53 protein-coding genes and 1 pseudogene (1 of these 54 only partly in view) are annotated in these 57,671 nt (G+C 41.9%); 23 read left to right on the top strand and 31 right to left on the bottom strand.

Annotated elements, in window-relative coordinates:
* A protein-coding gene (locus tag RMZ42_RS13620; RefSeq protein ID WP_322671899.1) for a phospholipase D-like domain-containing protein crosses the window boundary here: on the bottom strand, positions 1–252 show its start. Its footprint begins 1,278 nt before the window's first position; 252 of the gene's 1,530 nt are visible here — the first part of the coding sequence; the start codon lies at positions 250–252; its stop codon lies beyond the left edge, outside the window.
* A 217-nt stretch (positions 253–469) separates the two neighbouring features.
* On the opposite strand from RMZ42_RS13620, the gene RMZ42_RS13615 reads away from it, so the two are divergent.
* On the top strand, positions 470–1,657 hold the full coding sequence (locus tag RMZ42_RS13615; RefSeq protein WP_322671960.1) for a cysteine desulfurase family protein: 1,188 nt from the start codon (positions 470–472) through the stop codon (positions 1,655–1,657).
* Positions 1,658–1,815: 158 nt separating this feature from the next.
* On the opposite strand, the gene RMZ42_RS13610 is transcribed toward RMZ42_RS13615, so the two are convergent.
* Positions 1,816–3,084, bottom strand: a complete 1,269-nt coding sequence (locus RMZ42_RS13610) for a patatin-like phospholipase family protein (RefSeq protein ID WP_322671898.1) — start codon at positions 3,082–3,084, stop codon at positions 1,816–1,818.
* A gap of 348 nt (positions 3,085–3,432) precedes the next feature.
* Between RMZ42_RS13610 and rbsK the strand changes: the two genes are divergently transcribed.
* Positions 3,433–4,368 carry a ribokinase gene (gene rbsK, locus RMZ42_RS13605; protein ID WP_322671897.1) on the top strand — a complete coding sequence of 312 codons (936 nt, stop codon included), beginning with the start codon at positions 3,433–3,435 and terminating at the stop codon, positions 4,366–4,368.
* A gap of 141 nt (positions 4,369–4,509) precedes the next feature.
* Complete coding sequence (locus RMZ42_RS13600; RefSeq protein ID WP_322671896.1) at positions 4,510–5,151, top strand: transaldolase family protein; 642 nt, start codon at positions 4,510–4,512, stop codon at positions 5,149–5,151.
* Between the two features lie 32 nt (positions 5,152–5,183).
* On the opposite strand, the gene RMZ42_RS13595 is transcribed toward RMZ42_RS13600, so the two are convergent.
* Entirely contained in the window at positions 5,184–6,077 is an 894-nt protein-coding gene (locus RMZ42_RS13595; protein ID WP_322671895.1) for a LysR family transcriptional regulator, read from the bottom strand.
* A 413-nt stretch (positions 6,078–6,490) separates the two neighbouring features.
* Between RMZ42_RS13595 and RMZ42_RS13590 the strand changes: the two genes are divergently transcribed.
* The 5 genes from RMZ42_RS13590 to cls all read left to right on the top strand — a co-directional run bounded on the left by RMZ42_RS13590 (position 6,491) and on the right by cls (position 10,559).
* Complete coding sequence (locus RMZ42_RS13590; protein WP_322671894.1) at positions 6,491–6,775, top strand: hypothetical protein; 285 nt, start codon at positions 6,491–6,493, stop codon at positions 6,773–6,775.
* Between the two features lie 4 nt (positions 6,776–6,779).
* Positions 6,780–7,436 (top strand): glutathione S-transferase family protein, encoded by a 657-nt coding sequence (locus RMZ42_RS13585; RefSeq protein ID WP_322671893.1) that lies wholly within the window; start codon positions 6,780–6,782, stop codon positions 7,434–7,436.
* Positions 7,390–7,929 carry a GNAT family N-acetyltransferase gene (locus tag RMZ42_RS13580; RefSeq protein WP_322671892.1) on the top strand — a complete coding sequence of 180 codons (540 nt, stop codon included), beginning with the start codon at positions 7,390–7,392 and terminating at the stop codon, positions 7,927–7,929. The genes RMZ42_RS13585 and RMZ42_RS13580 overlap by 47 nt, the downstream gene beginning before the upstream one ends.
* A gap of 343 nt (positions 7,930–8,272) precedes the next feature.
* Positions 8,273–9,118 (top strand): endonuclease/exonuclease/phosphatase family protein, encoded by an 846-nt coding sequence (locus tag RMZ42_RS13575; protein WP_322671891.1) that lies wholly within the window; start codon positions 8,273–8,275, stop codon positions 9,116–9,118.
* Between the two features lies 1 nt (position 9,119).
* Complete coding sequence (gene cls / locus RMZ42_RS13570) at positions 9,120–10,559, top strand: cardiolipin synthase (protein ID WP_322671890.1); 1,440 nt, start codon at positions 9,120–9,122, stop codon at positions 10,557–10,559.
* 41 nt (positions 10,560–10,600) lie between these two features.
* On the opposite strand, the gene RMZ42_RS13565 is transcribed toward cls, so the two are convergent.
* The 4 genes from RMZ42_RS13565 to purS form a co-directional block, all read right to left on the bottom strand.
* Positions 10,601–11,155, bottom strand: a complete 555-nt coding sequence (locus RMZ42_RS13565; RefSeq protein WP_322671889.1) for a pyridoxamine 5'-phosphate oxidase family protein — start codon at positions 11,153–11,155, stop codon at positions 10,601–10,603.
* 125 nt (positions 11,156–11,280) lie between these two features.
* Positions 11,281–11,805, bottom strand: a complete 525-nt coding sequence (locus RMZ42_RS13560) for a DUF937 domain-containing protein (protein ID WP_322671888.1) — start codon at positions 11,803–11,805, stop codon at positions 11,281–11,283.
* Positions 11,806–11,994: 189 nt separating this feature from the next.
* The gene (purQ, locus tag RMZ42_RS13555; RefSeq protein ID WP_322671887.1) at positions 11,995–12,669 is read right to left on the bottom strand and encodes a phosphoribosylformylglycinamidine synthase subunit PurQ; all 675 of its coding nucleotides are present in this window, start codon (positions 12,667–12,669) and stop codon (positions 11,995–11,997) included.
* A gap of 105 nt (positions 12,670–12,774) precedes the next feature.
* Positions 12,775–13,053 (bottom strand): phosphoribosylformylglycinamidine synthase subunit PurS, encoded by a 279-nt coding sequence (purS, locus tag RMZ42_RS13550; RefSeq protein WP_099102896.1) that lies wholly within the window; start codon positions 13,051–13,053, stop codon positions 12,775–12,777.
* Between the two features lie 145 nt (positions 13,054–13,198).
* Here purS and RMZ42_RS13545 point away from each other — a divergent pair, with 145 nt between their 5' ends.
* Entirely contained in the window at positions 13,199–13,603 is a 405-nt protein-coding gene (locus RMZ42_RS13545; RefSeq protein WP_322671886.1) for a Fur family transcriptional regulator, read from the top strand.
* Positions 13,604–13,685: 82 nt separating this feature from the next.
* On the opposite strand, the pseudogene RMZ42_RS34705 reads toward RMZ42_RS13545, so the two are convergent.
* Positions 13,686–14,340 (bottom strand): annotated as a pseudogene (locus RMZ42_RS34705) (Uma2 family endonuclease).
* A gap of 283 nt (positions 14,341–14,623) precedes the next feature.
* Between RMZ42_RS34705 and RMZ42_RS13530 the strand changes: the two are divergent.
* Complete coding sequence (locus RMZ42_RS13530) at positions 14,624–14,860, top strand: hypothetical protein (RefSeq protein WP_322671885.1); 237 nt, start codon at positions 14,624–14,626, stop codon at positions 14,858–14,860.
* Positions 14,857–15,279, top strand: coding sequence for a type II toxin-antitoxin system VapC family toxin (locus RMZ42_RS13525; RefSeq protein ID WP_322671884.1), 423 nt, complete (start codon positions 14,857–14,859; stop codon positions 15,277–15,279). The genes RMZ42_RS13530 and RMZ42_RS13525 overlap by 4 nt, the downstream gene beginning before the upstream one ends.
* A 146-nt stretch (positions 15,280–15,425) precedes the next feature.
* On the opposite strand, the gene RMZ42_RS13520 is transcribed toward RMZ42_RS13525, so the two are convergent.
* From RMZ42_RS13520 to RMZ42_RS13510, 3 genes are all read right to left on the bottom strand, one after another.
* A complete protein-coding gene (locus tag RMZ42_RS13520) occupies positions 15,426–19,883 on the bottom strand; it encodes an NACHT domain-containing protein (protein WP_322671883.1) in 4,458 nt (1,485 codons plus the stop codon).
* A gap of 120 nt (positions 19,884–20,003) precedes the next feature.
* Complete coding sequence (locus RMZ42_RS13515; protein ID WP_322671882.1) at positions 20,004–21,011, bottom strand: SPFH domain-containing protein; 1,008 nt, start codon at positions 21,009–21,011, stop codon at positions 20,004–20,006.
* A gap of 150 nt (positions 21,012–21,161) precedes the next feature.
* Positions 21,162–21,596, bottom strand: coding sequence for an NfeD family protein (locus RMZ42_RS13510; protein ID WP_322671881.1), 435 nt, complete (start codon positions 21,594–21,596; stop codon positions 21,162–21,164).
* 261 nt (positions 21,597–21,857) lie between these two features.
* On the opposite strand from RMZ42_RS13510, the gene RMZ42_RS13505 reads away from it, so the two are divergent.
* From RMZ42_RS13505 to RMZ42_RS13485, 5 genes are all read left to right on the top strand, one after another.
* Positions 21,858–23,861, top strand: coding sequence for a protein phosphatase 2C domain-containing protein (locus RMZ42_RS13505; protein WP_322671880.1), 2,004 nt, complete (start codon positions 21,858–21,860; stop codon positions 23,859–23,861).
* A 708-nt stretch (positions 23,862–24,569) separates the two neighbouring features.
* Positions 24,570–25,379, top strand: a complete 810-nt coding sequence (locus RMZ42_RS13500; protein WP_322671879.1) for an ABC transporter permease — start codon at positions 24,570–24,572, stop codon at positions 25,377–25,379.
* Positions 25,380–25,963: 584 nt separating this feature from the next.
* Positions 25,964–27,802, top strand: a complete 1,839-nt coding sequence (locus RMZ42_RS13495) for a bifunctional serine/threonine-protein kinase/formylglycine-generating enzyme family protein (RefSeq protein ID WP_322671878.1) — start codon at positions 25,964–25,966, stop codon at positions 27,800–27,802.
* Between the two features lie 26 nt (positions 27,803–27,828).
* Positions 27,829–28,290, top strand: coding sequence for a hypothetical protein (locus RMZ42_RS13490; RefSeq protein WP_322671877.1), 462 nt, complete (start codon positions 27,829–27,831; stop codon positions 28,288–28,290).
* Between the two features lie 615 nt (positions 28,291–28,905).
* The gene (locus RMZ42_RS13485) at positions 28,906–29,580 is read left to right on the top strand and encodes a hypothetical protein (protein WP_322671876.1); all 675 of its coding nucleotides are present in this window, start codon (positions 28,906–28,908) and stop codon (positions 29,578–29,580) included.
* A gap of 265 nt (positions 29,581–29,845) precedes the next feature.
* Here the strand turns inward: RMZ42_RS13485 and RMZ42_RS13480 are convergent, their stop codons facing one another.
* The 18 genes from RMZ42_RS13480 to RMZ42_RS13395 all read right to left on the bottom strand — a co-directional run bounded on the left by RMZ42_RS13480 (position 29,846) and on the right by RMZ42_RS13395 (position 48,423).
* The gene (locus RMZ42_RS13480; RefSeq protein WP_322671875.1) at positions 29,846–30,406 is read right to left on the bottom strand and encodes a GNAT family N-acetyltransferase; all 561 of its coding nucleotides are present in this window, start codon (positions 30,404–30,406) and stop codon (positions 29,846–29,848) included.
* Between the two features lie 73 nt (positions 30,407–30,479).
* Positions 30,480–31,043, bottom strand: coding sequence for an NUDIX hydrolase (locus tag RMZ42_RS13475; RefSeq protein WP_322671874.1), 564 nt, complete (start codon positions 31,041–31,043; stop codon positions 30,480–30,482).
* A 90-nt stretch (positions 31,044–31,133) separates the two neighbouring features.
* On the bottom strand, positions 31,134–31,892 hold the full coding sequence (locus tag RMZ42_RS13470) for a hypothetical protein (protein WP_322671873.1): 759 nt from the start codon (positions 31,890–31,892) through the stop codon (positions 31,134–31,136).
* An 11-nt stretch (positions 31,893–31,903) separates the two neighbouring features.
* Positions 31,904–32,290 carry an oxalurate catabolism protein HpxZ gene (gene hpxZ, locus RMZ42_RS13465; protein ID WP_322671872.1) on the bottom strand — a complete coding sequence of 129 codons (387 nt, stop codon included), beginning with the start codon at positions 32,288–32,290 and terminating at the stop codon, positions 31,904–31,906.
* Between the two features lie 68 nt (positions 32,291–32,358).
* Positions 32,359–33,612: an MFS transporter gene (locus RMZ42_RS13460; protein ID WP_322671871.1), complete on the bottom strand. Its 1,254-nt coding sequence runs from the start codon at positions 33,610–33,612 to the stop codon at positions 32,359–32,361.
* Positions 33,613–33,639: 27 nt separating this feature from the next.
* Positions 33,640–34,416, bottom strand: coding sequence for a sulfite exporter TauE/SafE family protein (locus RMZ42_RS13455; RefSeq protein ID WP_322671870.1), 777 nt, complete (start codon positions 34,414–34,416; stop codon positions 33,640–33,642).
* A gap of 30 nt (positions 34,417–34,446) precedes the next feature.
* Positions 34,447–35,103, bottom strand: coding sequence for an HAD family hydrolase (locus RMZ42_RS13450; protein ID WP_322671869.1), 657 nt, complete (start codon positions 35,101–35,103; stop codon positions 34,447–34,449).
* A gap of 85 nt (positions 35,104–35,188) precedes the next feature.
* Positions 35,189–36,151, bottom strand: a complete 963-nt coding sequence (locus RMZ42_RS13445; protein WP_322671868.1) for a DMT family transporter — start codon at positions 36,149–36,151, stop codon at positions 35,189–35,191.
* Between the two features lie 250 nt (positions 36,152–36,401).
* The gene (locus RMZ42_RS13440; RefSeq protein ID WP_322671867.1) at positions 36,402–37,781 is read right to left on the bottom strand and encodes an LLM class flavin-dependent oxidoreductase; all 1,380 of its coding nucleotides are present in this window, start codon (positions 37,779–37,781) and stop codon (positions 36,402–36,404) included.
* Between the two features lie 68 nt (positions 37,782–37,849).
* On the bottom strand, positions 37,850–38,443 hold the full coding sequence (locus tag RMZ42_RS13435; RefSeq protein WP_322671866.1) for a glutathione S-transferase family protein: 594 nt from the start codon (positions 38,441–38,443) through the stop codon (positions 37,850–37,852).
* A 400-nt stretch (positions 38,444–38,843) separates the two neighbouring features.
* The gene (locus RMZ42_RS13430; RefSeq protein WP_322671865.1) at positions 38,844–39,758 is read right to left on the bottom strand and encodes a TauD/TfdA family dioxygenase; all 915 of its coding nucleotides are present in this window, start codon (positions 39,756–39,758) and stop codon (positions 38,844–38,846) included.
* Between the two features lie 77 nt (positions 39,759–39,835).
* On the bottom strand, positions 39,836–40,636 hold the full coding sequence (locus RMZ42_RS13425; RefSeq protein ID WP_322671864.1) for an SDR family oxidoreductase: 801 nt from the start codon (positions 40,634–40,636) through the stop codon (positions 39,836–39,838).
* Positions 40,637–40,665: 29 nt separating this feature from the next.
* Positions 40,666–41,040 carry a hypothetical protein gene (locus RMZ42_RS13420; protein ID WP_322671863.1) on the bottom strand — a complete coding sequence of 125 codons (375 nt, stop codon included), beginning with the start codon at positions 41,038–41,040 and terminating at the stop codon, positions 40,666–40,668.
* 105 nt (positions 41,041–41,145) lie between these two features.
* Positions 41,146–42,093, bottom strand: coding sequence for a zinc-binding dehydrogenase (locus tag RMZ42_RS13415; RefSeq protein ID WP_322671862.1), 948 nt, complete (start codon positions 42,091–42,093; stop codon positions 41,146–41,148).
* 367 nt (positions 42,094–42,460) lie between these two features.
* Positions 42,461–43,843: an eCIS core domain-containing protein gene (locus RMZ42_RS13410; protein ID WP_322671861.1), complete on the bottom strand. Its 1,383-nt coding sequence runs from the start codon at positions 43,841–43,843 to the stop codon at positions 42,461–42,463.
* A gap of 505 nt (positions 43,844–44,348) precedes the next feature.
* Positions 44,349–45,404 (bottom strand): magnesium-protoporphyrin IX monomethyl ester (oxidative) cyclase, encoded by a 1,056-nt coding sequence (acsF, locus tag RMZ42_RS13405; RefSeq protein ID WP_322671860.1) that lies wholly within the window; start codon positions 45,402–45,404, stop codon positions 44,349–44,351.
* A gap of 373 nt (positions 45,405–45,777) precedes the next feature.
* A complete protein-coding gene (locus RMZ42_RS13400) occupies positions 45,778–47,529 on the bottom strand; it encodes an ABC transporter ATP-binding protein (protein ID WP_322671859.1) in 1,752 nt (583 codons plus the stop codon).
* A gap of 246 nt (positions 47,530–47,775) precedes the next feature.
* On the bottom strand, positions 47,776–48,423 hold the full coding sequence (locus RMZ42_RS13395) for a hypothetical protein (RefSeq protein ID WP_322671858.1): 648 nt from the start codon (positions 48,421–48,423) through the stop codon (positions 47,776–47,778).
* A gap of 403 nt (positions 48,424–48,826) precedes the next feature.
* Between RMZ42_RS13395 and galE the strand changes: the two genes are divergently transcribed.
* The 3 genes from galE to RMZ42_RS13385 all read left to right on the top strand — a co-directional run bounded on the left by galE (position 48,827) and on the right by RMZ42_RS13385 (position 50,283).
* A complete protein-coding gene (galE, locus tag RMZ42_RS13390) occupies positions 48,827–49,831 on the top strand; it encodes a UDP-glucose 4-epimerase GalE (RefSeq protein WP_322671857.1) in 1,005 nt (334 codons plus the stop codon).
* Positions 49,832–49,925: 94 nt separating this feature from the next.
* Entirely contained in the window at positions 49,926–50,105 is a 180-nt protein-coding gene (locus tag RMZ42_RS34700; RefSeq protein ID WP_416211730.1) for a DUF6888 family protein, read from the top strand.
* The gene (locus RMZ42_RS13385) at positions 50,098–50,283 is read left to right on the top strand and encodes a DUF6887 family protein (RefSeq protein ID WP_289796166.1); all 186 of its coding nucleotides are present in this window, start codon (positions 50,098–50,100) and stop codon (positions 50,281–50,283) included. The genes RMZ42_RS34700 and RMZ42_RS13385 overlap by 8 nt, the downstream gene beginning before the upstream one ends.
* A 208-nt stretch (positions 50,284–50,491) precedes the next feature.
* Here the strand turns inward: RMZ42_RS13385 and RMZ42_RS13380 are convergent, their stop codons facing one another.
* A complete protein-coding gene (locus tag RMZ42_RS13380; RefSeq protein WP_322671856.1) occupies positions 50,492–51,193 on the bottom strand; it encodes a hypothetical protein in 702 nt (233 codons plus the stop codon).
* Positions 51,168–52,439, bottom strand: a complete 1,272-nt coding sequence (locus RMZ42_RS13375) for a sulfite exporter TauE/SafE family protein (protein ID WP_322671855.1) — start codon at positions 52,437–52,439, stop codon at positions 51,168–51,170. Before RMZ42_RS13375 ends, RMZ42_RS13380 begins: the two co-directional genes overlap by 26 nt.
* Before the next feature lie 318 nt (positions 52,440–52,757).
* Between RMZ42_RS13375 and RMZ42_RS13370 the strand changes: the two genes are divergently transcribed.
* The 4 genes from RMZ42_RS13370 (at position 52,758) to RMZ42_RS13355 (ending at position 57,272) form a co-directional block, all read left to right on the top strand.
* On the top strand, positions 52,758–54,143 hold the full coding sequence (locus tag RMZ42_RS13370) for an ABC transporter substrate-binding protein (RefSeq protein WP_322671854.1): 1,386 nt from the start codon (positions 52,758–52,760) through the stop codon (positions 54,141–54,143).
* Between the two features lie 41 nt (positions 54,144–54,184).
* Positions 54,185–55,096 (top strand): sugar ABC transporter permease, encoded by a 912-nt coding sequence (locus RMZ42_RS13365; protein WP_322671853.1) that lies wholly within the window; start codon positions 54,185–54,187, stop codon positions 55,094–55,096.
* A gap of 3 nt (positions 55,097–55,099) precedes the next feature.
* A complete protein-coding gene (locus RMZ42_RS13360) occupies positions 55,100–55,984 on the top strand; it encodes a carbohydrate ABC transporter permease (protein WP_322671852.1) in 885 nt (294 codons plus the stop codon).
* Positions 55,985–56,180: 196 nt separating this feature from the next.
* Positions 56,181–57,272: an ABC transporter ATP-binding protein gene (locus RMZ42_RS13355; protein WP_322671851.1), complete on the top strand. Its 1,092-nt coding sequence runs from the start codon at positions 56,181–56,183 to the stop codon at positions 57,270–57,272.
* Positions 57,273–57,671: the final 399 nt, after the last annotated feature.

The raw sequence follows: 57,671 nt of genomic DNA, 5'->3' as shown, positions 1-57,671 counted from the left end.
ATCTACTGTAGATTTAGCTTGCACAATAGCATCGACAATCTGTTTTTCTAAATCATCCCCAAGGCGAGTTTGCTGACGGTAAGCTTCTTGGTATTCTGAAGACTCAGAATGGTTAAAGTAAACTCGAACTAAGGGGTCTTGTGGTAAGGGTGCTGGACGCTGATTAAATGACTGGACTCGTTGACAACCAGCGAGGGAAAATATCAGTAAAAAGATATATAAAAAATATCTTGGTCTAGAAATAAGTTGCACTGTAATCTGTTAAAAGTGGATTGGGAGTGGACATATTTATCATTCCCAAAATTTTGCGTTCGGAATTAAGTAGAGAAATAGCTTTCCAAGTACAGGAAAAAAGCCGCTACTAGATGTAGAATTACAGATATTTTTTCAGGATTTGTCCACTAAAACTGTATCTGCTGGCAAGATCGGCAGTCTATCACCAACGTGTGTTCTCACCATTATCGGTTATATGCAAATTTATCTAGATTACAGCGCCACTACTCCGACTCGAAAAGAAGCGATCGCAGTTATGCAAACAGTCCTCACTCAACAGTGGGGCAATCCTTCCAGCTTACATGAGTGGGGACAACGGGCGGCAATGGTTGTAGAACAAGCCAGAGTCCAAGTTGCTGGTTTAATTAACGCCGCCACTCCTGAATCGATCGTTTTTACTTCTGGTGGCACTGAGGCAAATAATCTAGCAATTATGGGTGTAGCTCGGTTGTATGCTGTACCTCAACATATAATTATCTCCAGTGTTGAGCATTCCGCAATTTCTGAAACAGTGCGGTTGCTAGAAATGTCGGGTTGGGAAGTTACGCGCTTGTCTGTAAATGTTAAAGGCAGAGTCAACCCCTTGGATTTAAAGGCGGCGTTGCGACATAACACAGCCTTAGTTTCTATAATTTACGGTCAAAGTGAAGTTGGGACTGTGCAAGCGATCGCAGAACTGGGTAAAATTGTGCGATCGCATGGTGCTTTGTTCCATACAGATGCGGTGCAAGCTGCGGGACGCTTACCCATAGATGTGCAACAACTACCTGTAGACTTACTTAGCCTTTCCAGTCATAAAATATATGGGCCGCAAGGTGTAGGGGCGTTGTATGTGCGTCCTAGTGTGGAGTTAATGCCCTTGCTGGGTGGTGGTGGACAAGAAATGGGACTGCGTTCTGGTACACAAGCAGTACCGATAATTGCCGGATTTGGTGTAGCAGCAGAATTAGCAGCCGAAGAATTAGCTACAGAAACACCACGATTAATTGAATTACGCGATCGCGCTTTTGCCCAATTAGCTGAGATTCCTGGTTTAATTCCTACAGGGGATACTTGCGATCGTTTACCCCACCATGTCAGTATGTGCTTAGAAAACGCCGACGGAAAAAAACTCAGCGGTAAAGCCTTGGTGCGACAGCTAAACCTTGCTGGCATCGGTATCAGTGCTGGTGCTGCTTGTCACAGTGGTAAACTTAGCCCTAGTCCAATATTGTTAGCGATGGGTTATTCCGAAAAAGCTGCCTTGGGTGGAATTCGCATCACATTGGGGCGTGATACGACTGAAGCTGATATAGATTGGACGGTAATGGTGTTGAAGCAAGTTTTGCAAAGGCTAACACCAGTTATTAGTGGGCAACCTAAGTATATTTCAAAAATCAAATAGGAGTCATATAACAGCGAGCCAACTGTTGCTGCGATCGCCTAATAACAAGTTTTGTTTGTATAACAATCCGATTTAATTTGCGAGAATTGTAAGCCACAGATATCTGACTTGTTTTAGAAGTCAGATATCTAGTTTCTTACAAATAATTCAGCATTGTATCAGACTGATAAAGCCTCTGTCTGATTCGTAGTTGCCTGGGTAATAGGATTGACTTTTATAAATTGTTCGATTGCATCTTTTACTTTCGGCCCTTTACCATACACTCTAGAATCATAAATCAAACCAATATCAATGAAAGCTTGAGCCGCAGCGATCAAAGTTTTAATATTTTTATTGCTGGAATCATCCATCTCTTCATTTACACGGATATTCTGAACTATGCAATCATCATTGTATTCTTTTAAGTTTGTATTTACAGCTTGAACTAAGTACTGATTTTTCCTTTGATATTTTTTTTCTATGAGAGTACGAGTCATTTTATAATCTTCATTTGCTAAGGGTTTGTATCTTTCATTCAAATCAAAATCCAATCGGAGGTAGTGCCCTGACTCGAAACCTCCAAGGATGTTTTGACAAATCGTACTATTTATTTCACCTGTTGGTTCCATGAACACATCCACTAGCCGCTCTACCCAGTTTAACGTGTGCCATTTTTTTATTTGTTCATATTCAAATGGGTTGGCGCTTCTACCCGTACCGATAGAAAGTACAGAAATGTCCTCTAGTTTAAGATTTTCTAAATTATATTTTTTCTTGTCTTTTAGTGATAATTTAGGAGAACGACTCACTTTTAAAGCTTGACTAATTGCTGCCAAGGATGGATTATTAGCACAAACTCCACCATCAATATGAGGGAATGACCATTTACCAAATACCTGTTCGTTAGATGCTTTTAACTCGCGTGGAGGGAAGAAAGTTGGCGCTGATGCCGAACTAATACATATATCTTTTAGTGGAATTCCATCGTACCAGCGAGCACCTAAATCAGGATGTAAATTGGTGAAAAAAGTTGTGTTGCGATAACGCATATCATAGGCGAGAATCAACAATATAGTATTCGTAATTTCGCCAATTTTAGTCTCACCTAAAGCAGATTCATCTTCCAGAGCTTTCTCTAATCCATCATGAGAATATTTAGGTGAAAATATATTTCTGACAAATCGCCAGGGTTTTTCAAAATTCCTTGGCTGCGGGAAGATTTGCTCGGCTTTTGTTTCATATAGTTTCAGCAGTTGAGTTGTGTTTAAGCCTTTCGCCAGTCCCGCAGCAATAATTGAACCAGTAGAAGTACCAGTAATCATGTCAAAGTATTGGTGTAATTCTAAGCCGTAAGTTGCTTGGATTCGACTTTCAACCTCTTTGAGCATTTGTACTGAAACTACACCACGAATTCCACCACCATCTAAACTGAGAATTTTGAATGTCATAACCTACTCCTAATAAGACAACCATTAAAACAATGGTTATATGGTTCCCAGTTATTGGTGAAAAATTTCACGGTGTGTCAGAAAAGAGAAGCAAGTGTCCGTAGCGTTTACACTTTTACCACAATGATTTTACCTTTCTACAAAAAAATTCATACATCTAATCAGCAACACCACCGAAAGGGTTAAAGGAGTTTACCACTTAAGCACTGTACAAACTAAGCATGATGTAAATTATGATAATTGGTCGTTTCGGGCGTTTCACGTAACCCTAATTTACTTACATATTTGCGTAGGCGTAGCCCGCCATAGACATCGCATCCTGTAATATTATTAATAAAAATCAGCATCATGAGTATTATCGTTTTCGGCAGCATCAACATAGACTTGGTAGCAACAACACCCCGGTTGCCAGTTGCAGGAGAAACGTTACTAGGAGAAGACTTTTTTAAAGTTTCGGGAGGGAAAGGAGCCAATCAAGCCGTAGCATTAGCAAAATTGGGCATTCCTACCCAGATTGTGGGGCGTGTAGGTGCAGATGATTTCGGTAAGGAACTTGTTAACAATTTGCAAACATCTGGTGTGCAGACTGATAACATTTTTGTGGATGAAACTGTTAGTTCTGGAGTCGCTATTATCACCGTGAGTCAGACTGGTGAAAATCAAATTGTCGTCATTCCAGGTGCAAATGGGCGTGTCAATCAAGAAGATGTAGAGCGATTATTCCACTTATTACCAGCAGCTACAGCACTACTTTTACAACTAGAAATTCCGATTACTGCCGTGATTGCTGCTGCTAAAGCCGCAAAAGGTGCAAACATAAAAGTGATTTTTGACCCCGCACCCGCACAATCTAATTTACCAGATGAATTGTATCCATTGGTAGACATTATTACACCGAATGAAGTTGAAGCAGCGCAATTGGTAGGTTTTCCTGTGAATGGTGAGGAACAAGCCGCTAAAGCAGCTGCGGTTTTATTGCAACGGGGTGTGAAATGTGCGATCGTCAAACTGGGTGCTAAAGGTGTTTTTTGTGCCACTGCTGAAGAAAAGTTTTTTGTACCTGCGTTTTCAGTTCATGCAGTTGACACAGTAGCCGCAGGCGATGCTTTTAATGGTGGTTTAGCGGCGGCACTTTTTGAAGGACTTTCCTTACATCAAGCAGTTGTTTGGGGTGCAGCAGCAGGTGCTTTGACAGCGACAAAACCAGGCGCACAAACTTCGCTACCGGGTAGGTTGACATTTGATGCATTTCTTAAGGAAAAGGGAATGGGTAGTAGTTTTTAAGGGTAGGTATTTAAAAAAGTATAGAATAAACAGGTAAAATGCTTATCTAATAGGGATTGGCAGAAATATCAGTGCAAAGCTTCTGAACGATGTAGGGTGTATAGCAGGAGAAATGCAGGTAGGAAAAGGGAGGAATTAAGTATGGCACTATATCTAGACTCCGCGATCGCATCGGAAGCTGAAGTTGTTAAGCTTTGGGGATGGGTAAAAGGTATTACAACAAATCCCACTTTGTTATCTCAAAGCGATACTCCACCAGAAACCACACTCAAAAAACTGGTTGCCTTGACAAATGGGCCGTTATACTATCAACTTATGGCATCTGATAAAGCTGGGATGCTAGCTGAAGGTAGAAAGGCTTTCGAGATTATTGGTTCGCAAACAATTTTAAAGATTCCCGCAACACCGTTAGGGTTTGAAGTAGTGGCGAGTCTATCACCAGAAATTATCTGTTCGGTGACAGCGATTTATAGTGCAGCACAGGCAGCAGTAGCACGGGAAGCAGGAGCTAAAATTGCCATAGCTTATGTAAATCGAGCTACCCGATTGTTAGGTGATGGTATTGCCTTAGTGCGGGATATGGCTAGCGTACTCAAAGGTAGTGATACGGAAATCTTGGCAGCTAGTATCAAATCTCCTGAAGAAGCAGCCGCATCGTTGCAAGCTGGTGCGGATCATTTAACTTTACCATTGGCAATGTTGCAGGCGATCGCAACTCATGAATTCTCCCAAAAAACCGTTGAAGAATTCGCTAAAGGAGGCATCGGTTTAAGTAATTCGTAATTCGTAATTCGTAATTCGTAATTTGTATGCGTTCAATAAGTGAATTTAGCTAAACTATAAAAATCAAATTTACTCAACATTTCTAAAAAGGTGAATACCGCAGGTATTTGCAGAGCATTAGATAAAGTTGCAGTTGCAATAACTCTTTCGAGGGGTGCAGGTAAACTGTATACTTGCACCTTTGGGGGAATGGGTACAGCTGCTAAACGAGGCATAATAGCTGCTCTCAGTCCTTGATTCACCATACTAACAACTGTGGAATCTTCTTGAATGTCGGTAGCAGTATTGATTGGAATTGCGAAAGTCTTTAGGTGGTTGTGAAGAATACGTCCGCAAGGTGTACAAGGAAGCAAAACCGGCGGATAGGCTGCTATGTCTTCCCAAGTAATTTGCGGACTGCTAATTTTGCTATCTGGTGGTAGTAAAGCTACATACTCATCCCGAAAAATTTCCCAGGTTTCAAATTCTTCACCAGTTGGCAGACAGGTAATACCAATATCGGCACGTCCATCATGCAAACACTGCTCTACATCCGTAAAAGCAGCACACTCTATGATTGTGACAGCAATTTCTGGGAATTGATTGTGAAATTGAGCGATCGCTTTTGGTAATAAATGAGTAGCAACGCTCCGAAAAGCCGCAATTCGCACATGACCACCGTGTAAACCTTTATGCAGGTTTGCTTCGTGTTGCATCATCTCTAGATGCTGCATTGCTTGACGCGCATGATACAAAATGCGCTCTCCAGCAGGTGTTAGCACAGCACCGTGACGACCTCTAGCAAATAATGGCACACCTAATTCTTCTTCTAGGGTGGCGATCGCATGACTAATTGCAGGTTGGGAAAGCTGCAATTCTAAGGCTGCTTCACTAAAGTTACCACAATCTGCTACTGCAACTATGGCTCGGAGTTGGGAGAGTTTCATAGGCAATTGATCGGAACAAGGGTATACACATCCTGACTTTATTGTGGCAAAAAGGTTGTATAGCAATCTGATTTGATTTCTGAATTAATCGTAAGGACTAGGGACTGGGGACTGGGAAGAAGGAATAAAGCTGTACTGAGTTTTTTTCAAAAATCAAATATGAGTCCTATATTAGGGACTTCCAAATAAAAAAATATATAACTTTTATTGTGGGGTGGGCGTCTCGCCCGCCCAGTTCATAGGGCGGACAAGATGTCCACCCCACAAGAGCGGATAATTTATTTCTTGGTAATCCCTTAATGATTTCTCATATCTATAAATAGAATTTATAGAACCTATGCAAGCCATGATTTGATTCCTAACTGAGATGTTGTTACTGTTTTATTTACTAAGCAACTTTCAGGAATAATTTTATGAACAATAACATTAGGTGTTTACAAACAGAAGATATAAAAATAAATTGTAATCCGTCATTCCAGAAAAAAATCAACTCAAAGTTATGGAAATCTCTGCATCTGATTTGGGAGAATTTTGTCAAAAAACTCCTAGCCGATCGTAATGAATTACAAGTTTGGCAAAAGGTTGACCGCCACGGTAATATCTATTGGCAAGCTTACGACCCTGTAACCGGAAAATCTTTCTCTTCAGGTTCGGAAACTGATGTATCTATGTGGATTGAACAACTTTATCGGTATTAAAAACATGACACAACTTACTTTAGTAATTGGCAATAAAAATTATTCATCTTGGTCGCTTCGTCCTTGGTTAGCGATGAAGCAATTCGGTTTGGAATTCAATGAAATTCGGATTCCTCTCTATAACGACCCAGATTGTTCATTGAAAATTCGGCAATACTCGTCATCAGGAAAAGTACCTGTGTTATTGCACGATAAACAAACAGTGTGGGATTCTCTCGCTATTTGTGAATATTTAGCTGAAACTTTTCCAACCCTGCAATGGTGGCCAGAGGATAAGGCTGCAAGAGCATTAGCTCGTTCTATCAGTGCAGAAATGCACTCAGGATTTCAAAACTTGCGTCAGAATATGCCGATGAACTGCCGTACTAAATATCCTGGTAAAGGTTTAGAACCCGGCGTACAACAAGACATTGACCGCATTACTAGTATCTGGCAAGAATCACGTCAAAAGTTTGGGGCTGGTGGCAATTTTTTGTTTGGCAATTTTACGATTGCCGATGCGTTTTTTGCTCCAGTTGTCCTGCGGTTTGTCGCCTATGATGTGCAATTAGATACTGTTTCTAGAGATTATGTAGAGTCAGTTTTGGCACTTCCAACAATGCAAGAGTGGATAAATGCAGCAAAAAATGAGACAGAAGTTATTCCCCAATATGAGTTTTAGGAAAATATTAGATAGCGAGAATAAGAAGGGTAGGAATATTTTAATTCGATATGCAAATAAAAAAGATATTCCTGCGATTATGGAATTGATTCATTTGAAAGCTGAATTTGATGGTTGTCCTGAATCTGTAGAAGCAACTCCTCAAAAGCTAGAAATTGATTTATTTGGAGAAACACCTCTTGCTTTTGTTATTTTGGCTGAGGTTGATGGCGATACTATTGGGTTGGCAACCTATCACTTTATCTATTCAACTTTTTTAGCAAAACCTGGAATTTGGCTTGATGATTTATATGTCAAAGCTGAATATCGAAGCCACCGAGTTGGTCAGGCACTCATGCTACGCTTGTGCCAGATTGCCAAAGAAAAAGGTTGTGGCAGAATCGATTGGACTGTAGCTGTGTCTAACGAGCGTGGAATCAATTTTTATGAAAAAATAGGTGCAAAGATCATTAATAAAGTAAAATTATGCCGCTTAGACGGTCAGATGTTATAGTTGCGATCGCTCTCTTAAGCCACTCTGGTAAGCTTTAAGGTCTATCCAGGGAAATCGCCCGATCCATCCTGACATTGTTCAAGCTCTAGTGCTTATGGAGCATAGATTGTAGCTTTACAAACGTGCTATTCTTCTCTAACGACTGTTTAATAGCGTTAAGCTCTGACTTTTCACGTTATGTGGAAAAGTCCACCAAAAACCTAACCCCCTAACTCCCAACTCGTCGCGGGAAGGGGGAAAATTCAAAGTCTCTCTCCTTTTAGGAGAGAGATTTAGAGAGAGGTTTTCCAGATGCCGTGAAAAGTCAGCGTTAAGCTAGAATAAATCCATTTTAATATTAGTAATGCCTAATATTCAAGAACACGTAAACACTCTAGTTACGAAATTGGTTCCGGGTTATAGATTTTTTCGTTTACAAGAACTCACAATTGACAAAAATCATTCAATTCAAACAGAAATTAATAGTCAATCAATTAAAGTTCTCAGTTGGAATATTGCTAAACAAAACTATAATAAGACTTGGTTAGAAGATTTTTCAACAATAATTGCAACTTATCAGCCAAACTTCATATTTTTACAAGAGTTTTCTCTAAAGTTAGAGGCAAATGAATGGGGAAAATGGTTGAAAATGAATTGGAGTTTTGCTCCTAACTTCGTAGATATTCATCACCAAACTTATTCAGGAATATTTACAGCCTCGACAATCAGCCCAATTACCAAAAAAGTTATAGCTACTAAACATTATGAACCGATTGTTAAAACTCCTAAAATTTCTTTAATAACTGAGTATCTGCTACCTGAGCAAAGCATAACTCTGCTGACAATTAATACTCATCTGATCAATTTTGTAGATATAAATAAATTTAAAATCCAACTAAATGAATTAGAGCAAGCCTTATCTACACATCGGGGGCCACTAATATTTTCAGGAGATTTCAATACTTGGAGTCGAAAAAGAGCAGTTATTCTCAATCAAGTAACCACTCAATTAGGATTAACGCCTGTAATTTTCGCACCTGATGAGAAGGAGAAAATTAAACGCTTTTTGTTATCACCTCCTTTAGACCATATCTTTTATCGAGATATCAGTGTGAAGAAAGCCAGTCCTAAAGTGCTAGACCAAATTTGTTCATCCGATCATAAGCCATTGCTGGCAGAATTTACTTATACCAATACTCAAAAAAATTAAGATGCTTGTAGATGCTGGTGTTCTAGCGATTTTTAGCACAGCTACAGTTGTTGTTCATTGCGTGGGAGTTGCACATGCAGCCCATGCAGTGATGAATGTGCGTTCTTCTCAAGGGGCAATCGCCTGGAGCATTTCTCTAATTACCTTTCCCTGGCTAGCGATTCCATTGTATTGGATTTTAGGAAGAACTAAATTTCATGGATATGCTGAAACACTGCGCTCAGTCTATGCACAACACTACCAGCTTGTTCGTTCGACTTATAGCGAACTAATTAAATTTCAGGTTGCGCCACCAGATAATCTAGCCGAGTTGCAACCATTAGCGGAGGCTTTTACAGAAATTTCTTTCACATCAGGCAATGCTGCCGAATTACTAATTGATGGTCAGCAAACCTATGAAGCAATGCTGAAAAAGATTGCATCGGCGAAAAATTATATTTTATTCCAATTCTATACTGTTAACGATGACCAATCAGGTAATGAGTTTAAAGAAGCGTTAATTGCTAAAGCCAAGCAAGGAATAAGCATCTATTTTCTCTACGATGAAATTGGTTCTAAGAAATTATCTCGCCCTTATATCCAATCTCTACAACAGCATGGAATTGCAGTGAGTGCATTTAACACTACTAAAGGTCAGGGTAATCGGTTCCAATTTAATTTTCGCAATCATCGGAAAATTCTGGTGGTGGATGGAGAAATAGCATTTGTAGGTGGACTGAATATTGGTGACGAATATTTAGGAAAAAATCCTCGCTTGAGTCCCTGGCGCGACACCCACATGATGCTCGAAGGCCCAACTGTACAATGCCTACAAAGCTCTTTTGTGCGAGATTGGTATTGGGCAACTCGAAAACTTATCGAAGTTAACTGGCAGGTAAAAATTAATCAGGATAATCAAACTGTATTCATACTTCCTACAGGCCCCGCAGATCATTTCCCAGCTTGTAAGCTTTTTTTCGTCGAATTAATTAATCAAGCTCAAACTCATCTCTGGATTGCTAGTCCATACTTTGTGCCGGATGAGGCAACATTGTCAGCTTTAAAACTGGCAGCAATGCGAGGTGTGGATGTGCGAATTCTCTTACCAAATCGACCCGATCATTTATTTGTTTATTTATGTTCCTTCTCTTACTACACCGAAATGGAAAAAATCGGTATCAAGTTGTATCGTTACAAAAATGGGTTTATGCACCAGAAAATTATAGTCATTGATGAGAATTTAGCAGGGGTAGGAACCGTTAACTTAGATAATCGCTCTTTTTCCCTCAACTTTGAAGTTATGGGTTTTGTTACCGAGCCTCGGTTTGTCCAAAGTGTGAAAAAGATGTTAGAGGATGATTTAGCTGTCTGTGTTGCTGTCGATCTTAATGAGTACGATAAAAAACCTTTTTGGTTCAAGTTAGCTGTGAGAGTCTCTCGATTGCTGACTCCTTTACTTTAATCGCTAATATATGGATTAATAGAATAATCCATCAGGCAAAGTTAGAGTAATTTACTCAGTGGTGTTGCTAAACCGTCAAGGCTGACAAGATTTTTCTTCTGTTGATATTCTCTAACTCCTTCTTCGCCTTTTTTAGTAGCCCAGTTTACTAGAGTCTGTCGCTGACCTTGATATTCATAGAGTGGTACGCCAAAACCACAGGAAGTCTGGATTTTTTCAATGTCAGCGACGATAATTTGACGAGTTCCTGGTATCGGCAAAAATAGAGAATACAACGAGTCCCACTCTGGAGAACTCGGTAAAATGGTGGTTCCTTGACCGTAAAGACGCAAGATACACGCAGGTTCTTGAAAGGCACAAAACATGAAGGTTATCCGCCCATTTTCTTGCAAATGGGCTGATGTTTCGTTACCACTACCTGTGAGGTCTACATAACATACTCGGTTGGGAGACAAGATACGAAAACAGTCCTGACCTTTAGGAGACAGGTTAACATGACCCGTAGGACTCAAAGGTGCAGAGCCGACAAAGAAAAGGTGTTGGGCAGCAATAAAGTTTTGCAGTTCTTCAGTAATACAGTCAAATAATTTAGACATAGACTGTCTGATTTATATTTACAAATTGATCGTTTTCTCAGCCTATGTCTTAGCTAAAAATCTAGCAAGGTATAATTACCGATGTCTGGTTTATCCCAAAGGAATGGGGAGTTGGGAGAAAACTCTTACTGTCTCATATATCGACTAGCCATTTGGATGGCATCAGCGATATCGACATCACCATCACCATCAGCATCCAAAAAGGAATTTAGGACAGGATTGCCGCCAGCTTGGGGATTTTGAGCATTAGCACCTGATTGCAAAAACTTTAGCACCAGAGGTACTGCCAAAGGTAGCAATTGTTGAACGATACCAGCATCCAACCCAGTGCGCTGGGCAGCAACTTCAGCTACTTGCTGTTGGATCTGAGGAGAAAACAAGGAATTGACGGCTTGGGGGTTGGCAGAAGTACCAGCATATTGACTGACTAAATTTTGTGTGGCTTCATTACCATCTGTAGCTTGTTTGTCTTGTAAAGCAGAACGTACTTGACCACCTACAATTGACAAAACTGATTGGATGGTAGAAGGATTTGCGCCTGTGCGATCGCTCAACTGCTGTACAGTATTAACAATGCTTCCTATTTCACCTAAGCTGCCCTGTTGATTGGGATTAGCGACGGCACCAAGAATTTGATCGAAAAGTCCCATAAGTTTGCTTCTCTCTTTGTTCTCAAAAACTTGCCAAAACTGGCTTAAAGTTTTTTGTGTACACAGACTTTTGTAAGTCTAATAAAAGATTAGAACACGCTTGCCTCTAAATTTTAACAACTACTAGCTTAAGGATGAAAAGTCGATCGAGCGATCGCAAAACGCTCAACCGATCGCCCGATATTTGCTTTACGCTAATGCCGCTACTTTCTCTAGTAAGCCTTGAAACAACCTCAAGCCGTCACTACCCCCTAGCATTGCGTCTGATGCCCTTTCTGGGTGCGGCATCATTCCCAACACATTACCCCGACGATCGCAAATCCCGGCGATGTTGTTCAGTGAACCGTTGGGATTTTCGCCTTCATAGCGAAATATGACTTGCCCGTTATTTTCAATTTCTGCAAGAGTGGCTGCATCAGCGTAGAATCGCCCCTCTCCGTGGGCAATGGGCAAAGTGATAACTTCACCAGTTGTATAAGCTTGCGTCCATAGATTAGTACGCTCAACTTTCAAGGGGACGCGATCGCAAATAAAATGTAAATCCCGATTTCTGGTTAACACCCCTGGCAAAAGGCCAGCTTCAGTTAATACCTGAAAGCCGTTGCAAATACCGAGGACAAACTTACCCTTTTGGGCGTGTTCTACAACCTGCTGCATCACAGGTGAAAAACGCGCGATCGCACCACAGCGGAGATAATCCCCGTAACTAAAGCCACCAGGAATAATCACAACATCCAAATCAGCAATATCTGTTTCTTGATGCCAAACCATGCGCGTTGGTTGCCCCAGTAAATCTCTGATTACATAAGCAACATCGCGATCGCAATTAGAACCGGGAAAAACAACAACACCGAATTTAGTCATTTGTCATTTGTCATTTGTCATTTGTCATTGGGCATGGGGCATGGGGCATTGGGTATTGGAAAACTTTTTCCTAGTCCCCAGTTCCCAGTCCCCAGTCCCTAGTCCCTAAAATACCCCAGTTTGAGTTTCGACCTCAATTAATTCAAAGCGGTAATTTTCAATTACGGGATTTGATAGCATTTGGTCACAAATGGTATCAAGGTCTTTACGCGCTTTCTTCTCTTCAGTTGAGGTGATGGTGAGTTCAATGTACTTGCCAATCCGCACCTGGTCAACGTTATCGTATCCCAGTTGCTTAAGACCGGATTGTACTGCCACACCAGCGGGGTCTAAAACTGAAGGACGAAGGGTCACGAAAATTTTGGCTAGATACTTGGTTTGCACGGGCTTTTGCTGAATGCTGCGATCGCTATACTATAACTTTCTGTTCCAACTGAGTGAAAATAAGATTACGAAGCGGTTAAAGTTAATCGATCGATTAGCTTATCTAACAGCTTCAAACTACAGTGGCATACTTAAATAATTGTCTATGAGAGCTATACGCACCCGCAGTCAAGAGCGTATTTTCAACCTCCTGAAAAATATCAAAAAAGGCATTTCCGCCCAAGATATTTACGTAGAACTACGTAATACAAATCAGAGTATGGGTTTAGCAACAGTTTACCGTTCTCTAGAAGCCTTAAAACTAGAAGGTATAGTACAAGTGCGGAATTTGGCTAATGGTGAAGCCCTCTATAGCCTAGCACAACAAGATAAACACCACCTTACCTGCTTGCAATGTGGTGTCTCAATTGCGATTAATCAATGTCCAGTTCATGACTTAGAAAACCAGTTAGAATCAAGCCATAAATTTAAAGTTTTTTACCACACCCTAGAGTTTTTTGGGTTGTGCAGTCAATGCCAGGTGAATCAAAGTACTGGGATTAGTCAATAGTTATACCAATTTTATGAAACGGATAAAGCGTGTTTTATTTTTGATTTCTGATTTTTGATTTCTGCTGTAATAAATGTTTTATTCAAATAAAACTCAACCAACTAAATACATCTGCAACTGTTAATTGCCAGGTTTCAAAAACACTCAAAACTGGTAAGATATCTTGCTGTTCTTTTAATTCTGGTAATTTATTAGGTTCAAAAATCATGATTGACTCATCAGCAGAATCGAGTAACCAACCTAGCTTCGCTCCATTTTGAATAGAAAAAGTAATTTTGTTGATAACTCGGTTAGGCGATTGTTCCGGTGAGAGAATTTCGATTATCCAATCTGGGGTAATCTCAAATTTATTTGTAATTTTTCCATTAGGAAGCAATGGAATTCTTTGCCATTCAAACACAGCAATATCTGGTACTATTGAACGACCTTCAAATGTAGGACTTACGCATCGTACATAAGTACTAAACACAATTTGGGTATTTTAGCCATGTTTTGCATCCAGCGATCGCAAATGTCGGAATAAATCAGGGTTATCTGAAGCCTCTGAAAAGACTAAATACCGTAATACACGTTTTGGTTGATTTGTATAGTGCGTAAGTCCTAGTACTGTGTTCTCCTTCTGGCATAGGCTTTTGGTATATTTGCCCGTTAAAATACTCGCTTGCTGGTTTTGTCTCCGGTAGTTTTAAGAACTCTTCTACACTTATTGCTGTGGTTGGCTGAATAGATAATGTCATAATTTACAAAGCATCAAAGCTTGATTATTTCATCCTGAAAAGTATGGGACAAGCGTTGCGTAGGCGTAGCCTGTAGTAGACATTAGATTCTTCTTACTAGTCATTGTAATTTTATCAAATAGTTTAGATGAAATATGAGGTGAACCTAAAATGCGTTCACTATCTTTCATTGTATCTATTTTTTAGATATTACTAAATAAGATATAAAGTGGCTAAATCCAATTACAATAATATAAACAGGAAATTTTATTTAATATTTAAGCTTAACAACAGGAGTAATGAAGTGTTGAGAATTAGCATTGAAGAAGCAGCTATCAATTTAAAATTTCTCTTGGAACGGGTAGCTAGGGGAGAAGAAGTAATTTTGCTGGAGCAAGATAAAGCTGTAGCTCGTTTAGTTCCTCTGCTACAAAAGGAACAACGGTTAGCAAATATGAAACAATTTCGAGATTCCCTGGCGATTGAGGGTGAGTCTTTGAGTGCAACCGTCATAAATGCGCGTACAGAGGAACGTCGTTGATTTATTTAGATACAAGCATTATTGCTCCTTTATATTGGACAGAAGCTTTAAGCGATGTAGTTGAACAGTTACTTATCAATGAAACTGAAGTTGGTTTGAGTCAATTGGTTGAGGTTGAACTGGTTTCTGCGCTATCGCGTCGAGTCAGAATGCGAGAAATATCTCAGCAGGATGCAACAGCTATTGTAGCGAGGTTCCAAGCAGATTTGGAAAGTGAATTTTATACTCAAATCGCGATGGAAACAGTTCACTATAATTTAGCCCGTGAGTGGATTAGTCGATTTGATACACCGTTGCGTACACTGGATGCTCTACATTTAGCGATCGCTTTTCAAAAAAATATCCGATTGGTAACGGCTGATGAAGCCTTAGCAACAACTGCTGAAGTTTTAGGAGTTGAGGTTTTGTTACTGCGGTAAATCAACTTTCCTTTAGAAGTCTTCATCTTCCATATTTACCAAAAGTGCGACGCCGAATAGCTTGTCGTAGACATTGGACAACCAAAACCTTGCACTATAAAAGTGCGTAGGCATAGCTCGTCGTAGACATTGCGCGGATTTAAGCGTCAGGTATCGCTTAAAATTTGTTCCCCATCCTCCACTGCACCTAGTGCTTTGAGGGTAGAAATTTCTGCTGTGGTTAAACCTTTAACACCTGTGATGTTCATACTTGCATAAAGTCTATTGTCCAGTGTTTTTAGACACTTACCAGACTGAAAATCCCAAATCTTAATTGTTTCATCTCTACCGCCACTGATAATAGTTTGATCATCAGGGCTAAAAATAACAGTATTTACCCAACCACTGTGTCCCGATAAAGTTCTAATACATTCGCCAGTATCAACATCCCAAATGATTATTTGTGCATCATTGCTAGCACTGCTTAAAAATTGACCATCTGGACTAAATGCTACCGTGTTTACCCAATCTAGATGCCCATGCAAAGTTTTTAAGCATTTGCCATTATTGACATTCCAAAGCTTTATTGTTTTATCGCCACTTGCACTAGCAATCATGCAACTATCGGGACTGATTGCCAATGCACTTACTATCAAAGTATGACCTTGGATTATGTTTAAGCATTCTCCAGTATGGACATCCCATAATCTCACCGTTTTATCATAACTGCTACTGACTAGGATTTTATTATCAGGACTGATTACTACAAACCATACCCAGTCCGTATGCCCTTGCAAGGTTTTAATGCAATCTCCTGTACTAACATCCCATACATTAATTTTGTCATCACCACTACCACTTATGAGGGTTATAGCATCGGGAGCAAAAGCTACTGAATTGACTCCTCCAGTATGAACAGATAGAGTTTTCAAACATTTTCCAGTACTGATATTCCATAACTTAATTGTTCCATCATAACTACCACTGGCTAAAATACTACCATTAGGGCTAATCGCCACTGAATTGACTCTACTTCTATGTCCTCGCAAAGTTTTTAAGCATTTTCCTGTAGCGAAATCCCACAGTTTTACGGTTGTGTCCTCACTGCAACTGGCCAAACTTTTACCATTAGGACTAATAGCAACTGAAAGTACACAACTGGTAGAACCCTGCAAAATATTCAAACACTTTCCGGTATTGATGTCCCATTTTCTGACAGTTTGATCATCACTACCGCTAATTAAATTTGTGCCATCAGGACTAATGGCTATTGAGGGTACCCAACTAGTATGTCCTTGTAAATTATTTAAGCATTCTCCTGTTTTCAAATTCCATAGCCTCACAGCTTTATCATTACTGCTACTTGCCAATATTTGATATTCAGGATGAATAGCAACTGAACGTACTATATCCGTGTGTCCTTCAAAGGTTTTTAAGCATTTTCCAGTGGCAATATCCCACAATTTTATCGTTTTATCTGTACTACCACTTATTAGATTTGTACCATCTAAATAAAAGAAAACCGACCTTACTGAAACGATGTGCCCTTCAAAAATTTTTAAACATTTGCCAGTAACAATATCCCATATTTTTACAGTTTTATCTTTTCCTCCAGTTGCAATAGTTTTACCGTCAGGGCTGAAAACTACTGAATGTATACTGCTTATATTTTCTAAAGTTTTTAGACATTCTCCAGTGCTAATATCCCATAATTTTATCGTTCTATCTCTACTTCCACTTGCTAAGATTTTACCGTCTGGACTAAATGCTACTGAATTTACCCTATTGCTATGTTCTTCTAAAATTTTTATACATACTCCAGTGGCAGTATCCCACAGCCTTACAGTATGGTCATAGCTAGCACTTGCCAAAATTTGAGCATCAGGACTAAAAACTACTGAGCGTATCCAATTATTGTGTCCTTTACATTTCAAAATTTGCTGATCATTTCCAGCGAGCCATATACTAATTTCACAATTGCCATCAGCTACTGCAAATAGTTGACCATCAGGACTATATGCAACTGAAAAAACTGCACCAAAAACCTTTGGGAAAACTGATTCAGTTAAATTGGCTCCTATAAACTGAGTGTGGCGTAAGCTTGCATCAGAAAAATCTGCTCCTTTAATGACTGTATTGCTTAAATCTTGCCCCTCCAAAGTCGCCTTATCAACCTTCACCAACAATGTCGCCGCATTCCCGCTAACATAACCCACTTCATCTTCAGTTTTCCCTCGTGTTGCCTCAATCAGATCAACAATGCAAGCTTGAGCATCAACATTAATCATCGGTAAAAACAAATCCATGACTGCTTTTGTGAGTGGTGCTTTGCCAAAAGTCTCCCTCAACTTCTTAAAAGACTCACTTGTAAATGCTTTTAGTGGTGCGATCACATCATCCAATTGACGTGAAAAATAACCAGACCAAGTATAATCAACAGGTGTTACACTACTATTTAAATCTGACTGTGCTTGGACTAATTCCGTAAAATCGCTAGCCAACGCTCCCAATTCTGCCGCAAATTTATACGCTACAAAAAACTCTAACAGCGATCGATGTGCTGGAGTATAATCACCATCAGCATTGCGGATGAGCATTGTTTGCCCCATCATGTCGTAATGCCAGTGGTCTAAATCTTTTTCTTCCTGCACCACCGAACCAAATAACCGCCGAATTCTGTCAGGGAACAGCCGATAATTGAGGCTCATTTCGTCTGTAGACAGCATTTCCCAAGAAAGTTCGCACAAAAAGTATAGCTTTTCTGCCAAAGAAGTAAAAGTGCGATCGCTCTTAATATCCCGTTCCATTTTCCGCCGCACTGCGTACAAGTAAACCCGCGACATATCCACAGGTTTACCCGCCTCAATATCTGGCAAAGCTTCCAAAATTAACTCTGTCATCACTGGACGACGGGCTAAATCCAATAATTGCGGATTTCCCATTACTTGCTCAACCGTTGCAGCTAGCGTTTGGTGCGACAACACCAGTCGAATTTGCTCGTCGTTAAATTTCTCTAGTTCCAGCACTTCAAATTGCGGTGTTTCCCCCGTTAACTGCTTGGTAGAAGCTTGCAACTCAGCATTGAGTAAAGCGCGTCCTTCCTTAGCATCGGGAAAATGTTCGGTGCGACAAGTCAAGACAACCTTAGCACCGGGAACCACTACTTTCGCCAGTTCCCAAAAGTTATTAATCATCTGCTGACGGTCAACTTTTGCTGCCATTTCGTCAAAACCATCGAAAATTAGCAGCAATTTACCCATACCGTTCAACTGTTCAAATACTTCGCTAGTTAAACGAATATTGTGTTGTGTAAAAAAGAACCCCGCTAAAACGTTCTCAACATTTATCGCTTTGGCAAAATCTCGTAGCGTAATTACCAAAGGTAAACGGGGACGCTCAACACCGCGTTTTTGGGCATCTCGGTAACGTTGCAATGCCACCCAAGCATAATGAAACGCAAACCAAGTTTTCCCCGTACCAAATTCTCCTAGTATAGAAATATGCTCTTTGGCGGGATCGTCCAACCACATATCAATGTAACCATCAATCCAACCATCGCGATCGCTATAGTGACTGATGCCGATACGCTGTTTAGTATCGAGGTCAATTTCTTCTTTTGTACAAGCTAAAGGAACGTATTTTGTATCTATTTGCCGCCGGATGATTTCTGCTTCCAACCAATCGAGATAATCGCTAAAATCAGCATCTTGGTCAATGAGTTCGTCAAAAGTGTAACAACCTAAGTGGCGATTTTCCTCCTTTTCCACCTCATTTCGCGCCGCGCGTGCAATCCGTCTGGCTGTAACTAACCAACCTTCATCAGTTCTCTGCTGCTCCACAGAGGAACGCAAAACAGCGACATCCTTAAGTCCAACTTCCCCCTCAATTCCCCGAATCAGGATGCGGTCATATCGGTTACGCCGGGTTGGCACATTGATAATCCACTCAAAATATGAATCACCCCAAACTTCATACTTTTCAAAGCGGTAGCCCAAAGTTTCAAACCAGCCGCGCATTTGTTGAGCTAAAGCTATAGCTCGACATTTATTTTCAGTAGATGTTTCGGCCTCTAGCAGTGCAAAGGAATTTTGTGCAGCCAACCGCGCTATTTCTGTCCGAATACCTTCCAGCGTCGGCAACCTGTCAAGTACTTCTTGGATATTTGCAATGCGTTTTTGCAAAGAGCCAATTTGTTGACTCATTAATGTATCTGCTGGGTTGCGAGTGCGTTTAGCAACTTCTGCAAAAACAATATAAAATGCGGCAATTTCCCTTCTAACGTCAGTTCCCAAACTTCTAATGTCATCACCCAACGCATAAGCATTAAGCCAAGCATCAACCTCAGAAAGCAAAATTGAGGGGTTGTTATGGTCAAATGCTTTACGGAAAGCCTGTTTTATTGCTTCTTGGCGAAAAAGTTCTAAAAAAGGCTTAGGTTTTCCAACACCGTACTCTACCAGTGTGTATGCATAAACCCCACTAAAATCTGCTGGTGGATGCTCTGGATCGAGGTTAAACTGCTGAAGTAATTTAATTACAGTCTCATTGCGCTGAATTTTTTCCTTTATTAAAGGATTTGCGATCGCAATAATAGCGTTGATAACCTGTTCTGGGTTAATTATCATTAGTCATTAGTCATTTGTCATTTGTCATTGGGAATGGGGCATGGGGCATTGGGCATTAATTATTCTTTCTCTCCGTACCTCCACTGTCTCCTCTGCTCCCCTGCTTCCCATTTCCCATTCTTAACTAGAGCGGTTATTTTCTAATCCTGGGATTTGTTTAGAAAACAATTCGTTAGAGTTAACCTGACCATCTGAAACGACGGAGCGTATACCCTCTAAGGCAGCGGGAATGGAACGCGGATCTATAAAAATCACTTTACTGCTATCGCTTTTACCAATTGTCGCGCCCATATCGAGATAGCCCAAGGCAAACAGAACTTCCACTGCTTTATTGGCATTGGGATTATTGTGGAGCTTTTGGGCAATAATTTCTGATGACTCTGCGATCGCTTGGGCTTTCAAAACTTGTTGCTGACGTTCTGCTTGAGCCTTCAAAACGATCGCCTTTTGTTCGGCTTCCGCTTGCAAAATTACCGATTTTTGACGAGCTTCCGCATCCAAGATTTGCGCGTCAGCTTTACCTCTGGCGCTATTGACAGCAGCTTCGCGATCGCCCTCAGAAGTTAAAATTGCAGCCCGTTTGCGGCGTTCTGCTGACATTTGCAATTCCATCGATTCTCGTACTGCTTGAGACGGAATAATATCTCGCAGTTCTACCCGTGTCACTTTCACACCCCAAGGATCGGTCGCAACATCCAAATCTTGTAATAAAAGCTCACTGATGTGGGAACGAGCAGTAAAAGTTTGATCCAACTCCAGTTGTCCCATTTCGGCGCGAATTTGAGTCAGCACCATATTTATCATTGCCGCTTGGAGATTTTCTACCTTGTACCAGGCTTTTTCCATATCCACAATGCGCCAATAAAACACTGCATCTACCTCAATACCAACGTTGTCACGGGTAATGCACTGTTGAGGAGGAATATCTAAGACTTTTTCTTTGATAGTTTCTCGATAGACAATTCTATCTACAAAAGGAACAACAAAGTTTAGTCCTGGTTCTAGTTTTTTGTTATAGCTACCCAATCTTTCCACCAAAGCTTCATTGCCCTGATTGACGACTTTTACCGAACTTGCTACAGCAGAACCACCAAGAGCTAAAAATACTAGTAAAAAAAACTGTTCCATTGTAAATCTCCTAATTTTTAATAAAGGGAGTGCAAAGTGGAGGAGATGAGTGAGCAGAGAAATTAGAGTAAAAAGAACTATTGAATTGTGACAAATGACAAATGACAAATACTTCGACTTCGCTCAGTACAAGTGACAAATGACAAATACTCAAGAATTCAACAGATTTTCCGGTACAACAATCAAAGTAGTACCTTCCCTCCTAACCACATAAACTCTTTGATGGGGTGGTATGGTAAATTTGTCATCGTCACATCTTGCTTGCCAAGAATTTCCCTCATACCGTACCCGCCCTGTTTTTCCAGGCAGAATTTCTGTTAAGGTTTCAGCTATGACTGCATCCCGAATTTTTGATTTGCGTTGTCTTGGTTGCAAAAACCGACGAGAAAGCACGATTAGGGCTATGGAAAGCAACAGCCAAACTACAATTTGCAACCATACACTTCCCATACCCACTCCAGACAGCAGCGCCACCACAAAAGCGCTAATTCCCATCATCAAGGCGACAAACGCCGACGGTAAGAACAGTTCCATTAAACACAGAACTGCTCCTGCCAGAAGCCAGATTAAGGTAAAACTTGGCATAGCGCCATCCTAAACTCTACATTGACGTAAATGCATTTCTAAGATTAGATACAGCCAGATATAAGTTATTTACAGAAAACAAAACTGGGTATTTCTACCAATAATTTTGTAATTTTGATTAATTTCAGTAACAAGGTGTAGCTAACGGTACACAAGTCCAGTTTATTCTAGCCTTCAATCCATTGCCAGCTAAAGTTAATCGAAGTTTATGTATAAATAAGAATTCTGACTCCTGACTCCTGACTCCTGACTCCTATATTTATGATTTCTACTCAACTGATAATTTTTTGTATAAATCCACGCTGTAATAGCCCCATTAATCCTATGGGAGATAATGTTTGTGCCAGTTGCCAAACTCCTTTAGTTCACCGCTATCTTTGGGCGACTGGCTCATTGGCTGCTTGCATCCCACCAGGCACAAAGGTAGCAGATAGGTATGAGGTAATTAAACAACAGATTTGGCTGGATACTCAACCGGGACTGCCGCCAGATGTACCTGAAGAATTGCCAACGGCAGTAATTCCTTATTTACGGTTATATCAAGAGCGGTTGCATCTGCCCCAGGCTTATGGGTTTGCTAGTAATCTTGAAGAAGATACAACTGATATCCTCTTATTGGAAAATGCGCCGATAGATAAGACAGGAAATATCTATCCAACTATTGTTGAGGCTTGGGAGGAAGCCACGGCAATACGACAAGTTTATTGGCTGTGGCAAATTCTCCAACTTTGGACACCTCTAGCAGAATTGGGACTTAGCCGCAGTTTACTAGTAATAGACAACTTGAGAGTCGAAGGTTGGTGTGTGCGACTGTTGGAACTCTACCAAACACCAGCTGATGAGAAGTTGAGTTTACAAAATCTGGGGGAATGTTGGCAGTTTTGGGTAGTTTCTGCGAAGGCATCAGTAGCTAAAGCGTTACAGGACATTGTCCAAGAGATGTGTGAAACTGAGATTGAGTTAGAGGAAATTAGGATTCAACTCAATAATTTACTACTAGCAGCTGCGGCAGAATTGCCATTAGCCTTAAAGGTGGCAGGTTCTACAGATATTGGCCCAATGATGGCGCAAAATGAAGATGCTTGCTATCCCAATAGTTTGAGTGATTTAGATGAACCTTTATTGCGCCACTTGTCGATTGTGTGCGATGGCATTGGTGGACACGAAGGCGGTGAGGTTGCAAGTCAGTTGGCAGTGCAGTCTGTAAAGTTGCAAATTCGCGCTTTACTAACTGAGGTGACAGAACAAACTGCACTTTTTTCACCTGAGTTGTTGCAGGAACAATTAGAAGCAAGCTTACGGGTGGTAAATAATGTAATTTGTGCCCGCAATAACGAACAAAAACGCCAGGGCAAAGAACGCATGGCTACAACTATTGTGATGGCGTTGCAAGTTCCACAACGAATCCAGACAAGTACTGGGTGGCAATCAAATAATACCCATGAGCTTTACTTGGCTAATGTTGGCGATAGCCGGGCCTATTGGATTACTCGCAATTATTGCCAGCTACTAACTATAGATGATGATGTGGCAACGCGAGAAGTACGCCTTGCTAAAAGTTTGTATCGAAAGGCACTCTTCAGACCAGATGCGAGTGTTTTAACTCAAGCATTGGGGACAAGAAATTCAGAATCTTTGCGTCTCAATGTTCAGCGATTTATTCTGGAAGAAGATGGCATTTTGTTACTGTGTTCTGATGGTTTAAGCGATCGCAACTGGGTAGAACAATCTTGGCAGGATTATGCAATACCCGTGTTAACAGGGCAAATGACAGTTGAAGATGCTGTCCGCAACTGGATTAACTTAGCAAACGAAAAAAATGGGCATGATAATACATCGGTTGTGATGACCTATTGCCGTGTCTCTCCAGAATACTTAGTACCCGTGACTCCGGCGTTGCCAGAAGAGATTATAGAAACAGAAATACAGGAAGAAGAACTAGAGAAATTAGAAGAACTAGAGGAATTAGAAGAACCAACTTCTTTTACAGAAAGTTCCCAAGCTTTGCTAGATTTGGATCTAAATTCGGATCTAGATTTGGATCTTTCAGAAGAACCACCTCTCAACCCAGAAATTCCACCAACTTTAATTACAAAACCGAAGTGGCGTAAACCTTTAGTAATGCTGGGGGGAGTGTTGGCGTTGCTTGTAGGGGGTACAAGTCTGGGATTATTTGCTTGGTGGCAAATTAATCCTCAAGGATTACAGCAGATGTGTCGGCAACTTCCCCAAGAAGTGCAATCAGTGTGTCCGACTGGGAAATAGATTATACCGAAATATTTTAATGTTGATGAGCAATATTGCAGTATTGATAAGGAATATTCTAATGTTGATGAGCAATATTGCAATGTTTGGGAGAAATATTGCAATGTTTGTGAGAAATATTGCAAGGTTTGTGAGGGATATTGCAAGGTTTGTGAGAAATATTGCAATACTTGTGAGGAATATTGCAATGTTGCTAAGAACTATTTGTACATTAGACTTCTTGCATAAATTGAAAAAAGAACCCCACCCCGCATTTGACTTACATCAAATTTTCCCCTCCCGAAGAGCCTACGGTGTACACACAAGTCTGAAATAGCTGAAAAACCCAAGGTTTTACCCCACCCTAACCCCCCCCTTGCAAAGGGGAGGGAACTAAATTTCGTGTTTCCCCCCTTTACAAGGGGGGATTAAGGGGGGTAAATCCAGAGTTTGGGCTTCATTACCAAGATGTGTGTACAACGTAGCCCCGCTTGCAGGGAGGGGTTGGGGGTGGGGTGTTAGGGGACTTTTGCAAGAGGTCTATTCACAGTGATGAAAAGAAAGTGGCGATCGCTAGTCAGTAGACCCTATTCCATTCTTTGCTAGTCAAAAAAGGAGAGGGCAAGTCGCTCAACAACTGGGCAGTTTTACTCCTGCCTTCCTTAATAATTGACTTTTTACACAAAATATGATATAACCGATTGCTATCAAGAAAAATCATATATAAACGTGAATATCTCTCCATTTATCAAAAAACCGCGTGTCTCATGGCAAGCGGTTTTCTCACTGCTGATATTTGTGTTCATGTACCTGCCCATACTGGTACTTGGCTTTTATAGCTTCAATAAGTCGCCTTACAGTGCAACTTGGCAAGGATTCACTCTCGATTGGTATCGCAAGTTGTTCAGTGACGATCGCATTTTATCGGCTTTGCAAAACAGTATGATAGTTGCGGGTTGTGCCGTGGCAATTTCCGCAGTGCTGGGAACCTTGATGGCGGTTGGGTTGGCGCGTTACGAATTTCCTGGTAAAAAATTGTATCTGGGTATTGCTTACCTACCATTGATTATTCCCGATATTGCGATCGCAGTGGCTACTTTAGTATGTCTAGCAGCCTTTGCAGTACCTTTGAGTTTGTGGACAATAGTTGCAGCCCATGTAGTGTTTTGTCTAGCCTACGTTGGACTTGTGGTTGCTTCCCGACTGACTAATTTAGACCCCCACTTAGAAGAAGCAGCACTAGATTTAGGTGCGACACCAACCCAAGCTTTCATCAAAGTATTGTTACCTCAATTAATGCCTGGGATTGTCGCTGGTTGTCTGTTGGCTTTTGTTCTTAGCTTAGATGACTTTCTGATTGCTAGTTTTACTGCTGGTAGCGGTTCTAACACCCTGCCAATGGAAATTTTTAGCCGCATTAGAACCGGAGTTAAACCTGATATTAATGCTCTCAGTGTAATGTTAATTTTAGTATCTGCGATCGTTGCCTTTGTAGCTGAATTAATTCGTGCTTCTGGAGAGAATAAAACTTTCAAATAAGACTCGTTATTGCCAATAAAAATTATGAGTAATTTGGTTCTTTATGAACTTTTTTGGATAGCGAACAACAGCTATATTAAAATATCCGGTGAGTTATGCTTACCATAACGCACAAATCTCAGTGTCATTCGGAATTTTAAATCTCCTAAGAGGTTGTTTAAAAAGTAGTTGACTGTGATTTTAATCACATTTTACTCCCCTTAATCCCCCCTTATAAAGGCAGGAAAAAATAAATCTATTTCCCTCCCCTTTCCAAATACCGTGTATACACAAGTCAAATTACCCCCCTTATAAAGGGAGGAAAAAAGAAAAATCCGGTTCCCTCCCCTTTGCAAGGGGAGGGTTAGGGTGGGGTAAACAAATACTTTATACACCACTACAAACTTTTCAAACATCCTCTAATGTAACTCTCTTAAATTTTGAATTTTGAATTTTGAATTTTGAATTATATTCATCCTTATGCCCTCGTGTAAAACATAGTTTTAAACACATGAATAAACTTCCGTGTTCGCTTCTCTACATAACTGTTTTCAATTAGATAATATTGGGGCTAACTTTGGAGAAGATGCTATTTCCCCCTCATTATGCAAATTTGCCAAAATCCCAATTGCTCAAATCCATTCAACTCTGATAGCAATAGATTTTGCGTGAGTTGCGGACAAAGCAACTTTGGCAAACTTCTCAGAAACCGTTACCGCGTATTAAGACTCTTAGGTGAAGGTGGATTTAGTAGAACGTATTCTACAGAAGATGTAGACAGACTAAACGCCCCTTGCGTCATCAAGCAATTTTTCCCCCAGTTCCAGGGAACAGGACAACGCACTAAAGCCGCAGAATTTTTCAAAGAAGAGGCTTTTCGGTTGTATGAATTGGGAGAAAATCATACCCAAATTCCCAGATTACTAGCTTATTTTGAACAAGGTACTAGCTTGTATCTCGTACAAGAATTTATTCAAGGAAAAACTCTTTTACAAGAAGTTCAGCAGCAAATTTATGGCGAACAACAAATTTGGGAACTTTTAGCTGATTTATTGCCAGTTCTGGAATTCATTCATACCCATAACGTCATTCATCGAGATATCAAACCAGAAAATATTATCCGCCGTGCAAGTGATGAAAAACCCGTCTTAATTGACTTTGGCGGTGCTAAACAAGTAACACAAACCAGTATCGGAAGACAAGCTACGGTAATTTATACCCTTGGCTATGCCCCAACAGAACAAATGGCTGGATTTGCTTGTCACGGCAGTGATTTGTATGCTTTGGGTGTAACTTGTGTGCGTCTTTTAACTCAATGTTTGCCCTTGCAAGATGCTTCTGGACAGATTAATGACCCTATTTATGATGCCATGAATGCTAAATGGTTGTGGCGCGAACATTTACAGAAAAAAGGTATTACTATCAGCGACGAATTAGGAAAAATTTTAGATAAATTACTCAAACATCTACCGAGTGAAAGGTATCAAACAGCAGTTGAAGTCATCAACGATGTCAAGTTTGCCACATCGAACATTGAACCTGTTGCCTTAAAAATTGTTTTGATGCCTCAACCTATATTATCGCCGCTACCACAAAAAGTAATCGTCCCATTACCGCCATTAGAAACCTTTGAATTTGATGTAGTGACAGTAGACACAGGTGGTAGAGAAGTAAACCGCATGAACTGTAATGCCAACTTCTTTGCTGAAGAATTAGGTAAGTCTGTCACATTAGAAATGGTATCGATTCCTGGTGGTACTTACATGATGGGTTCACCAGAATTTGAAGGAGATGCTGACGAACGTCCACGACATCAAGTTACCGTTGAACCACTTTTTATGGGGAAATTTCCTGTAACTCAAGCACAGTGGAGAGTAGTAGCAGCTTTACCCAAAGTCAAACAAGCTTTAAATCCCCATCCATCGAAATTCAAAGGTCTAGATAGACCAGTGGAAAATGTATCTTGGTATGAAGCTGTAGAATTCTGTCTCAGGCTATCAGAAAAAACTGGACGCGACTATCGTTTACCGAGTGAAGCTGAATGGGAATATGCATGTCGGGCTGGAACTACAACGTCTTTCCACTTTGGCGAAACCATTACCCCTGAGTTAGTCAGCTGCACAATGGAACCAAAAAGCAAATTCCGTAAAGAAACAACAAACGTCGGTAGTTTTGAAGTCGCCAACGCCTTTGGATTGTACGATATGCACGGGCTAGTTTGGGAATGGTGTGCTGATTCGTGGCATAACAATTATAACGACGCACCCTTAGATGGAACAGCTTGGGAAGTTGGCGGCGATATAAATCGCCGGGTACTACGCGGTGGTTCTTGGAGTTTCAGTCCAGAACTGTGTCGCAGTGCTAGCCGTAGCTGGAATGAGTCAGACGGTGGACTGAGGGTTTGTGGCTTTAGAGTAGTATTTTCTGTAGAGGAGATTATTTAGTAATTTAATACCAAGCTATATAAATTATGAACAATAGAATTGAGAAAGGTGACATAGTAGTTATAAATAAAAGTGGAAAACATTATCAGCAAGTGGGTGAAGTTAGTCAGGTAGATTACAATATTTTCTTTGTCAAAATAGTCTTAGTAAAATTAGGTAATCAAGAAGAAGCCTTTGAAGAAAAAGATTTACAATTACAAACTAAAAAACCGAGTCTACAAGAAGTTATTACATCAATAGACAAAATTTTAGAACAAGTCGATCGAATTCAGCACTTGCCGAAACAAGAGAAAGTAGAGTTACCCAACCGTTTGAAATATCTGAAATTAGATATTCCTAAACTAGATAAGCAATTGATTCAAAAAAACTTCGACAGTATAGATAAAATACTCGCAGTAGCAAGAGAGGTAGACTCTTCAGCCAGCTTTTGGCAGGAAATAGATCCTAATTTGGAGAAAATAAGCTGGTGGATTAGAACAAGTCTGTGAACTAAAAAGTAAATCGGCGAGAAAAAATCAGCTTTCTCTAGTTCTCAGCTAGAGTCTGGGAATACCTATTGTAAAAATACGCCTCCTAAATTTCCAGCAGAACCGCTTTTAAGGCATTACCTCTGGCTGGAAACGAAAACTTTCTCTTGTGTTTTGGTTGAAGTTGATATGTATGAGCATTGCTGTGCTTTTATCAACGTATTTATATCATTTTTTTATCATTATTACACTGAAATTATATAAGACAGTACTGCAACTCTTAATTTAAACTTATCAATAATTAAAGGTAAGCTTATGTTTGACCACTTCATAATTATTAGATTGAAGGGTAAATAATTGGTATTGGACATAATTAAACGTAACTATATTTTTTTCATTTTCTATCCTTAAAGCTTTATACTTCATACTTTATACTTCATTCTGATGATTGATTTTTATTTGTACCTACTTACTTAACTTGGGTTTTGAAATGCCTGGTTTAAATATTGTTATTAACTGTATATTTACACAAGCTTAACTTTTGCAAATATTTTTTTAGAGTAAATTTTGACTTTATAGATTAATAAAAAAGATTTTATTTTCTAAAATAAAATAAGAAGATCATCAGAAATATATATGCATTTTTTTCAGTTTGCAGGAATTCTTGGTTGTACTACAGCAGCTTTCATCTCAATAGCACCCATACAGGTAGAAGCTGCAACTTTTAAAGTGATATCTGGAGTCACCAGTATCGATCGCGATCACGAAGAGATCCTTAGTAGTATTGGGCTAAACTTGACAGGTACTAATCAGACAGTTGCACCAATTCCTAGCAATTATTTAGTTGGCTTCAACATCGACTCAGCCACCAACTTCACGTTCAGTGACGAGGGCGGTTTTACTCCGCTCTCAGGTACAATCGAGCATACTGGTACTGTTACATTTAACAATCAAATTACTGTTGGTGACTTTTCAATCGGTTTTGCTCCAGGACGTACTGTCACAGGTGCCAGCGGACTTGTTTTAAGAGATACGTTTTCTTTAAATACAATTTTGTTTGATTTGAGCGCTCCAGGACTTGTAGCATTTGATGGCTACAATTTAACCATCCCTGATGTTAAATTGTTGATTTCTCCAGAGTTTGCTAATATATTAGGCGACTCTAAATTGACCGGTTTGTTTGCTGGAACTGCACGAATTGATGCTCAAGTTGCTGCCGTCCCCGAACCTAATAGTGTACTAGCAACTTTAGTAGCAGGTGTGGCTCTTTTAGCAACTAGATTTTATACTCAAAAAATTAAATGCACCTGAGATTTTGAAGCATAGCCAACCAAAAGTTCGCTCTACAACCTAACGCTTCATCTTTTTAAAATCTCGTTCCTAGTCTTTGCTGGAATGAGACAACCCAATTATCAGGAGTGCTGAGTGAGGAATCTTACTTCTTTACTCAGCACAGGCTAAACGTCCCGCTAACGCTCAGTAAAAGTGCCCTACGATCCAAATACTTTCCGGTCTCATATTGATGCAATGGCTAACTATGTTTCCGTGAGCAGCCTCAACGTTGGTACAGAGATTATTAAACTTCTCTGCTTCTGAGATTACTTATTGTAAGAAGTTTACTTTCTGAGCGCTGCACAGCATATATATAGTGCGGTATGTCGCGCCAGAGTGTTTTCTGAACAACCTTAAGTCCGTTCTTCTCAGCTACGCGCCGAGAGGGAATGTTCTCTGGGCGAATCAAAGAGATGACGCGATGCCTACGGCGGGCTACGCCTACGCAACCCAGTACGTTAAAGGCGTAGTCTTGGCAAGCATACGCGGCTTCGGTGGCGTAACCCTGCCTTTGTTGGTCGCGGCGGACATGATAGCCAATTTCGAGTTCTCGATGTCCCTCGACCTCCTGCCAAACCAGTCCGCAGTCGCCAATTACCTCGCCCGTTGCTTTAAGAACCATCGCCCATAAGCCTACGCCATGCTGTGCGTAGTTGTGGCGATGTCGGTCAATCCATTTTTCCACCATCTCGCGGTCAAAGGGCTTTGGGTAGTAGCGCATCGACTCTGCATCGCCGAGGACAAGCAGTAGCGCGTCGAGGTCAGAAACCGTCATTTCCCGCAGCAATAGGCGTTGAGTTTCCAATATCATTAGTGAATCCTCCTTTATGTCTGGTACGTAGTAAGGACTATTGACAAAGGCAACTCTAGCCAGATGACTAATAAAATTGCACTTTACCAAGTTTTTTGAGAGCGAAGAATAATGAACTAATATGTAATGTTTGCAGTAATATATTATTCTCAATACCTTCAATTACCTTTTCTAGGGGTAATAAAACTACATCAATTTGTTCTGTAACGTCTAACTTTAAATCAGCTACACATTCCACATCTGTTGCTAAAAAACAATAGGTTAAATTGGTATGAGTAGCTGGGTTTGGTGATAATATACCAGTTTCAATAAAATGATTGCTCGTGTAACCAGTTTCTTCTAATAATTCGCGTTTTGCAGCTTCTACTGGAAAAAACTCTTCAGTCTCTACAGCACCACTGGGCAATTCTAGAATTGTTTTTTTCAGACCGTGGCGATATTGCTTTACTAAAATAACTTCTTGATTTTTGGTTAAAGCTACAACATTTACCCATGTTGGATATTCCAGAACATAATAGGGTTCAACTATTGTTCCATTAGGCATTTGGCAAGTATCAGACCGTACTGAAATCCATCTGTCTTTTACTATATGTCTAGATTTTAATAAAATCCAATCAAATGGACTTACCATATTTAAACCTCTGTTTTTCTACTTTTTACAGTAATTATTTCATTGGATGCGTGTTGCTAAAATTACTGCATTTTTTGCCGTCACGCAGATTTATGTGGCAGTAATCTGATTCACCAAAACTTCTCGCAACACAACTGCTAGATCCTGCAATGCACGTTCACCATCTCCCACAAACGTTGAACCATGCATTGTCGCCAGTGTACGCGGCTTGAGTGCTGCTAGTTCTTGGAGAATGCGTTGGCGCAGCCCGCCGCAGGCATCGCTATGTGTTGTATATGGTATGTAATTGGGAAAAGGACTTGCTTCATAATTGACAATTGTTTGACGAAACCGTTCAATCACATCAGACTCAGTTATTGCTTCCACATCTCCAAACTGGTGGAAAAGGTCTGAGCAAAATAAGGTTTTATGACTAGTTTCCAAGAATAATCCTGCATCCCAACCGTGAGGAACTTGTGGTGTATGGTGAAACTGAAAACTATATTTACCAGTGTTTAAAACTTCAGCATGTTGCATAATTTTGGATGGACGAATTGCAAAATCATCTACACTCACAAAGGCTGCTATGGGGCTACAAACTGTCTGAGCATTTGGCGCAATGGACAGCCATTCATTTAGCGATCCACATTCATCAGCTTCAAAATGGCTAAAGCTAATCCAGCGAATTTGTGATGGGTCAATAATCTTTGCCACTGCATCATGTACTATTGGAAACATCCCCTTTAGACCCGTATGAAATAATAATGGTTCTTCATCCTTCACTAAAAACTGGATGAATTGCATATCTATTTTTGGGTCATAGGTTGAGATGCGATAGATATCTGGGGCAATTTCGGTAATGCTAGTCATAATTTTAAAATTCACACTGGCAATAATGAAACGTGCGCTGAAAGTACCTTCCAGCCTTCAGTAAACCTGTACCAAGTCTGGCTTTGTCGTCCGAAACGCTCTACACCATTGATGATCCGGCGAAATTCTAAAGTTACTGTTGCGGCATCTTTTCCAAAGGTAACAACCTTGAGATTAGAGATTTCTCGCTCTATTTTCGGGCTTGGCCGATTCTGGCGAAAGTTACGAATTTCATCGCTACCATAGAGGTTTTCTGTGATGCCAAACCGCACTACTTCGGGCGCATCCCAAAACAAGCTATCCATCACCTCCAAATTGTTATTAGAAAGGGCTTCTTCGTATTTGAGGTACAAATCGGTTACTTCAGCTACAACAGTAGGGTCATTTATAGTAGTCATTGTTGTTACCAATTTTTGATGTTATGGCTGATTATGCACTCTTTTAAATCGTCAGAGCTATTTTTCTTTTAAGCTCCTTCAGTACGTAGATTTAAACGAACCAGATCGCGGAAGGTGGAGATTTGTTGCATAAAGAAAATTGAGCCTGCAATACAAATACTTGCACCAAGGATGACAGTATTACTACTACCAATTTTGCTTGCTAGTGCGCCAGCTATTAAGTTACCTATAGATACTGCGCCTGTAGATGCCATAACATAAAGACCTGTAATTTGTCCGCGATTTTCATCGCTCACCAATAACTGAAGCAAGGTGCGTCCGGCAATTATTTGCAAAATAAAGCCGAAACCAGCTGCTAATAATGAAAGCAGTGAAAGCCAGAATACACGGGATAGGGCAAAAACAATTAAGCTTACTCCCATAAAACCTATACCCAAAGCTAGAACTTTACCCGATTCCAGTACATTGCTATGCTTAGTTAAATAAATACCACCTGCTAAGGCTCCCAAACTCGAAGCTGTCATCAAGAAGCCGAAGGTATTAGGGCCGCCCTGCAAAATCTCCTTGGCAAAAATTGGCCCCAAAGCTAAATAAAATGCCCACACGCAGCAAACTAAAGCCGAACCAATCAAGACTGATCGAATTGGCAAAAACCCAAAGGCATATTTAAAACTAGTTTTTAATTCTTCTAAAGGTTTGCGTTTAGAAATAACGGTTTTTCTGGATGTCAGCCGTATTGCTAAAAGGGCAATAATTACAGCGATGTAACTGATGCTATCAATTAGGAAACATAGTCCCGATCCCAGCGCCACAATTAATAAACCTGCGATCGCAGGGCCCACCATACTCGTCACACTTATAAGAGAAGAGTACAAGGCAAAGGCATTACCGAGATTTTCTTTAGCAACTGTTTCTGGAATAAATGCCTGCCGAGTCGGAATATCGAAGGCGTTGATCATCCCTTGCAGTACACCAAGAATTGCAATGTACTCGATATTAATCGTACTGCTTAGGGCTAACCATGTTAGGGCTAAAGACCGAAGCATTCCCAATATCTGGGCAACAAGCAGGATTTGATCGCGATTCCAGCGATCGGCAATGATTCCACCCAGAGGAATCAATAGAAGTGTGGGAATTTGGCTGGCAAAGCCCACTAGACCTAGTAACCAAGCGGAATCGGTGAGGCGATATACTAGCCAACTAGTAGCCACTTGAGTCATCGACGTACCAATCAGAGAAATTGCCTGACCTGTGTAGTACAGGCGAAAATTTCTAGAACTAAAAGCACGGAGCATGACTTGTGATTTTTTTGATGCTTCCATATATCACCCCTGAGTAGTTCCCAGTTCTTAACCGTGAATAAAAAAGTAGGCAGTCATGCTGAAGGCAACAATCATGACAAATTTCCGAATTAAGTGCGGTTCAAGTTTACGAGCATAATGGGCGCTTAAGTAACCACCAAGAGAGCCACCGACTGCCATCAAAATAGCTTGATGCCAAGCAATCACACCAGCAAAAAGAAATGGAACGATCGCAATACCATTGATACAACTCCCTAAAAATGTCTTAAAAGCATTCATTTTGTGGATACTTTTGATACCTAAAAACGTTAAAGCTGCCAGCATTAAAATTCCTATACCTGCGCCGAAGAAACCGCCATAGATGGCGATCGCTAGTTGAGCCAGTACCAAATTAAACAACGGTACAGATTCCGGTGATGTATTCTGGTTTTGACGCTGCAACCACTTTTTGAACGGTTCGCCAAAGGTAAATACAACTGTTGCTAGCAGCAATAGATAGGGAATCAGCTTTTTAAAGACATCTGGCGATGTATACAACAAAGCTATGGAGCCAATCATGCCACCAACTAAACTGACACCACATAAAAGTAAAAAATCTCGCCGCTCGATGCCTAAATCTTGACGATATGCTCCAGCACTGGCTAGGGAAGCCACCCAAATTGCAGTATTATTGGTGGCGTTAGCTGCGATCGGAGGTACACCCGTAAAGATGAGAGTCGGAAACGTGATAAAGCTTCCACCACCGGCTACAGCATTTAAGCCGCCTGCAATAAAAGCAGTACTAAACAACAGCAAGCTATGGATAAACGTTAATGATGGCGGCATTATTTTAAATTACGAATTACGAATTACGAATTACGAATTATAAATTATAAATCTGGGAATATCACTTGGAGAATGGGCAATCAAGTCAGCACCATGAGCCTTCAATTCCTCCTCGGTTCCATAGCCATAGGTGACACCAATTGAGGCGATTTGATGGCGCTTGGCTCCAATGATGTCATGGGAGCGATCGCCTACCATAACCACAGTAGAGGGTAAAAGTTTTTCTGTTAATAAAATATGGTGAATTAAGTCACCTTTTATGCTCCGGGTTCCGTCAATTTCACTACCATAAATACCATCAAAAAGCAATGATAAGCCAAAATATTCAATAATTTGCGTAGCATAAATATATGGTTTAGAAGTCGCAACAAAAGTTTTATAACCAGCAAAACGAATGGCTTTTAGGACTTCTGAAATTTGAGGATAAAGGGAGTTTTCAAATAATCCAATTGTGGCAAAGCGACGACGATAAAGTAAAATAGCTTGTTCAATTACTTTGCTATCCAAGGTATTGAGTAATTGCGAAAAGCTATCTTTCAGTGGTGGGCCAATACACCAATTTAATTCATCAGCATTTGGTGGTTTGTAACCGAGTTCAGATAGAGCATACTGAATACAACCAGTGATGCCAGGTTTCGGATCTGTTAAAGTCCCGTCAAGATCGAAGAGGATAGCGGAGAAAGGCATATTTGATATTAATTCGTAATTAGTAATTCGTAATTAAGAAAGTAACGTTCTAAAATTACCCCATGCCCCATGCCCCATGCCCAATTCAACCCCTAATTTTGAGCGATTTCACAAAGCCTTCTCCACTAAGTAACGCGATCCCCAATGTGACAACACCAATCCCTATACTCTGAATCACATTTAAAGTTTCGTTAATGGTTATCCATGCCATTAACGCTGTCAATGCTGGACTGCTAGAGCCGATTATGGAAGCGGTAGATGCGCCAACCATCCGAATCCCGACATTGTTTAAAGTGTGTCCCAGAAAGCTGACAAGACCCGAAAATATGCTACCAATCCATAAGGGTGTCCAGTCAAGTTGTCCGCTTTTAGCTGGCCAAAACAGTAAGCTAACACCAGAAAGCAGTAAAGTGGAGGCAAAACTGATCCACGTAAAAGGAATTGGATGGAATTTTTCCAAACATTTTTGAGCAATGATGCAATAAAAGGCGTAAACGATCCCAGCGCCAAAACTAGCGAAAATACCGATCGCAATGGTATGACTGCTATAGGTGGCAGAAGATTGGGGAATGGTGAGAGCGCTTCCCACCAGAATAATACCCATCACCAGCCAACGGAACAATGTGGGGCGATCGCCAAAAAACTTCCAAGATAGCAGCGCTGTAAATACGGGATAGGTGAAGAAAAGGGTCAAGGCAATACCTGTGGGAATCAAGCCAATAGCAATGTAGAGTGAGGCAATATACACAAACATCAGCACCCCACAGCCAAGAGCTTGGATTAGAACATCCCTGCGAACACGGGTAAACAAGTATTGGAGTTCTGTCCAAGCAGATGGATATAGCTTAAATGATAGAGATGCCATGAGTGGAACCACCAGCAGCATTCGCATGAACATCAGCAAGAATGAATTCTGCAAATCCGGTTTAACGTATCCACCAAGTAAAAATAAACCTAGTACGAGATGTTCTGAAAACAAAACTCGGACAGTAACGTTGTGAAACGTCAAAACAAAGGAGGATAGTAGAACCGTTAAGATGCCCAACACAATAAAAAGTTTCCTTAGAGACGACTTGATTGTATTGTTAAAACCACTGGAATAACAAACCAGATGAAGTTTGAGGAAATCAAAGCCGTCGCTTCAAAAACGCTGCCAGTTGTTCAATAGACTTCTTGGGATTGTGGGGAAAAGGGTAAGGGGTAAAGGGTAAAGGTATGGAATTTTCCCAAACCCAGTAACCTTTAACCTTTCCCCAACATCTTGGCAAAAGTTACTTTTGCAAGATGTCTAATCAAAACTATGCCAAGGAACCGACGCCCACAGGTTCAGGAGCAGTCCTTGTAGTGAACTGGTTCACCGGACGGGGCAAACCAAGATTTTCACGCAAAGTACTACCTTCATACTCAGTACGAAATATTCCTCGGCGTTGCAGTTCGGGAATTACTAAGTCCACGAATTCCTCTAAACCCCCAGGTAGCCAGGGCGGCATGATGTTAAATCCATCAGCCCCACCATTGACGAACCAATCTTCTAACTGATCGGCAATGTGTTCTGGTGTTCCGAGAATCGTTCGATGTCCCCGCGCTCCTGCAATCCATAAATACAGTTGCCGGATTGTTAAATTCTCTCTGCGGGCAAGATCGGTGATCAACTGCAAGCGGCTTTTGCCGCCGTTGGTATCTGGCAGATCCGGCAGCGGCCCATCTAGGGGATATTTAGACAAATCATGGCCACCCACTAGCCCAGAAAGTAGGCCTAATCCGACTAAGGGATGAATCAACTCCTGAAGTTGCTCATATTTATCCTTAGCTTCCTGCTCAGTCTTACCAATTACCGGGAATACACCTGGCATAATTTTGAGATGGTCAGGGGAACGTCCGTATTTAGCCAATCTCCCCTTGACGCTAGCGTAGAAGGCTTGAGCTTCTGCCAATGTCTGTTGTGCAGTGAAAATCGCCTCTGCTGTTTGGGCAGCTAAATCCTGTCCAGCCTCGGAAGATCCAGCTTGTACGATTACTGGATATCCCTGTGGTGGACGCGCCACATTGAGCGGGCCGCGCACTGAGAAATATTTACCCTTGTGGTGGGGAACATGCAACTTTTCTGCATCGAAGTAAATACCTGACTCCTTATTGTGAAGGAAAGCATCGTCTTCCCAACTGTCCCAAAGTTTAGTGACAACATCCACAAATTCTTTCGCCCGTTCATAGCGTAGCGAGTGTTCTAGGTGCTTTTCTTGGCTGAAATTCTGCGCTGCGGCTTCAGCAGCAGAGGTTACAAGATTCCATCCGGCACGACCACCACTTAGATAATCCAGTGATGCAAATTTGCGGGCGAGATGATAAGGCTCATCATAAGTCGTTGATGATGTCGCCACCAACCCGATATTTTCTGTCACCGCAGACAGAGCCGATAATAAGGTTAAAGGTTCAAAATGGACACTGAATTGTCCCGAACGGCTAAAAGCCTCAGCCCCTTGTCCTCTATCCCAGACGGCTAAACCATCTGCGAGGAAAAGCATATCAAATTTACCCCGTTCAGCCGTTTGTGCCAGCTGCTTATAATGTTGGAAGTTCAGACCTCCATCAGCCGGGGTGTTGGGATGTCGCCAAGCTGCAACATGATGGCCACTCCCAGGTAAAAATGCTCCGAGTTTAAGTTGTTTTTTTGTACTCATGTTTATATTTGCGAGGGCGTACTTATGCTTTTTTCGTTCTCCAGTTTGGAACAAGAAAATGTTAGTTATTAAGACTCTGGTCTTGTTGCTTGGATGGAAGGTCGTTTAGAGAATTCATCGTACCAACTAGCAAGTTTTGGATATTTCTGCCGCCATTGCAGATTGGGAAGGCGGATTTCTAGTCCAAGTGCAGAGGCGAGGGTTATATGAGCAAGTTTTGGAGTTTGGTCGAGTTTATCTGATATCTTCTCGAAGTATTCCAAAATTCTCAACGCTCGCTCACGCTCAAACTCGATCGCCCCAGGAGACTGTTCGCTGTGGGGACGCCTTAACTCCCGTACCCAGACAGCAATGCCATCTATGAACCCACCAGTCATACCTTCAAGTTGCTGTAAAAAGCCATTAGATATGTCAGCAACTAGTTTAATTTCAGGATTTAAGTGATTCAGATAGACGCAAATTATACGTGTTTCACTCAAGATAAATCCGTCGTCAGTCGCTAGAGTTGGTATTTTACCTGTAGGGTTGTAATTCAGTAGGTCGCTGTTCGGATCTCGTGCAATGACTTTTTGCGTTTCGATCTGATTGCTGAGATTCAATTCTATTATTGCTACCCGTGCAATGCGTGCATAGGGCGAGTTAGGTGTATAGAAGAGTTTCATAAAAAAGCGCGATCGTCATTACTCAGCAGAAGGTTAAGCCAGTAAAGGGCAGGGAACAGGGAAATGGAGTTCAAAGGCTCATTAATGAAGCTCAAAGCCTCATTAATGGAGTTCAAAGACTCATTAATGAAGCTCAAAGACTCATTAATGAAGCTCAAAGACTCATTAATGAAGCTCAAAGACTCATTAATGGAGTTCAAAGACTCATTAATGAAGCTCAAAGCCTCATTAATGGAGTTCAAAGACTCATTCACGAATATTAAACACTCGTTCACAAGTATCAAAGACTGATCTCTCTCTTATTCCCAATGCCCAATACTTCTCTACGATAGGCTGCGCCAACGACTTCGCGGTAGTTGAGCGTAGTCGAAACTCAGTACAAGTGCCCAATGCTCAAGTACTACGCAGTCACCGCCTGACGACGGTTGTACTCAGAAGCATCTCCTTTGATAGCCTCACTTTGTTTACCATCGATGCCAACTGGGAGATCGCCGACAATTGTGACTCGTTGAACGTGGCGGGGCTGGTCGCCGTAATCTGCGATCGCATAATGTTGAGTAGCCCGATTATCCCAAAAAGCTACGTCGCCAACTTGCCAACGCCACCGGACTGTGTTTTCAGGACGTGTTACATACGCTTGCAACAGCCGGAGAATATCATCTGATTCAGTTGTTGATAAGCCACGGAACTGGCGCACAAATCCGCCGATGAATAGCCCACGCTCTCCAGATTCGGGATGGACGCGTACAACTGGGTGCAGAGTCTCGTACACAGTCGAGGTGAAGACAGCCCGGTAAGCCTTGGCATCTTCAGGTAAGTCAAATGCAGTTGCATAGTCGTATTTGTTGCTATGTACTGCCCAAAGTTGGTCTGCGAGATTACGCAGATGAATAGGTAAATCTTGGTATGCAGTTACTGAGTTTGCCCAGACTGTATCGCCACCAGTTGGGGGAATATCAAGCGCTCGTAAGATAGAACCGAGAGGTGGACGGTCTACAAATGTCACATCGGTATGCCAGCTATTGGCGCGGGAAGTGGTACGACCATAATTCAGGTCTAAGACTTCTGGATTTTCTGGCAGCGATGGTACAGTGGGGTGGGCTGTAGTGACTTCACCAAAACGACGAGCGAAAGCAATCTGTCCATTAGCATCGAGTTGTTGCTGATCGCGGAAAAATATCACTTTGTATTTGACTAAAGTCTTGCGAATATCGCTGATGATGTCATCACTGAGATTAAAACTCAGATTAACACCAATAATTTCAGCACCGATACGTCCTGCAACTGGTTTGATATCAAAGTATTGGGAACCCATGTTTTTATCTCCAAGAAGTTTATGTTTTGACAAAATGTAGAGACGCGATGAATCGCGTCTGATGAATTGCGTCTCTACTAAACACCAGGGGTAGATCCGCCATCAACGATAATCTCTGTTCCTGTAATCGATGCAGCAAGATCGGACACCAAAAATAGCGCCAGCGCGGCAATTTCTTCTGGCTGGGCGATTCTTTTTAAAGGAATACTTTGGATATTTTGTGCCTTCACTTGCTCAACAGTGATGCCTTGCGCTTGGGCGTTTTGCCGAGCTAAAGTCTCGGCACGCTCAGTAGCTGTAGCACCAGGGGAGATAGCGTTAATGCGAATGTTGTACTCGGCTAGCTCTTTAGAAATGCCCTTTGTGAAGTTCAACAAAGCAGCATTGCTTGTACCACCAGCTAGGAAGTTCGGACGAGGTGTCCGTCCTGCACCGCCGACTATATTGACAATCCGCCCATCACCGCGACTTTTTTGATGGGGAACGACGGCTCTAACTAAGCGGATATAGCCCAATAATTTTAAGTTCCAAGCATCCAAAAATAAATCATCAGTGGATTCTAGGAAAGATCCAGCACGGGCTGAACCTGCATTGTTAATCAAAATATCAATCTGATTAAATTGGGCTAATGTTGTAGAGACAACTTTTTCAACATCCTCTGCTTTAGTCAGATCGGCGCTGATGGCAATAACTTTAGCGCCAGAAGTTGGTAAAGACTGGATGTCAGCTATTGCATTTTCTAGTCTTTCTTGATTGCGGGCTGCGATCGCAACATTCACACCCTCACTATAAAGTGCTTTGGCAGTAGCTAAACCAATTCCCGCACTTCCTCCTGTAACGATCGCTGTTTTACCTGATAGTTTTAGTTCTAAGCTCATACAAACTTACCCTCAAAAATCTAAATAATTTAATTGCGAACCAATAATATTGCTGATTGAGAGCCTGTATTGTGGACATCCAAGATGGTTTGATTTTCCCCAGAAGTGCAGCCCAGAAGTATTTTGATTTCTGTATCCCGTTTTTCCAAGTCAACACTACAAATGACGGCGGTGACTTTTTTACTAGACAAACTACCTATCCAAACATCAATATCAGCTCCATCTCCAGAGCGAGTGTTTTCCAAGTATCCATAGTCCAACGGATAAACAAAGGATGAATAACGTGGATGTGATGTCCCTTTTGGGCGATCTATCTTGAGATTACTAATGGCTACAAGCCGATCTAGTTTGAACCAAAAGTCAGCATAATTCGTAGTTTTTAATTCATCATTCGTAATTCTCACCTCACAAATAAATCTGCCTGATTGCAACAAGGAAAAACATTAGTCTTTCTGAATAAATTAGTGCATGAAAAAATTAATTACGAATTACGAATTACGAATTACGAATTATTTTGAAATGTGCAACACAGCTTTGCCAGGAAAACGCCTATCGAGTAGTTGTTGGGCCACATCAGCTATTTGTGTCCAAGAAGCTTCTAAATCAATGTGAGGATGCAACTCACCTGCTTCTACTAGACTCAAAAGCCGTTTTAGACCGATTGCTGCTGATTCAAATCTCAATTCATCGAACAGACGTAAACCATATAGGCTGACGCTACCAGTCCCAAAAAATTGAGCCGCGTTGAATGTCACTTCAGCTCCCCCAGATACTCCATACAGCACAGTTTTTCCATCCTGTGCCAGTAAGCCAAGGGCTACGCCCAAAGTCTTGCCACCCACTGACTCTACAATTAGATCGTAGGGCCCATACTCGCTGGCAGGTGAAAGGTCTTCGCCAATCACCACCGATTGCGCCCCTGCTTCTCTAACTAAAGTTTCATAACCAGCTTGACGAATATGTGCCACGACTTGCGCTCCTGACAGTTGCGCCAACTGGATAGCGAAGTAACCTACGCCTCCTGATGCGCCTGTAACCAGAACTGACCGACCCAAAAGTGAACCACCTTTTAACACCGCATGGTATGCAGTTAAACCCGCTACAGGCAATGTGGCAGCTTGAGCAAAAGATACCGATGATGGCACTACTGCTAAAGCATTGGTGGGAACAGATACGAGTTCTGCCCAAGCACCAGCACGACGCAAGCCAACTACACGCGCCCCTTGGGGAGGCCCCGAACCATCATCGGCGGGGATTTCCACTGCACCTGCTAAGTCCCAACCAGGTTGCCAGCCAGCCTCAGCAGTGGTTGAACGTTTTATCTCTCCCCGATTGAGGGAAATTGCCGCTACCCGCACTAGAGCTTCATCTGGGGCAGGCTTTGGTGCAGTCACTTCACTCAGTGCCAAACGCCCCGGCACATTGGGATCAACAATCACAGCACGTATTTTGCTCATAAGGTTGCCCTGGCTTAGAGATTAATTTCTAGTTTGTTGGTTCGCAATGTATTCCCTGCAATAAATAATCTCGATAGATTAGCTATTTATTCTTAACTCCCAATCTGTGTAAATAGGTTAACGAGATTTAAAACAACGGTATCTTGATAAAATTACAGTATTTTATGGTTTGTACAAAAAAAACTATCACAGACAGCCAGAAGAATCAAGCACCTTGTGGAGAAATTCGCCGTTGACACTTCTTGCACTGTAGTCAAGCCAAGTAGCTTCCCTATGATTCGGAGTTCTTTTTGTAATTTCTCAATTTGACTCCAAACAGTGTAAATGCGAAAATGATTAGCAAGTTTACGTTATGGTGTTTTCGCCTCTATTGTTGAGTTTGAACCTCTACCTTTGCATCCGATTCATCTCCACTTTGAGAAACTTTTTCTGGGCCGCACTGTACCGGAGTTACTCCTGTACCTTGAGTGAGTCCGTGTTTCGTTGTGGTGTCGTAAGCATTATTATCAGTATTTGCTTGGGCGTAAGTATCGTTAAAAATCTTGTCAGATGCTGAGGTTGTTTTGCCAAGAAGCTTTTTGTGTAAATCTTTAAAAGCCTTCTCGTCAATACTAATGTGCCCATTCTCGTGTGTATCAAGAGCGCTATAAAACCTTGCCCATTCTTTTTTAACAGGTTCGCACTGTTGATCGAGTTCCGTCCAGACGGGCATTGCCTTAGTTTCTGTTACTAAGACATCTGCCTCATAAACAATTTCATCGGATTTATCTTCTGCTTGATAAGTTTTGACATCTTTTGCGGGGGCACAAGTAACACTGCCCGCTTCGCCCTTTCCTTGTGATGTTAAGTTTGTAATTGCTTCGGTAATATTTTTTCCCGAAGCAGTAATTGTGGCATTCTTTTTGTCAATTTTAGTTGTCCCTTTTTTGGGCGGCATACCACTAGTCTGTTCAACAGGGGCTGGTGCTGTAGATGCATCGCTTTGTTTCTGCACTTTGCCTGTCTGCTGTACCACATGGGTTAACTCATGGGCTGTCAACTCGTTATTACCAGGTGATTTCTCGGCGCTAAAGTAAACATCACTACCATGAGTAAAGGCCTGCGCTCCCAACGACTTACTCATCTGCGTAGCATTGAAGTCAGTATGTACTCGCACATCGTCGAATTTACTACCAAAGCGTGGTTCCATAAAGTTTCGCACTTCGGGAGATAACGGGCTTCCTCCACCCTTACTATTATTTAACTGACTCTCAATATTATCTTGAGTCTGAACACTGCGATCGCTAACGCGTTGTAGTGACAACTCGGTTTCTACTTCTTGTTCTTCTTGCTCACAATCTGCACATTCTCGTTGTACTATATGTGAATCTATTGCACCGATATTTATATTTGACTTAAGTCTAGGTAGAAGCATAATCTGGTCAGCTGACTGCTCATACTGGTCTTTTGGCTGGCTACCTATAAGTTGCGGCTGTGAACGACGCAAAGATATCCGACTAATGTCGTGAACAAGAGGTTTTTCTTTAATAGCTTCTGGTTCTAATAATTGCTCATTAGCAGACGTAGTTTCTTGAACGTCGCCATTGAGCGCAGTATTATTATTTGTTGGTAAACCAAAACCGCGTGTTGGATTGGCCAATGTGGGAATATTGGATGAGACAAGCGATGGATTCGTAAAATTTGATGTCCCTATGTGGGGCCGCTTCCATGTGGATAAAGGCAAAGCGGCTTGTCTTTTAATGTCGCTCATCTCTCAATTCCTACATTTTCTAGATTAATTAGTAACCTCTTATCTATTGCATTCCAGTATCTTCTATACAAAAATATAACTATTTTATTGACATTCTTATGTATAGACTTTAGTCTAGTTTTGTCATTATTCAGCTACCCAAATATTCAAAAATTGACATCTATAGGAATCATATTTGATTTTTGAACAAAATTAGGTATTGTAGGGTGTGTTAGAACGCAGTTCGTAACGCACCAAACCCTTGATGATGGTGCCGTACTCTCGCAGCTACACACCCTACGTATTTTTTCATAAATCAGATACTAGTCCGATAGTGAAATTAATTATGCGTTATTCAGAACACATAATTAATTTCACAACCAGATGTCTAATCAATAGACTTCTTGGCATTTGTCGGTAAAAGGGTAAGAGGGAAAGGGGAAAGGAACAATAAAAACATGAGTCCCTTTAACCTTTCCCCTTTTCCCGCCTCTTGCAAAAATTACTTTTGCAAGAGGTCTAATAGCTAACGAACCGTGCCCCGCAGCGCTTCAGTATCAATTGGTTTGATGAGGTAAATTAACAGCAGATTCCAAACAATTGCTGCAATCAAAGGTAGTTTGCGAATTAGCTTCATCAATTTCGGATTATAACTGCCTTCAATCTCTGCAATTTTCAAGTTGTAACCTGCACAGCGTTGCAGACGTGGGAAAAACTGGGGATGTTCGGTATTCAACATTACAGGAAAAGCCCGTCCTGCGGTTTCATTGGTGTTGCGGACAACTTGGATATCAAATTCTGTGGCATCAAGTCCCAATGATTTGTAGAACCCAGAACGTTCATGAACTGTCAGGGTGTGGGTAGCAAATACTGACAGCAAGAAAAAGCGACTCCACAGCCTAGATTTCCAGGTGTTCCAAAGTTGCGGTTGAGAACGCAATAATGCCTTGAATATATCTCCGTGGCGGTTTTCGTCTTGACACCAGCTCTCAAAGTAGCGGAATATCGGGTAAAACTGGTTTTCTGGGTGCTTTTCTAGATGCCTGAAAATAATAATGTAACGCCAGTAACCGATTTTTTCTGAGAGGTAAACGGTGTAAAGTACCCATTCAATCGGGAAAAATGTATAAGTGCGGGTTTTAGTAACAGCGCCCAAATCAAGGGAGAGTTTAAAATCAGCCATTGCTTTGTTGAGAAATCCGGCGTGGCGGGCTTCATCACGCGCCATCATTTGAAAGATTTCCGCTAGCACTGGACTACGATTTTTTAGCTTGCGGGATAATTCCTTAAATAGCAAGAAGCCGGAAAACTCAGAAATGCAAGAACGTTCCAAATACTCTATAAACGCCTGCCTTGCTTCACCGTCAATGTGTTCCCAAGACTGCTCAAACGCTTCATCTCGGACAAAATGGTGCCGATTGTAGTCTGTCCGCATTTCTGTCAACATCGCCTGCAATTCCGTTTCCTGGGCAGACAAATCCAGCTTGGCTGCGGTTTCAAAATCTGTAGTGTAAAACCGGGGGGTAAGTACAGTTTCTTTGCTGGGGGTTTTAGTTTCTGGCTTGGGTAGGGTGTTAACCATGAGTGATGAGGCGAGCGAGTCAATAGTTCTATAACTATAAAGCTATGACAAATGCAATTATTTTGCTAGACCTAATTTACAATCCTTCAGTAAAGTCGGAATTTCTGAATTTTTCTTCAACGGGTCGCGCCCAGGATTACCCAATTTCAGCCAAGCGTAAAAGGGACTGGGGACTGGGGACTGGGGACTGGGGACTGGGAAAATATTTCAAAATTTGCTGTGGGTAATAGCCCCGAACATCATTTTTGAGCTGATTACCCAATCCCTAATCCCCATTCAAATCTTCCCAATCTCTAGTCCCTAACTCAATCATAATTCTTTCCCCCTGCCCCCTGCCCCCTGCCTTCTGCTCCCCTGCCTTCTGCCCCCTGCTTCACCGCAGTAATTCCTCAACTTGATGCTGGCTCCACAAAGTTCTATATAAGCCCTGTTGTTGTAAAAGTTCTAAGTGATTTCCGACCTGAACAATTTTTCCCTTTTCCATGACAAAAATTCGGTCAGCTGCCGCCGCCGCTGATAATTGGTGCGTAATAAAAATTACTGTTTTACGTTCAGTACCACTGGAGAGATTTTTGAGGATTTTCGTAGCTGTTTGATTATCTACACTAGAGAGAGCATCATCCAAAATTAACACTGGAGCATTGACCAACATTGCACGAGCTAAAGCAGTACGTTGGCGTTGACCGCCAGAAAGATTAATACCGCGTTCGCCAACAATAGTTTCATATTGCTGGGGAAAATTCTGGATTTCTGATTCAATTTGGGCAAGTTTAGCGACAGATTCTACCTGCTGTTGTTCGCTAACTGGATCGCCGTAGCGAATATTATTTTTGATTGTAGTGCTAAATAGAAAGCTATCTTGAGGAACGTAAGCGATCGCACCTCGTAAAGAAGTCAAAGCGATCTTAGTAATATCTACCCCATCTAAAAACAATTGTCCTGATTCAATATCCAACAAGCGGGGTAAAGCATTGGCCAATGTAGATTTACCCGAACCAATTGCCCCAACAATCGCTACAGTTTCTCCAGGAGCAATGGTAAAGTTAACATTTGCTAAAGCTGAAGTCGTGGAACCAGGGTAATTATAGGTGAGATTTTTAGCTGTCAGTTCGCCTTTGAGTTCAGCCACTGGCAGATGTATGGCATCGGCTGCATCTTTAATTTTTGGTGTGACAGAGAGAATAGCTTCAAGCCTATCGATACTAACTTCACCGCGTTGGTAGGCAGTAATTGTGAATCCTAAAAGGGCAGTGGGGAAAACTAGACGCTCTACATAAATTAACAATGCTAAAAAATCCCCAACCTGAAGTGTCCCAGCAGACATCCGTGCCGATCCTAGCCAGATGATCACCAGCGAACTGATATTAGCTAATCCACCAATTAGCGGAAACAGTGTATTGCGGAGTTTTGCTAGTTCCAGGTTAGCAGTCAATAGCTGCTGATTTTTCTTGGCAAAAGCTCGACGCTCGTTAGCTTCTTGAGCATAGATTTTAATTAAGGCAATGCCACTGATATCCTCTTGGATGAGTTCGCTGATGTCAGAGAGTTGCTCTTGGACTTTTGCTTGTTGTTTGCGTAAGCGATCGCTAAACAGACTCACCAATAAGAGCATAAAAGGGTATACTGCCAGGGCGGCTAGGGTGAGATCCACACTAATTGTCAGCATTACTGGCAGTGTCAGGGCGTAGGCAAACATCGTATTTGCCAAACTCAAGACCGCAAAACCCAATAACCGCTTGATATTGTCCACATCACTGGTAGCCCGACTAATCAAATCGCCAGCAGTATTACTGGCAAAATAACCAGGTTCCAGTTTCAGTAAGTGTTCAAAAATCCGTTGTTTCAGGTCAAATTCCACCTGCCGTCCCACCCCAAATAGCCAAATGCGTGATGCCATCCGCATTAGCCACATTGCCGAACTGAGCAAGACAATAACTACTACGTAATGTAGTATTTGGTTCCAGCTGAAGGTTGTCGAGAGTTTGTCAACACCAGCACGAATCAACCAAGGGATATAAACACCCAGTGCATTGACAGACAACAAAGCGAGAATACCCAAGGAGGCTTCCCGCCAATGGGGTCGTAGGTAAGCACTGAGTTTAGCGATTCGTTGAGATTTTGCCATTAAAGCAATTGTGCAACTTTATCATCTAGATTAACTGCTAGTCCAAGAAGGCAGCTATGAAGAGGGAATATCGCTTGTGATAAATTCAGCTGTTGTTACCTCTTTTAACTGGATAGTTATTGCCATTCATTACTAGTAGTCCATCACAGCAACTTTAATGAAGAAATAAGTTCGTAGTAAGGACTTTAGTCCTTTGATTAATGGCTCAAGCGCTTACTACGAACCAAGTATTGTTCTCTTGCCTGATTACCGCTGAACACGCAAGAACCTGTAAATTTCAAGGAGATAACTTTCCCAAGTTCTTGTTGTCAATTGCAATGTTTCCGAATTTGGTACAAAGTCTTCAAGTCGTAAACCGCGTGTGCGAATATCTTGAGGACTTCCTTGTAATAAATAGGGAGGCACTCTCAAATTATAAGAAAGAATGCTATCCCCCGTTACATCTGAGATGTTCGTTGTGGTGGGTTGCCCTAATGCCACCAGTGTCTCAGATGTTGTAGCACTTGCGACAGACGTTTCGCCCGTCATTGCTAGAGGTGCTCTATAAAGGAAATAGGCGACTGCTGGTGTACTTGCCAACAGCAAAATAGTCAGTGCCCAACCGATCAAGTAGCCTCCTGGTTTATCTATTCCACCTCCTTTGATTTTCTGAGCGGCAAGAATCATCAGTAAAACAGAGGCTCCTAGAGGCTTGAGTGGAAAAGATAACATCCTCCACAACGACGCCACAGCAGGTTCACTGGGGTTAAGAAATGATAGGGCTACGATTACCAAGATAACGACTAAGATTAATCGCCCGACAAAAGTTCCAGAGGGATAAAATCGCTGGAACAGAGAATAAACGATAGTGCCAATCAGCAGCCACAGCAGTACCCGGCTTAACAATAGAAACATAGACTAACTCTCAAATTTTCTGGTGCAGTGAGCCAGTGTGGTGGTGTTCGCGTAGCGTCTCCGTCAGGAGAGGCAGTCCGTTTCGATTGGGGTTGCCCCCAGAAAAGACTGCCATGCAAGGAAACCATACATAAAACAACTGGCGACTTCTTACTGATAGCGACGTTATAAACGTCACCCGTAAGGTTCAACCTAGAGGTTTCGGGAAATGGATTTATTTTATTGTCAAATTGTAATCGTACTGTTTGACTTAAAATTTCTCAAACCTCACACCCAATGACTACCGTCGTAGTGATTTTAGTGCAATTTTTTGACACTGCGTCTATTATTTATAATTTTCCAGAAGAGTAATCTAGTACCGGTAAACTAAATTAATTAAGTAATCTACTCAAAAGGAAAAACTATGTCGCCTGGAAAGCGTACTATTCTGGTAACGGGGGGAGCTGGATATATTGGTTCTCATACAGTGCTTGCTTTGAAGAAAGCGGGTTATAGCGTTGTCATACTTGATAATCTGGTCTATGGACATCGCGATTTAGTAGAAGAGATTTTACAGGTAGAACTGATAATTGGGGACACAAGCGATCGCGCCTTGCTCGATCGTGTATTTAAAACCCATGATATTGCCGCAGTGATGCATTTTTCTGCTTATGCCTACGTAGGAGAATCAGTGAGCGATCCGGCCAAATATTACCGCAATAACGTCCTTGGTACTTTGACCCTGTTAGAAGCGATGCTGACAGCATCTGTAAAGAAATTTGTCTTTTCTTCTACCTGTGCCACCTATGGTGTACCAGAATTCGTGCCCATTCCAGAAACCCATCCCCAAAATCCGATTAATCCCTATGGCGCTACAAAGCTGATGGTAGAAAGGATTCTCTCTGATTTTGACGTTGCTTACGGTTTGCAATCAGTGCGTTTTCGCTACTTCAATGCTGCTGGTGCTAATCCCGATGGCTTACTAGGCGAGGATCACAACCCAGAAACCCATTTAATTCCCTTGGTGCTAATGACAGCTTTAGGCAAACGAGAATCCATTTCAATTTTCGGCACTGATTACCCCACGCCCGATGGTACGTGTATTCGTGATTATATTCACGTTAACGACTTAGCAGATGCCCATATTTTGGGATTGGAATATTTATTAAAAGGTGGCGATAGCGAAGTTTTTAATTTGAGCAATGGCAGCGGTTTCTCCGTCAGAGAAGTCATTGCCGCAGTCGAAGAGGTGACAGGAACTTCGATACCAGTAGAAGAACGCGATCGCCGTCCTGGCGATCCCCCAGTTCTCATTGGCACCAGCGATAAAGCCAGAACAGTCTTAGGCTGGCAACCTCAGTATCCATCCATCAAAGATATCGTCGCTGACGCGTGGCAGTGGCACCAGAAGCGACATCATTCGACTTGATGGCATTGAGCCGAGATGCGCGACGTGAAAGTTGTGCATCTCGGCTCAATGCCTTAGCGACTTACTTGATAGCTTTATTGAGAGTGGAGTCTAGATGGAACCAACAACAGAACAGTTGAGAGCGTTTTACAGTAGATGTGTGAGAGCAAGTAATATGTTTCAGCCTATCAACGTAGTGCGACTGGACGAAAGAACAAAGCGCATATACGTTTTAATTCGAGACACAATACAAATAGAGATATATCCAAATGGTGAGCTTGATTTCCATGACTAAACCTGATTATCAAGCCATGTCAGATAATGAATTAAGAGATTGGGTTAGATATCATCCACAGGACACCGAAGCATTCCATATTTTAATGGACAGGTTAGACCAACGACCAAAAGTCATCACTCGCACTGATGAGGAATTTGAAATCGAGTTACAACGGCGTATTAGCCAAGCTAGTTGACAGTAAATTAAAAAAGTTCGACGGCTCATGTAGTAACCGCCTAACTCTGGTAAATATTGAAACCTCTAAGAGGTTTTACTACACAAAACCATCCCTCTCCGACTCAGAGAGGGACAGACTTGAACTAAAGTTCAAGGCAGGGGGAGGTTTATCGAACTAAGGTCTTATTTAGGAAACGCTATAATGACAAGATTTTATGTGAGAACACTCACTCGCTACCCCCTCTCATGCTTCGCAGTACGACAACTAAGATGCCGATAAATCCGAGAATTGGCAGTGCGATCGCCCAAGTTGGTAATTGTTGAGATTGACCTTCTACTAAATCACCATTGACATTTCGCAAATTTTGTGTATTTTGTGTAGACCCGCCTCCTGCCACAGTCACTTCAAATTTGAATTCAAAGGGTTTGAATCTTGCCCCAGAAACAGGTTTTCCATTTAGTTGCAACTCATAAATACCTGGTTTGGGAAAGACAACTTCTGCACCTGGAATGCCTTGATAACGTTCGGCTGCCACAGGTTTTAACTGTGGTTCTAATAACGGTGGCTCTCCGGTTGCATAAGGTTCGGCATAAACAGCCAACTGACAATTACACTGTGACAGAGGAATCACCTTTCCACCTCTGCGGGTAAGTGCAAACCAGGCTTGGCTCGGTTCTCCAGCACGGGGATTATCGTTTGGTTCAATGTGGAGAGTGCCGCCAACATCTGAGGCTACTTCTACCTTATGAGCAAAAGCAGGGTAAAGATTAGTTATTGATATAACTAAGCAACTCAAGAATAATAAATACTTTATCGTTCCTTGATTCTTCCAGAAAATGCCTTTGAGGGGGTAACGCTTCTGTTTTTGACTCGTTGAAACGGAGCCAGAAAATAAAGATGATTTACCGCGATTTGGTTGGGGGAACATAAAACTTTTCTACGGCTAACTTTGACCAAAAAAAGCGCGAGCGCACTAGCAAAACACTGAGAGTAATCATTACCATCAGTACTGCCGCTAATTTATTTCCCCAAGTTGATTGCAAGGAACCCAGGTAATGGGAACCAATCAACACAGTATGAATGGCACTCAAGAGCAAGGCTGGCACACTTAATAGATGAATCTGTCGCCAACGCTTGCCCAAAGATTTTTGCAACGATTCCCAACTTGTAAAAGCGGCGGGGGACATTAATACCAATGCTACAGCACCCGCAGCCATCCCCCACTGAAATTCTGGCGGCAGAAACGAAAAGGCGGCAAAATTCCATTGCAATGAATGTTCTATCATGTGGAAGGTGTGAACCACAGAAAGCACAAAAGATCCCACACCCAAGCCGCGCCGATAACGCAGTGGTGAAGCCCACAAGCCACTAATCGGACGCGCAATTAAGGCCAAAATTAAGCAGATTAAGGCGGCGTGTCCGGTGTAATCTACCATTGTGTCACCAGTCCGCAGCAAGGTGATAACGCCAATGGTGAGTGTTACCCAACCGCCTAATCGAAACAACTGACTGCGCCTGTCTTTACTTACCAAAGATGTGGAAACGCCTACACCTAGCATCGTCGGCAAGGTTCCCAAGCCAAAAGCCAGCATAGTAGCTGTACTCATCCATAAATTGCCAGTTTCAGCGGCTTTAATTTGGGCAGCATATAGAAAACCACAGGGCATTAAACCCCAAGTCATCCCTAAAAGCATTGGCGTCCACCATTTGGTTTTTAAGGAAAGTTTAACCATTCCGCTGCTGAGGCGATCGTGTAAACTACCTTGCAATAGGGGATGTAACATCGGAATGCGCGGTAGTAAATCGGGTTTTACTTGTCCTAAGCCAAACCAAATCAACATCACACCAGTCAGAATTGCCATCCAGCGCCGGAAGTCGCTGCCAACACCCGCTAGCTGTCCACCTTGCAGCAATACCGAACCTAGCGCCCCAATGCCAGCACCGACTAGAGCATAGCTCAACATCCGCCCCAGGTTTAGCAAAATATGAAATTTTAATTGCTGTTGCCAAGTATCGGGCTTTTCTAAGGTTAATGTCCGTCCCAAAGAGACTGTTTTTGGACTTTTCGGCTGATGAGACAGAGAAAATGCCACTGTTAGCGGGCCACACATCCCAAAGCAGTGTCCAAAACTCCCCAGGAACCCCAGGATTGCGATCAGCAACAAATCTACCATAAAAAAAGTTCCGAGTTCTGAGTTATGAGTCCTGAGTGTCCGAATAAAGATTTTGAAGAAGTAATAAGAAATTTTTTCTTTTCTTCTTTACTTAGTACTCAAAACTCCTCTAGTGCGGAACTGTAAGTGAAGTTGCGATCGCTGTCAAAAGACAAAGCGTCAAACTTGATGTTTTCTCTATTGAAGAATTCTGACTTCTGTTCAATAAATTAATTTTACTTATAAAAAACCGTAAAAAAATAATACGAAATAATCTTTTTGGAAATGTTTTATGTTTTTATTTCCTAAGAATTACTACTAGCGATCGCTACATTGATAATGTTGTACCGAAAGCCAATTAACATACAAAAATTCATCCAAAAACAAAGTTATTTGCATATAGGGGTTTTTCTGGCAACTCTCTTGAGCATTATATTGTTCAGTTGGGTAGTACTCTCGCAGCAACCAGTTACCCTCAATCTGTTAATGACTGCTCCTGATGCCCAACCTTGGAGGCAGGGTTTGATTAAAGACTTTGAAGCTGAGAACCCTGGTATTCGCATTAACTTAGTTGAAGGGCCGAATGCCACAAATTTGCTCGAAGACTTGTATACCTCATCTTTTATCTTAGGTGAATCCCCTTACGATCTGATCAATATGGATGTGATCTGGACATCCAAGTTTGCTGCTGCTGGATGGTTGTTACCTTTAGGCGATCGCATTTCTAAAGAGGAGTTGGCAGCATTTTCACCCCAGGATGTAGAAGGCGGACGTTATCAAAACCAGCTGTACCGCATTCCAGTGCGTTCCGACGTGGGAATGCTCTACTACCGAGAAGATTTAATCAAACAAGCGGGATTGAAACCGCCAGAAACCTTTGATGATTTGATCCGAATTTCCCAAGTTTTGCAGAAGAAAAAGCAGGTGAATTGGGGCTATGTTTGGCAGGGTCGCCAATATGAAGGACTTGTGGCGATGTTTGCAGAAATCCTCGATGGCTTTGGTGGCTTCTGGGTTAAACCCGACACCCTCGAAGTTGGACTAGATCGACCAGAAACATTACAAGCCATAGAGTTTCTACGTAGTACTATCAGCAAAGGCGTTTCTCCTCCTGGAGTCACAACCTATCAAGAAGAAGACACCCGGCGTTTGTTTCAAAGTGGTCAAGTAGCGTTTTTACGTAGTTGGCCATACGCATGGCCTCTAGCCCAAGCAGAAAATTCGCCAATCAGGGGCAAAATTGCGATTAAACCGATGGTTCATGCTCCTGGAAAGACAGGAGGGGCAAGTCTTGGGGGCTGGGGTTTAGGAATTGCGAAATCTTCTCAACATCCTGAAGAAGCTTGGAAAGCAATTCAGTATTTTACCAGTCGGGAAGCACAGCGCCGATTCATTTTCAGTGCAGGTTATGTGCCCAGTCGCCGGGAACTGTTTACAGATCCAGGGATTGTTGCTAAATACCCCCACTATCCACAGTTATTGCAGGTCGTGGACAATGCAGTTTTACGTCCACCGATCGCGCAATATGCTCAGACATCAGATATTTTACAGCGTTATCTCAGTGCCGCGTTATCCGGTCGAATGAATCCTGAACGGGCAATGCAAGCTGCCACTGCGGAAACACGTCGACTACTAGAGGCAGGGGGGCAGAGGAGCAGGGAGCAGGGAGCAGGGGGCAGAGGGGCAGGGGAACAGGGGGAGAAGAATTACATAGCCAGTTCCTAATGACCAATGACAAATGACAAATGACAAATGACAAATGACAAATGACAAATTTACATACATTAAGAAATCGAGAACAACAGACAGCCTGGATTTTATTAACACCAGCATTGCTGCTGTTGTTGTTTGTATTTGCCTACCCGATTTTACGAGCATTTTGGTTAAGCGTATTTACTAGAAATTTGGGAACAGAGTTACAACCTGTATTCTCTGGTTTGGAGAATTATGTGCGGATGGCGGGTGATGGTCGTTTTTGGCAGAGTTTGTGGGCGACAACCGTATTCACAACAGCATCGGTCATCTCAGAATTACTGCTAGGACTGGGGATTGCCCTTGTTCTCAATCAGGCGTTTGTTGGTCGGGGCATAGTGCGTACAACTGCCATTATCCCCTGGGCTTTGCCTACTGCTTTGATTGGTCTAGCGTGGTCTTGGATTTTTAACGACCAGTTTGGGGTTGTGAACGATATTCTGCTGCGCTTGGGGCTGATTAAGACTGGGATTAATTGGTTAGGAGAGCCAACGCTGGCGACGATCGCAGTGGTTTTTGCTGATGTTTGGAAAACTACGCCGTTTATTAGTATCCTGTTGCTGGCTGGGTTGCAGTCGATATCACAAGACCTCTATGAAGCTTACTCGGTTGATGGGGCAACTGCTTGGCAAAGTTTCCGTAATATTACCCTGCCATTGCTGCTGCCGCAGATATTAATTTCAGTGCTATTTCGATTTGCTCAAGCTTTCGGAATTTTTGACTTGGTTGCTGTGATGACCGGGGGTGGCCCTGGTGGCGCTACGGAAGTGGTGTCATTGTACATTTACTCCACGGTGATGCGCTACTTAGATTTTGGTTATGGAGCAGCCCTGGTAGTAGTGACATTCTTAATATTAATTGCGGCGGTGGCGATCGCTAGTTTCTTACTTAACAAATATCGTGCCAAAACATCAGGAGCCATTTAAGCCATGAGTGTAACTCCCCAAGCAGTTCCTACGACTCCAAAACGAACAGGGGGAACCAAGTTTTCTCTGAAAAAAATCTTGCTGTTCATCATAGTTGTATTAATAGTGCTATTTAGCTTGGCGCCAGCTCTATGGCAATTGCTGACCTCGTTTAAAGTGAATGAGGATATTGCCGCCGTTCCTACTGTCTATTTCCCTACACGATTCACTTTCAATCACTACATTGAGTTATTCACCCGTCGTCCATTTTGGCGCTACATCTTCAACAGTGCCTTTGTGTCGATTACTTCTACCGCTGTAGCTTTAGCGATCGGCGCACCTGCGGCTTATGCTCTCGCACGGTTACGCCCTTGGGGTGAAAAAGTTATCCTCGGCAGCATTTTAATTGTTACCTTATTTCCTGGAATTCTCTTGTTCTTAGGACTATTAGAAATTATCCAAGCGCTGAGATTGGGTAACAATTATTTGGCGCTAATTATACCCTATACTGCGATCAATTTGCCGCTAACAATTTTAGTACTTAAAAGCTTTTTTGAACAATTACCAAAAGACTTGGAAGATTCCGCTAGGGTCGATGGCTACAACACCTTTCAATTACTGTGGCAAATCGTGCTGCCCATCACCCTTCCCGCCTTAGTAACTACTGGAATCCTTACCTTTATTTTTGCTTGGAACGAGTTTATTTTTGCTCTCACATTTATGACTCGTGAAGAGTTGAAGACAATTCCCGTTGCTGCGGCTCAGTTGGGTGGTGCGACAATATATGAAATTCCCTATGGCCCGATCGCTGCTGCAACTGTCATCGGAACATTACCCTTAATTTTACTAGTTTTGTTTTTCCAGCGCCGGATTGTCCAAGGTCTTACCGCTGGTGCTGTCAAAGGATAAGGGGAAGCAGGGGGAGCAGGGGAAGCAGGGGGAGCAGAGGAGCAGGGGGAGCAGGGGAGCAGAGGAGCAGAGGAGCAGGGGAGAATAACTAATGACAAATGACAAATGACAAATGACAAATGACCAATGACAAATGACCAATGACAAATGACAAATGAAAAATGACAAATGACAAATGACAAATGACAAATGAAAAATGGCTAAACTCGAACTTAAAAACTTGAATAAAACCTACAGTCCTAAAGTCGTCCCTGTCAAAGACGTTAGCTTAACTGTAGATAACCATGAGTTTCTCACTTTACTTGGCCCTTCTGGCTGTGGCAAATCCACCGTCCTACGCATGATTGCGGGTCTTGAAGAACCGACTCGCGGTCAGATCGAAATCGGGGATGTAGATGTCACCTATAAACGAGCAGCCGATCGCAATATTGCAATGGTATTTCAAAGTTATGCGCTCTATCCCCACATGACGGTGTACGAAAACCTCGCTTCTGGACTGAAGCTGAAAAAAGTACCACCGACAGAAATTAAACAGCGAGTGGCAGAAGTGGCAGAAGTTTTAGGATTAGCAGAGTTAATGAACCGTAAGCCTGGTCAAATGTCTGGAGGTCAACGGCAACGGGTTGCTGTTGGTCGCGCTTTGGTGCGTAATGCCGATGTCTACCTGCTGGATGAACCTTTAAGTAACCTGGATGCACTATTGCGGGAAAGAGTCCGAGCCGATATCAAGCAAATTTTTGCCGCTCAAAAAGTGCCAGTTGTTTACGTCACCCACGACCAAACCGAAGCGATGACGCTTTCTACGAAAGTTGCCTTGCTCAACGATGGCTATGTCCAGCAACTTGACCCGCCTGACCGCATCTATAACCATCCAGCTAATCTATTTGTGGCTGGATTTGTTGGTAGTCCGCAAATGAATTTGCTAACTCTGCCTTGTAAGGGACAATATGCGCTCTTGGGTAACTTCCAAGTGCTTCTTCCAGATATACCAACTGTACCACCGCAAATTGTTTTGGGAATCCGCCCCGAAAATGTCCGCATAGCTCAACCAGGTGATACCCAGACTATTCAAGGGAAAGTGTTTTTAGTGGAAAACTTGGGTATGCACTATTTGGTCAGTGTCAAGGTTGAGGGTTCACAAACCGGAGCGATTACGGTACGTGCTTTGTTGCCAACAGACCAAAATTGGAGTCATGAGGATATTACATTAGCATTGCCCCCTGAAGATATTCACTGGTTTGATGTGCAATCTGGCCATGCTCTTGTTAAAAGACAAATGTTAGGTTAACGCAAGCAAGAGACGCGATGAGTCGCCGTCTCGACAATAGACTTCTTGCATAAATAAAAAACAAAGAACCCCACCCCGCATTTGCTAACGCAAACGTTCCCCTCTCCGCAAGCCTACGGTGTACACACAAGTCTGAAGTTGTTCAAGAATCTGGGTTTTACTCCACCCTAACCACTGCTTGAATTCAATGAACGACCACCCGAATTCAATAAACAACTACCCGAATTCAATGAACGACCACCCGAATTCAATAAACAACTACCCGAATTCAATGAACGACCACCCGAATTCAATAAACGACTACCCGAATTCAATAAACGACCACCCGAATTCAATAAACGACTACCCGAATTCAATAAACGACTACCCGAATTCAATAAACGACTACCCGAATTCAAT

It is taken from the genome of Nostoc sp. DedQUE05 (assembly GCF_034530955.1).
In the GTDB taxonomy this organism is placed as follows: Bacteria; Cyanobacteriota; Cyanobacteriia; order Cyanobacteriales; family Nostocaceae; genus Nostoc.
The sequence above is the reverse complement of the archived record's forward strand: the minus strand, read 5'-3'. Positions and strand labels throughout refer to the sequence as shown.

Bases quoted from the DNA above. Each gene is read 5' to 3' on its own strand.
- RMZ42_RS13615 (WP_322671960.1), top strand. From the start codon at position 470: ATGCAAATTTATCTAGATTACAGCGCCACTACTCCGACTCGAAAAGAA.
- RMZ42_RS13610 (WP_322671898.1), bottom strand. From the start codon at position 3,084: ATGACATTCAAAATTCTCAGTTTAGATGGTGGTGGAATTCGTGGTGTA.
- rbsK (WP_322671897.1), top strand. From the start codon at position 3,433: ATGAGTATTATCGTTTTCGGCAGCATCAACATAGACTTGGTAGCAACA.
- RMZ42_RS13600 (WP_322671896.1), top strand. From the start codon at position 4,510: ATGGCACTATATCTAGACTCCGCGATCGCATCGGAAGCTGAAGTTGTT.
- RMZ42_RS13595 (WP_322671895.1), bottom strand. From the start codon at position 6,077: ATGAAACTCTCCCAACTCCGAGCCATAGTTGCAGTAGCAGATTGTGGT.
- RMZ42_RS13590 (WP_322671894.1), top strand. From the start codon at position 6,491: ATGAACAATAACATTAGGTGTTTACAAACAGAAGATATAAAAATAAAT.
- RMZ42_RS13585 (WP_322671893.1), top strand. From the start codon at position 6,780: ATGACACAACTTACTTTAGTAATTGGCAATAAAAATTATTCATCTTGG.
- RMZ42_RS13580 (WP_322671892.1), top strand. From the start codon at position 7,390: ATGCAGCAAAAAATGAGACAGAAGTTATTCCCCAATATGAGTTTTAGG.
- RMZ42_RS13575 (WP_322671891.1), top strand. From the start codon at position 8,273: ATGCCTAATATTCAAGAACACGTAAACACTCTAGTTACGAAATTGGTT.
- cls (WP_322671890.1), top strand. From the start codon at position 9,120: ATGCTTGTAGATGCTGGTGTTCTAGCGATTTTTAGCACAGCTACAGTT.
- RMZ42_RS13565 (WP_322671889.1), bottom strand. From the start codon at position 11,155: ATGTCTAAATTATTTGACTGTATTACTGAAGAACTGCAAAACTTTATT.
- RMZ42_RS13560 (WP_322671888.1), bottom strand. From the start codon at position 11,805: ATGGGACTTTTCGATCAAATTCTTGGTGCCGTCGCTAATCCCAATCAA.
- purQ (WP_322671887.1), bottom strand. From the start codon at position 12,669: ATGACTAAATTCGGTGTTGTTGTTTTTCCCGGTTCTAATTGCGATCGC.
- RMZ42_RS13545 (WP_322671886.1), top strand. From the start codon at position 13,199: ATGAGAGCTATACGCACCCGCAGTCAAGAGCGTATTTTCAACCTCCTG.
- RMZ42_RS13520 (WP_322671883.1), bottom strand. From the start codon at position 19,883: ATGATAATTAACCCAGAACAGGTTATCAACGCTATTATTGCGATCGCA.
- RMZ42_RS13515 (WP_322671882.1), bottom strand. From the start codon at position 21,011: ATGGAACAGTTTTTTTTACTAGTATTTTTAGCTCTTGGTGGTTCTGCT.
- RMZ42_RS13510 (WP_322671881.1), bottom strand. From the start codon at position 21,596: ATGCCAAGTTTTACCTTAATCTGGCTTCTGGCAGGAGCAGTTCTGTGT.
- RMZ42_RS13505 (WP_322671880.1), top strand. From the start codon at position 21,858: ATGATTTCTACTCAACTGATAATTTTTTGTATAAATCCACGCTGTAAT.
- RMZ42_RS13495 (WP_322671878.1), top strand. From the start codon at position 25,964: ATGCAAATTTGCCAAAATCCCAATTGCTCAAATCCATTCAACTCTGAT.
- RMZ42_RS13490 (WP_322671877.1), top strand. From the start codon at position 27,829: ATGAACAATAGAATTGAGAAAGGTGACATAGTAGTTATAAATAAAAGT.
- RMZ42_RS13485 (WP_322671876.1), top strand. From the start codon at position 28,906: ATGCATTTTTTTCAGTTTGCAGGAATTCTTGGTTGTACTACAGCAGCT.
- RMZ42_RS13475 (WP_322671874.1), bottom strand. From the start codon at position 31,043: ATGGTAAGTCCATTTGATTGGATTTTATTAAAATCTAGACATATAGTA.
- RMZ42_RS13470 (WP_322671873.1), bottom strand. From the start codon at position 31,892: ATGACTAGCATTACCGAAATTGCCCCAGATATCTATCGCATCTCAACC.
- hpxZ (WP_322671872.1), bottom strand. From the start codon at position 32,290: ATGACTACTATAAATGACCCTACTGTTGTAGCTGAAGTAACCGATTTG.
- RMZ42_RS13460 (WP_322671871.1), bottom strand. From the start codon at position 33,612: ATGGAAGCATCAAAAAAATCACAAGTCATGCTCCGTGCTTTTAGTTCT.
- RMZ42_RS13455 (WP_322671870.1), bottom strand. From the start codon at position 34,416: ATGCCGCCATCATTAACGTTTATCCATAGCTTGCTGTTGTTTAGTACT.
- RMZ42_RS13450 (WP_322671869.1), bottom strand. From the start codon at position 35,103: ATGCCTTTCTCCGCTATCCTCTTCGATCTTGACGGGACTTTAACAGAT.
- RMZ42_RS13440 (WP_322671867.1), bottom strand. From the start codon at position 37,781: ATGAGTACAAAAAAACAACTTAAACTCGGAGCATTTTTACCTGGGAGT.
- RMZ42_RS13435 (WP_322671866.1), bottom strand. From the start codon at position 38,443: ATGAAACTCTTCTATACACCTAACTCGCCCTATGCACGCATTGCACGG.
- RMZ42_RS13430 (WP_322671865.1), bottom strand. From the start codon at position 39,758: ATGGGTTCCCAATACTTTGATATCAAACCAGTTGCAGGACGTATCGGT.
- RMZ42_RS13425 (WP_322671864.1), bottom strand. From the start codon at position 40,636: ATGAGCTTAGAACTAAAACTATCAGGTAAAACAGCGATCGTTACAGGA.
- RMZ42_RS13415 (WP_322671862.1), bottom strand. From the start codon at position 42,093: ATGAGCAAAATACGTGCTGTGATTGTTGATCCCAATGTGCCGGGGCGT.
- RMZ42_RS13410 (WP_322671861.1), bottom strand. From the start codon at position 43,843: ATGAGCGACATTAAAAGACAAGCCGCTTTGCCTTTATCCACATGGAAG.
- acsF (WP_322671860.1), bottom strand. From the start codon at position 45,404: ATGGTTAACACCCTACCCAAGCCAGAAACTAAAACCCCCAGCAAAGAA.
- RMZ42_RS13400 (WP_322671859.1), bottom strand. From the start codon at position 47,529: ATGGCAAAATCTCAACGAATCGCTAAACTCAGTGCTTACCTACGACCC.
- RMZ42_RS13395 (WP_322671858.1), bottom strand. From the start codon at position 48,423: ATGTTTCTATTGTTAAGCCGGGTACTGCTGTGGCTGCTGATTGGCACT.
- galE (WP_322671857.1), top strand. From the start codon at position 48,827: ATGTCGCCTGGAAAGCGTACTATTCTGGTAACGGGGGGAGCTGGATAT.
- RMZ42_RS34700 (WP_416211730.1), top strand. From the start codon at position 49,926: ATGGAACCAACAACAGAACAGTTGAGAGCGTTTTACAGTAGATGTGTG.
- RMZ42_RS13385 (WP_289796166.1), top strand. From the start codon at position 50,098: ATGACTAAACCTGATTATCAAGCCATGTCAGATAATGAATTAAGAGAT.
- RMZ42_RS13380 (WP_322671856.1), bottom strand. From the start codon at position 51,193: ATGTTCCCCCAACCAAATCGCGGTAAATCATCTTTATTTTCTGGCTCC.
- RMZ42_RS13375 (WP_322671855.1), bottom strand. From the start codon at position 52,439: ATGGTAGATTTGTTGCTGATCGCAATCCTGGGGTTCCTGGGGAGTTTT.
- RMZ42_RS13370 (WP_322671854.1), top strand. From the start codon at position 52,758: ATGTTGTACCGAAAGCCAATTAACATACAAAAATTCATCCAAAAACAA.
- RMZ42_RS13365 (WP_322671853.1), top strand. From the start codon at position 54,185: ATGACAAATTTACATACATTAAGAAATCGAGAACAACAGACAGCCTGG.
- RMZ42_RS13360 (WP_322671852.1), top strand. From the start codon at position 55,100: ATGAGTGTAACTCCCCAAGCAGTTCCTACGACTCCAAAACGAACAGGG.
- RMZ42_RS13355 (WP_322671851.1), top strand. From the start codon at position 56,181: ATGGCTAAACTCGAACTTAAAAACTTGAATAAAACCTACAGTCCTAAA.